The sequence below is a fragment of the Ornithinibacillus contaminans genome, assembly GCF_001038425.2.
Classification (GTDB): domain Bacteria; phylum Bacillota; class Bacilli; order Bacillales; family Amphibacillaceae; genus Ornithinibacillus; species Ornithinibacillus contaminans.
Window position 1 is genome coordinate 1 of record NZ_LDPV02000007.1, and the last position, 57,671, is coordinate 57,671.

Sequence of the window (57,671 nt, forward strand, 5' to 3'; positions counted from 1 at the left end):
AACCATTCGCAATCAATACGAGACAAAAAAGTACGCTGTTTACACCATTTTAGGCTATACCATAGAGGGCAATAAAGACATTCTTGGTCTGTGGTTAAATGAAACAGAAAGCAAGCACAAATGGATGCAAATCTTTGATGAAATGAAAGCAAGAGGAGTCGAAGATATCTTCTTTATTTCCATGGATGGCGTGTCAGGACTGGAGGAAGGAGCTCGCTCCATATTCCCTAATGTCATTGTCCAACGATGCATTGTGCACTTAATTCGTAATGCCATTAAGTACGTTCCAAGTAAGGACTATAAAGCCTTTACTGCCTCGTTGCGAAAGGTTTATGGTGCTCAAAGCCTAACGGCATGTCAAAGTGCGTTTGAATCCTTTAAACAACAATGGTCTGCGTATCCAGGAGCTATCGATGTCTGGGAACGTAACTTTGAGCATGTGGAACAACTATATGACTTCGGCAGCGCAGTTCGTAAAATTATGTACACAACGAATGCAGTCGAAAGTATCCACTCCAGCTTCAGAAAAGTAACGAAAAAAGGAGCATTCCCAAATGAGAACGCTCTGCTTAAAGTTCTATATTTACGTGTGAAAGAGTTGGAAAACAAATGGGAAGGTGGTCATATTCAAAACTGGTCTTTAGCCATGAACCAGTTATTAATGGATGACCGATTAAAGGATAGGGTTCTCAAATATATTTGAGTATATTTTTTAGGACTTACACACTTTATTTGACAAACCCATCATTTCTTAAGAACTGCACGATTAGTAAGTTGAACTGCACATGATTAAGACCATTTCCTTAGCAATTAGGAAATGGTCTTTTTTTCAAAAGATAATGTATAGGCCAAACCCACTTAGTATGCTTCCACCTAAGATTTCACCAAAGGCACCAATCACTCCGTGTACCTTTCTCCCGAGTAGCATTCCTGCCCATGTTAACACCATACTAGCTAATCCAAACAAGAGTAGCGTCAGCGCTGTTCTCACACCAGATAACCCTAAGCTCAAACCAACAGATAGGCTGTCCAAGCTGACACTGAATGCAAATAAGATTAACCCCCAGCCAGTTGTCTGAACCATTTTTCCCTCTTCATTATGAAAAGCAGAAAACAGCATGTGCGCCCCAATTCCGAACAATAATAACCCACCAGCTAATGTTGTCCATTCACCAATTTGCGCCGAGAGCATCCTGCCAATCATCATTCCAATGAAGGGCATGACCATATGAAAAAATCCAATTACTACCCCAATTATCGCTATCCGCTTCAGCCGAATCCTCCGCATCCCAATCCCAAGGCTTACAGAAAAAGCATCCATTCCAATTGCGATCGCCATAGCGAAGGTTGAAATAAATTCACCAATTGCCTGCGACATGAACCACCCTCCTTGGACATGCTTTTAAACTATATGCTCAGGTGTAGGGGTTTATGATTGTTGGTTGGTGGGAGTGGATTGGTTTTTGGCGTGATTCTGGGCTATGGGATTGAGGTGATGTATCTAGTAACACTCCACTACTCAGCAACCCAATACAAAAAGAGGCAACTTCGATTCAAGTCACCTCTCCATATTATTCTTCTATATACTTACTGGCTGCTTTTCGTAGGCGATTCATGATAGCTTGTCCGATTCCGATTTCAGGATAGGTTTCGCATAGGATAATATCAACATCCGCCTTTTTATAGTAACGAAGTCCGTCATAGAGATTAGCTGCTGTATCCTCAAGGGTTTCGCCTAATGAAAACTTATGATCAACAGTTAGCTTTTCTAGCGAATCTCGATTGGCGAGGACAGCAACGCTTTTTCCGTTATCAACTAACTCATCGATTAGAGCTTGAAGCTTCTCATTTCCGCCCGCTACTAACCACATCGGGGCTTCAGGGGCATAGTGTGTATATTTCATGCCAGGGGCTTTTGGTTTTAATGCTGGATCAGCATGTTCAAGTGCTGGGTCTACCGTTACGTTTCCGACGACATCCTCAAGCTCTTCACGGGTAATCCCGCCTGGTCGAAGGATGACTGGGGTGGCTTGTGTACAATCAATTACGGTTGATTCCACACCCACGCCAGTTGCGCCCCCGTCGATAAGCCCGGCAATTTTACCGTGCAGATCCTCCCAAACATGGTCGGCCGTTGTTGGGCTAGGTTTTCCCGATAGGTTCGCGCTTGGTGCGGCGATTGGAATATTACATGCCTTTAGAAGAGCGATCGCAATCGGATGACTCGGAATTCGAACTCCCACAGTCGATTGCCCGGCAGTTACATTCGGTGCACAGCTCCCATTACTCTTTAGTACATATGTAATTGGTCCAGGGGAAAAGGTATCGATTAACTTATCCACATATGCCGGAACATTTTCTACTAGTCGGAGTAGCTGTTCCTTGGTTGCGACATGTGCAATCAGTGGATTATCCTGTGGACGACCTTTTGCTTGGAATATTTTCGAAACAGCCGCCTCATTCGTTGCGTCTGCACCGAGGCCATAAACCGTTTCGGTTGGAAAAGCGATTGTTTCCCCTGCCACTAGCGCATCCGCCGCTTCACGTAACATGGATAAATTGATTGATCCGTTCTCCGTTAGATTCCATCGTTTTGTTTCTATCATTAAAATGTCCCTCTTTTCTTTCCTCATTTTATCCGATAGTAATCTGTTACGCAAAAGATTTCGTTATCTGTTGAAAAGAAAAAAATCTGCAGGATTGCCCACAGATTTTCGTAAGTATTCGTAATTTTACAGATGTTATTCACAGGTTATCCACAACAAATCATGTTATGCACATTTTTCCCACAGGTTGTTCACAATTAATTTCGCTTGCCTGTGGATAAGTCATCAAGAAACATCATATGCCCACCAATTGCCTTCTTTACGTGCAACATTGCGCAGTTCTAGTGCATCTTTTTGACGATGGAATTGTAGCGCATTCAATAAAATATCCACAACTGGTTGATGACTGTGTACATAAATTTTCTTTGCTTCTTTCCCTTTCGCTAGAACGATAATGGTTTCTAGCAATACCGGTAAAATCTGCGCCGATTCTTTTGCAATGTAAAGCTGCTTCAGCCAATATACCCGGCCTTCAACGTTAGATAGTACAAAACAGCCCTTGATTTGCTCGTCAATTTCGACGACATAGCCTTCCTTTAATAGGGAGTCCTTGTCCACCTGATTGGTCGTTCTCAGAAATTCATCGATTTTATTTTCCGATGCTTCGCTTGCAATGGTTAGCTTCATTTTCCCCACCTCTATTCATACTTGATAGAATACTTCTCTAGAATCTCTCTTTTCTATCATTTTATGCACGACTGTGGAAACTATGACAAACCTAACCATTCCAGTAGAAAGAATTTTATCTCGAGTCCATTTCCTTCAGCTTCTGGATCGTCTTCAAAGCCTCCCGAACTTGCTTCAGCGACACTAATTCCGTTTGCAAAATCCAAGAAACAAAGCGGCGGGAAGAGAACACACCACCAATTTGCACCTTCTCCTTCACCAATTGTAATTAAAATTGCTTCATAGTCACCTGCAGGATACAAATAGGACCCATATATTTTTGTTGGGAAACTTACCGAGTCATTATACTCCACGTCAACATCACGATTTTCTCCCGCTTCTTGTAAGGTTTGATGGACGATTTCCTTTATCTCCGGAACTTTACTTTCTAATAGCTTTCTCGCCTCATTAATATCGGTAATTTCAGCGACCCATTCCGTAATGGCAGCATTCACATTATCACGAACAACTCGTTTTATTTCCTGATCGGCCTCATTATCACTATTTGCTAAAATCCGTAAACGAATCGCATCATCTGGAATCACCTCGTAATCATCCATCTGATTCGTCTCCGTTCCCAACCCCTTAATCGGCAAAGAAAGTGCGACCATTACCAAAATAAATAATATAATTCCTAATTTCTTCATCGTATCCTGCCCCCGTTCCTGATTTACTCACAGTATGGACAGGAGGTGATTATTTTAAACTAGTAATCTAGTATTTTTTCTGGTGTTTACCTTTTACAGCCGATCCTTAGTTATCCGCTTCTGGTTTGATAAAAATTTCAATTTCATTTTGATATTGTTGCACTAAATTATCCAGCTCATTATTTACTTTTTCCATATATTCTTCATTATCCCGCTCGTTGTTTGGATCCCCAAATTTTGCTTCAACATAAGCATTTATATATGCACTTATTTCGGCGTTTAATTTGGCATACTCTTTATAATATTCCTCTGGTTCCATCTCTAGTTTTTTGCTTGTGATAGCGCAAATTCCCATGTATTCTTGACCGACTTTGAATCTGTATTTTCAGGTGGAAGTTCCCCCATACCAAAAAGCATTTCCTCGATTTCCTCCGTTACGTCTAGTCCCATTTCCTTTGCTTCTTGGATAATTAACTCTTGCTTCACAATCCCCGCAACCAGCTCCGGTAATTTCTCATCGGATGCTCCATTCATAAACCGAATATCGCCAACAGTAATTTCCTGACCTCTTACTATGGCAGCTATGTCTTCATTATCATATTTATTACAGCCAACGAGAAAAATGAAACAACTACATATCGTAAAGCAACGCATTAACTTCATCGTTTCCCCTCATTTCATTCCCCACTGAATAAAACTTTGTTTCGTACAATTTAACGGAAAGCTACTCGAAAATACAGTGTATGTGAAAAAACACCCCAGTAAATTAGCTTAGGGTGTCACACAATACACTTCTTCAGTTCACTAGTTACGATAGGTTCATCGCAGAAACAATCCGGTCTTTTCCATTAATATCCTTCACAACATTCACCGTGCTACTAGGAAAATTTTCCTTTATTATATTGCTTACTGCCTCCCCTTGTTGGTGGCCAATTTCAAATGCTAGCTGTGCACCAGGATTTATCGTACTGGGCAACTGTCCAATAATTCGCTTATAGGCAGCAAGCCCATCATCCTCTGCAAACAAGGCGAGCGCTGGATCATGATCTATCACTGTATCGGATAGCTCTGTTTTTTCTGCATATGAAATGTACGGTGGATTTGATACCACGATATCCGCTTTCAAATTTGATTCGAGAAATGGCTCCAGAAAATCACCTTGTAAAAACGTCACATCTGCATTGAGATTTTCCGCGTTCTCCTTGGCAGTGGCCAGTGCCTCTGGAGAAATATCAATCGCATATACTGATGCATTTGGAAGTTCTAGTGCTAGTGTAATCGCGATGATTCCACTACCTGTTCCAATATCCACAATGGTAATCGGATTTGCTTTTTCCACATGATTTACCACATGCAAAACAAGTTCCTCTGTTTCCGGTCGGGGTATTAAAACATGTGGATTCACTTGAAATTTTCTTCCATAAAACATTTCGTATCCCATTAGGTGCTGAATTGGCACACCAGTTTCCACATGTTTTTTAATGTCGCTTTGAAAATTTTCCACGATTGTAGCTGGAATTTCATCACGCATTTGCACGTAGAATTGTGTTCGAGATACTCCGAGATGATATTGAAGTAGAAGCTCTGCAACACGTGTTTCGCGATTGTTTTTTTCTAAAAAAAGAGAAGCCCACTGGAGGACTTCATATTGTTTTTGACCCATGTTATTCACCAATTTGCTCTAGTTTTTTCGCTTGTTCTTCCATCACCAAAGCATCAATTACTTCATTTAGCTTACCTTCTAAAATCTGGTCAAGCTTCTGAATGGTTAGTCCGATGCGGTGATCGGTTACACGGTTTTGCGGGAAGTTATACGTACGAATCCGCTCCGAACGGTCACCAGTTCCAACGGCAGATTTACGGGTTTCATCATATTCAGCCTGTGCTTCTTGTTGGAACTTATCGTATACACGCGCACGAAGAATTTTCATCGCTTTTTCTTTATTCTTGATTTGCGACTTTTCATCCTGCATGGATACCACGATTCCTGTCGGCAAGTGAGTTAGACGCACCGCAGACATGGTCGTGTTAACACTTTGTCCACCAGGTCCACTGGAAGCAAATGTATCGGTACGAATATCTTTTTCATGGATTTCCACTTCAACCTCTTCTGCCTCTGGAAGTACGGCAACTGTTGCAGTTGACGTATGAATTCGGCCACCTGATTCTGTTTCTGGTACACGTTGCACACGGTGGGCACCATTTTCATACTTCAGCTTAGAGTAAGCCCCATTTCCTTTTACTAGGAAAATGATTTCTTTATAACCACCCACACCAGTCGTATTTGCCTCCATCACTTCGGTTTTCCAGCCTTGGCTCTCCACATAACGGGAGTACATACGATACAGATCGCCAGCGAATAACGCCGCTTCATCACCACCAGCAGCACCGCGAATCTCAACAAAAACATCCTTATCATCGTTCGGGTCCTTCGGTAAAAGAAGAATTTTCATGCGCTCTTCCAGCTCTTCTTTTGATTCCGATAGCTCGGCAATTTCAGACTTAACCATAGCTTGCATTTCGCCATCCAAGTCATCCTCTAGCATCTCTTTCGCATCTTTTAACTGTTCCGTTACATCTTTATATTCACGGTAAGCCTGCACAACATCCTCAAGCCCAGACTGTTCCTTGGAATACTCACGCAATTTGTTGGTATCACTAATAACTTCCGGATCACTTAATAACTCATTCAATTTATTATAACGATCTTCCAATGTTTGCAAACGATCTATCATCACGGTCACCTCTCTGTCGATTAACATTATAATTATAGTATAGAGAAAGGGTAAGGTCAAAGTTCTTTTGGGTTTATAGGCTGAAGCAAACGGTTTGCGTTCGGGATTTGATGATCGGGTTTCGGGATTTGTTCAGTGGATTTCGGGTAATCTCGTGTAATGTTCGGCAAACATAAAATTTCTTTCGGGATATCGTATGAGGTTCGGGATTCCTAATGAAATGTTCGGGATAAGTTTGGCTAAGTTCGGGATTTCTCGCATAGGTTTCAGGATTTCGCTGCGTTTGGGACAGTTCTAGCTCTATTCTAAAAAGTACTTACGTGAACTAGTGTTACCCACATATTTATATTTTTCTTTTTGCAGTAAGTGTTTAACAACATAGGGTGAATCCACATGTAAAAACGCACGTGCTTCCCGATTAGAAATGATACTGCCAAACAATACTCGATAGTCATGCAACGTTTTCACATGGGCATGGAGTGATTCATGTCCACAATTCGGGCACCACCACCGCTTTCGCTGACGAATCATCGGTAAGTCTGAACAACGCTCGCATATTACTCCCTTAATCAGATCGTCTTTTGTTAACTCGTACTTATCCAATAGATTTATAGACGAAGGCGTGTGAACGGAAACCAAATGCTTGCATAATCGATTAGTATCTCTTTTATTTATGGCGGCTGTCTTTTCAATTTCTCTAATTTGAAAAAATAGGTCATTATTATGGACGACTTCTCCTGGAATGGTATGGTTTGGAGATAATGACTTTATAATTGTACTAGGGGAACTAATTACCACTAAAAATTTAATCGGGATGTTTTGATAGTTGTGTTTTAACAACCACCTTTGCAGTCGAAATCGTTGTAGTTTTACTTGAGGAACAGGATTGGGGAAACCTTCTTCACGGGAATCATCATCGATACGGGTTACTTGTCCATTTTGGCCAAACACAATGGTTCCATACCAATTTTTCACCTCTAAAATAAGGATATAGTAAGTTGTAATGATAAGCGTGTCTAGTTGAAAATAACCATTATCATCTGAGATTCTTACATTATGGAGAATTGAATAGCTCTCATCCAAGAAGGTTAATGGATAATCTATTTCCTTTTCACCCTTTATACCTCTCTTTAGCTTTATCAAATCTGTTTGAATTGCTTCTTTTTTCCTATGATTGGATGGTATTCGGCTATGTAGTGCTTCTAACTGGAGCAGTTCAAGCGATTCACCACGTTCTTTCAAAATCAATATGCATCACTACCTCTCTATTTTTTCTTTCCTTAATTAAATTCAACAAGTACAACTCTTTCTCCTTTTTATTTGGAAAAAAATATCTAGATTGTTTTTGCGTTTGGGATCAGAAGTGTAATGTTCGGGACAAATACGGAGTAGTTCGGGTTTTCTCCTGCCAAGTTCGGGAAATATTGATTAGTGTTCGGGATATTGCTGCTCGTTCGGGATTTCTTGTGCTATGTTCGGGATTTCTTGTGCCATGTTCGGGATAAATTAGAAATCTTCGGCATGAATCAACTCTTGTTCGGCATTCCACCCCGCCTCCCGCATCGCGCACCCCCTCCCGCCCAACAAAAAAAGCACCCCCTAAGGGTGCTTTTCACTCAACATTCATCAACTTGCGCATGGTTGCGTTTGTTGGGCGGTTTGGGACATCGTGATGGTGGCGGCATCTTGGTTCGTATGATTCGGATGCGCCGACTAGGATGATTGGATCATCATATGATGCTGGTTGTCCGTTAATTAGCCGTTGGGTACGGCTTGCGGGAGATCCGCAGATTGGGCAGATCGCATTTAGTTTGGTAACGGATTCGGCTAGGGCCATTAATTCCGGCATTGGGCCAAATGGTTCGCCTCGGAAGTCTAAATCCAGTCCGGCTGCGATGACGCGAATGCCTCTGTCAGCAAGCTGTTCTGCTACATAAACAATATCCTCATCAAAGAATTGTGCCTCATCGATTCCAACAATCTCTACGTTATCCGCGACATTTTCAAGAATAGCCGCAGAGGAATCTACCGGACGAGCAACTACTGCATTGCCATTATGGGAAACGACGGACTCATCGTCATAGCGATTATCAATTGCTGGTTTGAATACTTGGATGGATTGATTTGCATAGGTTGCTCTTCGTACTCTACGAATAAGTTCCTCCGATTTACCTGAGAACATACTGCCACAGATAACTTCTACCCAGCCGCTTTGGTTCATAACATACATGTATCGGGATCTCCCTTCGTTCTTCTATGTTCTACATTAACAAAAAAATGATATAAGTTCAGTAATAAAAAATTGGAAATCACAAGTAAAATTTCGTTTTCACGCCTCAAATTGGCTAGAAAAACAAGTTATACGCTAAATAAAAAACAGGCAAAGTTTTAGACAATTTACCTGTTTCCTATCGGCTTGAGTTACCTCATCCTATTTGTATCAGTTGGCTAATCGATTACATATGCAATCAATGCCGGTTTTATTTCATATTATATTTCTTCTTGAAGCGATCTACACGTCCACCAACAGTGTCAGCTTTTTGCTTACCAGTGTAGAAAGGATGTGATTCAGAGCTGATCTCCACACGAAGTAATGGGTATGTGTTACCATCTTCCCACTCGATTGTTTCGTCAGAACTCTTAGTTGATCCGCTTAAGAATTTGAAGTCAGAGCTTGTATCTAGAAATACAACTTTTCTGTATTCTGGATGAATTCCTTCTTTCATGTCTTTCACTCCTTCTGCCCTGAATCCTTTGGAAACAGAGTTGTTTTAAGAGCCGTATAGGTAAAATACCTTTTCTAAACTCACTAAAAAATTATAACAGTGTGTGCGCTTGTTTGCAAGTTACTTTTTACATTAAATTATTGAAGAAATAGTGATGCCCTATCGTGTTGTGCGTTTACGCTTCATTTCTTCTTCAATTTTTTGAATGAATTCATCATTGGATTCAGACGCTTTTAATTTGCGTAAGAAGCGTTCTAAGAAATCCGGAGAATCCTGCATCGTTTTACGGATTGCCCACATTTTATCTAACTGACTTTTCTCAACGAGTAGCTCTTCTTTACGTGTTCCAGAGCGTAATAAATCAATCGCAGGGAAAATTCTGCGGTTTGCTAGGTTACGGTCTAGATGCAATTCCATATTACCGGTACCTTTGAATTCCTCGTAGATAACGTCATCCATACGAGAGCCTGTATCCACAAGCGCAGTCGCTAAAATCGTGAAGCTTCCGCCTTCTTCGATATTACGCGCAGCACCGAAGAAACGCTTCGGACGGTGGAACGCACCTGGATCAATACCACCAGATAATGTACGTCCACTTGGTGGAATGACTAGGTTGTAGGCACGTGCTAGACGTGTGATACTATCCATTAATACGATAACATCTCGCTTATGCTCTACTAAACGCATCGCTCGTTCTAACACTAATTCCGACACTTTAATATGATTTTCTGGAACCTCATCAAAGGTAGAGCTTACGACATCAACATCTGGATGAACGGAACGCTCGATATCGGTTACTTCCTCTGGACGCTCATCTACTAGTAAAATAATAAGCTTTGCTTCTGGATGATTCTCGGAAATGCTGTTGGCAATTTCCTTCAGTAGCATTGTTTTACCAGCTTTTGGTGGTGCAACAATTAGACCACGCTGCCCAAAACCAACTGGCGCCATTAAATCCATAATTCTGGTGGATAGCTTATTCGATTTTGTTTCAAGCTGCATTAAACGGTCTGGGTATAAGGCTGTTAATGCCGGGAAATGCACTCGATCCTTCGATGAATCTGGATCCTCACCATTGACCGCATCCACATGCAATAATCCATAATAGCGCTCATTTTCTTTTGGAGGTCGTACTTTTCCGGATACTTTATCCCCATTACGCAAATCAAAACGACGAATTTGCGATGCAGAAATATAGATATCCTCCGCACTAGGTGAGTAATTAATTGGACGCAAGAAACCAAACCCTTCTGAAGGGATGATTTCCAAGACGCCATCCATGAATAAGAAGCCGTCTTTTTCTGCCTGCGCTTTTAATATCGCAAAAATTAATTCTTTCTTTGTTAGCTTCGCATAGTAGGATACTTTGTATTCTTTTGCAAGCGCATAGATTTCTTTTAATGTTAATTCCTCTAGTTTGCTTAGTGTTAACTCAGCCATTTTCATCACGCCTATTCCTTAAACATATATTTACTATTTTGATAGATACATTAGTGGCTATGTAAAAATTACTTATATCTAGTTAAACTGCGAGATTGTTATCTCAATTTACTACCTCAACTATTATAATTTTATTTATTTAAAAAATAAAAAAATGCTTTTACATATCGCTCGTATCTAACTGGTTGTTTTGACAAGTTGTAGTTGATAAGGATTTTTCTGTTTAGTTTTGAATGAAATCTTACTTCCTGATGTGAAAAACATTTCGCTTGGAAGGGAAGAATTGTTAGAAGCTAGAATAGAAGTTTTTATGCGTACTCTTTTATTTACGAGTCGTTTGTGCATTTCATAATTGCTATTAACTGTATCGTAACCAAACAACACTTATCTTAAACATTTACAATGTTAACCGTTTTAATAGGATTATTCAATACTTTTTTTTGAAGACATTTTTTAGAATAGAGGAGCTGGATAACATAGCCAGTGTAAAGTATGCTTTATGACTATGTCATCCAACTTTTTTATAAGATTTCTTACTCAGGTTTAATCACTAAATTTGGCTTTTTCTTTAGGCTGTGTTCGCCGTCAATGAAGCGAACTGTTCCACTCTTGGCACGCATAACTACGGTTTGTGTTTTTGCTTTTGAACCTTTGAACTGAACACCTTTTAGTAACTCACCATCTGTTACACCTGTTGCGGCAAAAATGGCATCATCGCCACCGCAGAAATCATCCATATAAAACACTTGATTGATATCCGCGATTCCCATTTTACGGCAGCGTTCGATTTCTTCGTCATTTTGTGGTACTAATTGTCCTTGCATTTCCCCGCCTAGGCATTTCAGTGCGATGGCTGCGATAACACCCTCAGGTGCGCCACCGATTCCCATGAACAAATCAACACCTGTATCATCAAATGCGGTATTGATGGCTGCAGCAACATCCCCGTCCTGAATTAATTTAATGCGGGCACCTGCTGCACGGATCTCGTCCATTACCTCATAGTGGCGAGGGCGATCCATGATGATGACAACTAGGTCTTCGATGTCTTTGTTCTTTGCCTTGGCTACTGCTTTTAAATTATCGATGGTTGGAGCGTTGATATCAATTTTGCCAACTGCTTCAGGTCCAACCGCGATTTTTTTCATATACATATCTGGTGCATGAAGAACTTGGTTATGGTCGCCGATTGCAATAACTGCAAGGGCATTGGCCGTTCCTCGAGCGACAATGTTTGTCCCTTCTAACGGGTCAACGGCAATATCGACTAGTGGGCCTGCACCGGTGCCTAGCTTTTCTCCAATATAAAGCATTGGTGCCTCGTCCATTTCGCCTTCCCCAATTACAACGGTTCCTTGCATTGGAATGGTATCAAATACGTCACGCATGGCAGTGGTTGCAGCATCATCTGCTTCTTCCTTCTTGCCTCTTCCCATCCAGCGGGCTGATGCAAGTGCTGCAGCCTCTGTTACGCGTACGATTTCCATTGTTAAACTTCTTTCCATGTAATCCATCTCCCTTAATGAAATAACCTCATCCCAAAAAGCTTATTTATTAAAAGTAGAACGGACTATCGATGGAATAGAGGAATTTTAAGAATTCTGGAATTGCAGAACCTCTTCCTCTGTCATATCTTCACGCCATACATTTGCCCCAAGGCTATTTAGTTTTTCTGTCATGTTCTCATAGCCTCGGTCAATATGTTCTAATCCCGTGATTTCCGTGATGCCATTGGCCATTAGACCCGCGATGACTAGTGCTGCTCCTGCACGAAGGTCACTCGCCTTAACGCGTGCTCCTTCAAGCTGAACAGGGCCAGTCACAATGACTGATCCACCCTCAACCTTTACGATGGCATTCATTCTCCTTAGCTCATCAATATGCTTCAGACGAGCTGAGTATATCGTATCGGTTACAACACCTGTACTGTATGCTTTCGTCAACAGACTTGTAAAAGGTTGCTGGAGATCGGTTGGAAATCCTGGGTAGACTAACGTTTTAATGTCCACACTTTTTAATGGGTTCTTTGGTGCTGCGATGTATAGTTGATCGTCTGAGTCTTCTACGGTGACACCCATTTCGCGTAGTTTTGCTAACAGGGATTCCAAATGCTGTGGAATCACATTATCAATAATTACTTCTTTACCAGCGGCAGCGGCAGCGATGGCATAGGTACCTGCTTCGATTCGATCTGGTATGATGGTATGTCTACATCCGTGTAGGGAAGGTACTCCCTCAATCCGAATCACATCTGTACCAACACCTTTAATCTTCGCACCCATATTCGTTAGTAAGGTTGCAACATCGATAATTTCCGGCTCTTTCGCTGCATTTTCGATAATGGTTTTTCCTTTTGCTCGAACAGCAGCAAGCATGATATTAATCGTTGCACCGACACTTACTACGTCTAAATAGATGCGTGCACCAGTTAATTCTTCTGCACGAAGATAGATGGCACCCTGTTCATTCGTTACTTCTGCTCCTAATGCTTCAAAGCCTTTAATATGCTGGTCAATCGGACGTGGTCCTAAGAAGCAACCTCCAGGTAATCCGATGACTGCCTTCTTAAATTTACCAAGCATTGCTCCCATAAAATAATAGGATGCACGTAGCTTTTTCACTTTTCCATTCGGTAGTGGCATGGAGATCATGTTTTCCGGATTTATATGTATCGTTTGTCCGTCCCATGACACTTCTCCACCTATTTCTTCTAGTAATTCACTAAGTGTATAGACATCCGAAATTTCTGGCAGTCCTTCTATTGTAACCTCTGAGTCAGCTAAAATGGCAGCTGGCAGGAGTGCTACTGCGCTGTTTTTTGCTCCGCTGATGCGTACTTTTCCATTTAAGACATGACCGCCCTCAACTATCATTTTTTGCATTTCAAAAACCCCGCTTTTGAGGTTGAGACTGGGATAAAATTTTATTAAGCAAAGTAAAATACTAATGATTATTGGTGCATCGTACCCGCTCCGGGAATATACTTCGCTTTCCGCGGGGGGCGGGTGAGCCTCCTCAGAGCCATGCTCTTCCGGGGTCTCACCGCTGCCCTTCCTCCCGCAGGAGTCTTCGTATATCCCTACGCTAAAGAAGCACACTTCATCTTTTCACTTACACTATTTTTTTAGTCCGCGTCTCACACATTTTTAATTATTTTTCCAGCCTATTTATTCCCGTTTTTGTTACTTTAGAAACTGGGCTATTGTCCCGTTTTCTTGGAATGTGTTCTGGTTGTTTATTCTTAGTTTGGTCATTCCGGTTTGATTCATGCTTATTGATTTGCTTTGTTCCAATCGTTAAGGAAACGTTCGATTCCTTGGTCGGTTAATGGGTGTTTTACGATTTGGCTTAGTACATTATATGGTACGGTTGCAATATGAGCGCCATGTAATGCTGCATCGGTTACATGTAATGGATGGCGGATACTTGCTGCAATGATCTCTGATTGAATGTTGTGGCGATCAAAGATTTCGGCGATTGTTGCTACCAACTGCATGCCGTCCTGTCCAATATCATCTAATCGACCTAAAAATGGCGATACATAGGTTGCGCCTGCTCTTGCTGCTAATAATGCTTGGTTCGCATTAAAAATCAGGGTAACATTTGTTGTAATGTTTAAATCGGTTAGGGCTTTTACTGCTTTTAGCCCTTCCAATGTCATCGGAACTTTGACCGTAATGTTTGGTGCGATTGCGGCAAGTTCTTTCCCTTCTTTAATCATGCCTTCCGCATCTAGTGCAATAACCTCAGCACTTACTGATCGGTCGGTAATCTCCGTTGTGATTTCCTTCAGGCGTTCATGAAAGGATACCCCTTCTTTTGCAACAAGACTAGGGTTTGTTGTAACTCCTGCAAGGATTCCTAATTCATTTGCTTTACGGATTTCTTCAATGTTTGCCGTATCAATAAAGAATTTCATCTTTTGTACCTCCCCATATCGTGTTACACGCTTATTTTATAGGAATAGCCCTGTCAGAAAACACTGCTAATACATTATATGTGTAGCGTCGTTCGTCTGAGAGGGCATATTGTGATTGTTTACGACTAGTTTAAAGCACTAGACGCTTTTGCTTCTATATTAAGCTTGATTAGAAGAACCGAATTCGCGCATTTTGCTAATGACAGATTTCTTGATTGCTTCTGTACCAGGTCCAAGATATTTACGTGGATCATATAGATCTGGTTTTTCATTTAACACTTGGCGAATTGCTTTTGTTTGTTCTACTTGGTTTTCTGTGTTTACGTTAATCTTCGCAGTACCTAATGAAATTGCTTGTTGGATATCCTTAGTAGGAATTCCTGTACCACCATGTAATACTAGTGGAACACCAGTAAGGTTTAGAATTTCTTCCATTTCTTTGAAGCCTAAGTTTGGCTCCCCTTGGTATGGTCCGTGTACAGAACCTAATGCAGGTGCTAAGCAGTCAATGCCAGCTTCTTTAACAAGACGCAAGCACTCCTGTGCATCAGCATAGTTGATTCCGCCGATAACACCATCTTCTTCTCCACCTACAGTACCTACTTCAGCTTCAACAGATACACCGTGGATGTGTGCTAATTCTACTACTTTTTTCGTAGTTGCAATATTTTCTTCAATTGGTGAATGTGATGCATCAATCATAACAGATGTAAATCCTGCATGAATGGCTTGTGCACATTTTTCAAAGCTAGAACCGTGGTCTAAATGGATTGCAACTGGCACTGTAGTCCCGTATTCTTCCATTAATGATTTCACCATTGCTACTACTACTTTGAAGCCACCCATATATTTCCCAGCGCCTTCAGATACTCCTAGAATGACTGGAGATTTCTCCTCTTCGGCAGCTTGCAGAATAGCTTGTATGTACTCCAAGTTATTTATATTGAATTGTCCAACTGCATAGCCGTTATCTTTACCTTTATCTAGCATCTCTTTCATGGATACTAATGGCATTTGATATCCTCCTTCGATGATGAAAATAACATCACTTCAATATTGTTCATTTCCTATATAAGAATACCAAAGTCGCTCGGTATGGTGCAAGGTTATTGGATTAAAGTTATAACTCGCGAACTTTTTAAAAAATTTAATCTAATTCGTTCACGTCTGATAGTTATACTATATTCCGTATAACCACGCCATTTGAACAGGATTCAATGCCATTTTCCGGCTAGCTAGTTTACCGATAGAATTTTATTTCAATAAGTTTTTCACTAAGGTGTTTAACTCCAATATGTCAAAAGGCTTGGAAAGAACTTCTTTTACATTTGGTAATACGGATGTCTCTTCTAGTATATTTTCCACCAGTCCACTCATGATGATTGTTGGTATTGGTTGATTTTCTTTGTCTAATTGTTGCACAACCGCAATACCATCAATAATAGGTAATTTGTAATCGATAATTAATAAATCAATTGTATGTGTTGCCAATAAATCTAGTGCTTCTTTACCATTTTGGGCAGTAAGGACTTCGTTATTTCCTGTGCCTAATAAATCCTCTAGTAGCAGGCGGATTCCCACTTCATCATCTACAACTAAAATTTTCTTTTTCATTTTTTGACAACATCCCCCTTTTACCTTACTAATTCGATATAAAGCACAAAATACCCTTCTTTTTAACGAACGTTTTTACTGGTAATTTATTACTAATTTTATTAGTAGGTAAGCTGATTTATATTTCATCCCCATACTTTATACCCGCTTGTCCACTAATTAAAACAATGACTAAGAAAATAGCCGTAAAAAAGAAGAGGCTGGGAGATAAGTTTTATCGGATAGATAAAATCCAAACAATAATCACTTCAGGAATATACTCCGCTGAATTAGTACGTTGTTCGACTTTTATCTATTCGTTTTACTTATGTCCTTGCCTCTTCATGCCATTTGAATTATTTTAAATTACTTTGTTCGACCGCTGCTCCGATGAAGCCTTTAAATAGATTTTGTGGTCTTGTTGGGCGAGAGCGGAATTCTGGATGGAATTGACTCGCCACAAACCAAGGGTGATCACTGATTTCAATTGTTTCGACCAATCGACCATCTGGGCTCGTACCGGAGAACACAAATCCTTTTGCTTCCATTTGCTCACGGTATTCATTATTAAATTCATAACGGTGGCGATGGCGCTCTTCGATAATATCGGCTCCATCATAGGCAGCCTTTGTTTTCGTGCCATCTACTAGTCTACATGGATATAATCCTAGGCGTAAGGTTCCACCAAGATCTTCAACATCCTTTTGCTCTGGTAATAAATCAATGATCGGATGTGTTGTATTTGGATTGATTTCAGCTGAATGTGCATCAGCATAACCTAAAACATTGCGAGCAAATTCAACCGTAGCTAGCTGCATACCTAGGCAAATACCAAGGAACGGGATTTTATTTTCACGGGCAAAGCGAATTGCTTCGATTTTCCCTTCGATTCCACGGTCCCCAAAGCCACCTGGTACTAATACACCATCGACATGGGAAAGTTTTTCGCGAATCGTTTCCTTATCCATCTTCTCTGCGTTAATCCAGTGCACGCAAATATCGGTATCAAATGCGTATCCAGCATGCTTTAATGATTCCACAACAGAAATATAAGCATCCTGTAATTCTACATATTTCCCGACTAATCCAATGTTGATTTTCTTCGATAGATTACCAACACGTTCAACTAGTTCTGTCCACTCCGTCATATCAGCTGGAGCTGTTTCAATACCAAAATGTTCGCACACTAGTTGATCTAAGTTTTGTTCCTGTAGTGCTAATGGAATTTGGTAAAGATTTTCAGAATCACGCATTTCGATAACCGCTTCTTCCCGAATATCACAGAACAAGGCAATCTTATCCTTCATATCCTGGCTGATTTCAAGCTCTGTACGTAAGACAACGGCATCTGGCTGTATCCCTAATGAACGTAATTCTTTCACGCTATGCTGTGTTGGCTTCGTCTTCAGTTCACCAGCTGCTTTAATATACGGTACTAATGTACAATGCACATACATCACATTTTCCTTACCGATGTCACTTTTCACCTGACGAATTGCTTCAAGGAATGGAAGTGATTCAATATCCCCAACGGTTCCACCGATTTCAGTAATGACCACATCGGCTCCTGTTGCTTCACTAGCACGGAAAACCTGATCCTTAATTTCATTGGTAATATGCGGGATAACCTGCACAGTTCCACCTAAGTAGTCCCCACGACGTTCCTTACGAATAACGTTAGAATATACTTTACCAGTAGTAATATTGCTATATTTATTCAAATTAATATCAATAAAACGTTCATAATGTCCTAAATCCAGATCTGTCTCCGCACCATCATCGGTTACAAAAACTTCTCCATGTTGATAAGGGCTCATCGTACCAGGATCCACGTTGATATACGGATCAAATTTTTGAATCGTAACTTTTAGACCACGATTCTTTAGTAGTCTTCCTAATGATGCTGCTGTAATTCCTTTTCCTAATGATGACACAACGCCACCTGTGACAAAAATATACTTAGCCACGGCTATCCCTCTCTTTTTCATAAAATAATTAGTAATGAGTACGAGCACTATTTCCGTTAGTTTGTGCACAAACACTTGTAACGAATCATGGAAACAAAAACTTACAAGTGATTGAATGATGTCCAGCTGTAACTGAATGCTATATAAGCCATGTGTCAGCTCCGTATCCAAGTAATGTGCTATAAAAGCTAGATACCCAATAAAAGCTTGGATAAAACAGAAAAAGCGCCTCCCCATTTAGGGGAAACGCTTTGAAAAATAAATTTTAAAGAGCCCAATATAAATTGTACTCACCTGTCCTATAAAAGTCAAGTGGGCATCAATTACTTCTCGTCTTCAAAGTCGTCGTCTAATTCATCTTCATCTATTTCATTTAAGTTTTCTAATTCATCATCAATATCGTCATCATCGTCTTCTTCATCGATCTCTTCAAAATCGTCATCGTCTTCATCTTCGTCGATGTCATCGAAATCATCTACGATATCATCTTCGTCATCTACTAAATCAAGATCTAAATCATCTTCATCAAGATCCTCATCATCCACGATTTTCTTCTTCGATTTCTTTTTCTTCTTCGGCTCGTTATGGATATCTTCGTCCATTTGCTCAACTGGATACCAACGTTTCATGCCCCACATATTAGCACCTAATGTAATAAATCTTCCATCTAGGTTTAAGTCCGTGTAGAACTGTGCTAGAAACTCATCCTTTTGGTCTTCACTGTAGCCTTTTAATTCGGCAATTTTATCAAAAATATCTTTAAAGTTGATTGCCTTTTTTTCTACCAATAATATTTCTTGTGCCAAATCTAACATTGACATACTTTTTATTTCCTCGCGGCTAAGATTATCCAAGCTCACAATACCGCACTCCCTTTTCATTAGTAATGATGGCATTAAGCCTAACAATAATTAGAATGTCCATCCAAACAAATGGATTTATCTAGATGTTGCGTATACAAGCTATGTATTAATGCGCTTTTACTAGCATAAAGCCTATCATACATTATAAACAAATCATAATGAATTATGCTATCAAAAAACAAGGAGTAAATCAATAGTTAATGTAAGTGAGGCTAGGACATAGACGTTTATGGTTAGATAAGATCTGAACATTTGTGCATGATACCCGCTCCGGGAATATACTTCGCTTTCCGCGGGGGGCTGGAGTCTACGTATATTCCCTACGTTGCGTAAGTGCACTGTTCGTCCTTTTATCTTCTCATTTTAACTATGTCCCTACCGCTATGTTAGTCTTATGTTTGGCTCATGGCTCACAATTGGTTTGCTTTAATAATTGTAGCACTTTGCTGCTTTATGCACAGGCTCCATTTTAGAATGTCTGCTGAATTTTTACTAGGTATCAGCAAATATTCCAACCATCAGCAACTGTCATCCACCACCAACATTACATATTCCTTCGATATTGACCACCTACTTGATAAAGGGCATTGGTAATTTGACCGAGGCTTGCGACTTTAACGGTTTCCATGAGCTCCTCAAAAATGTTGCCTCCAGTTGCTGCTACATGCTGTAGGCGACTAAGCGCCGCTTCCACTTTATCCTTATGTTGGTCTTGAAAATTCTTTAACTGCTGGATTTGATGGTCTTTTTCTTCCTTTGTTGCACGTGCTAACTCCATGGAGTCAATTGCTTCTTCAGATGATGGGTTAGGATTCAAATAGGTGTTGACTCCGATAATTGGCAGCTCCCCGGAATGCTTTTTCCCTTCATAATACAATGATTCCTCTTGAATTTTGCCACGTTGGTATTGACGTTCCATTGCACCTAGCACGCCACCACGGTCATTGATTCGTTCAAACTCCTGCAATACCGCTTCTTCCACAAGGTCGGTTAACTCATCCACGATAAAGGAGCCTTGTAGCGAATTTTCGTTTTTCATTAAGCCGAATTCGCGATTAATAATCATTTGAATGGCCATGGCACGACGAACAGATTCCTCCGTTGGTGTCGTGATCGCCTCATCGTACGCATTCGTGTGTAGCGAGTTCGTATTATCTTGAATGGCCAGTAACGCCTGTAAAGTCGTCCGAATATCATTAAAATCAATTTCTTGAGCATGGAGAGAGCGTCCGGATGTTTGGATATGGTACTTTAGCTTTTGGCTACGTTCGTCCGCACCATATTTGTCCCGCATCGTTATTGCCCAGATGCGTCTTGCCACGCGGCCAATTACTGTATATTCCGGATCTAATCCATTGGAGAAAAAGAACGATAAATTCGGTGCGAATTTATTAATATCCATACCACGGCTCAAATAATACTCCACATAGGTGAAGCCATTCGCTAACGTAAAGGCAAGCTGTGTAATTGGATTTGCTCCCGCTTCGGCAATGTGATAGCCAGAGATCGATACCGAATAATAGTTGCGAACGTGATGATCAATAAAGTATTGCTGGATGTCTCCCATCATACGCAATGCAAATTCGGTGGAAAAAATACAGGTGTTCTGACCTTGATCTTCTTTTAAAATATCTGCTTGAACGGTGCCACGAACGACTGCTACCGTATCTGCTTTTAGCTTCTCGTATTCTTGCGCTGAAGGCTTTCGTCCGTTTTCCTGCTCAAATTTCTCTACTTGCTGATCAATTGCTGTATTGAAAAACATCGCTAAAATAATTGGAGCAGGTCCATTAATCGTCATCGATACCGATGTTTTCGGGTCAGTTAGATCAAAGCCTTTGTAGAGCTTTTTCATATCCTCTAGCGTGCAAATGTTCACGCCGCTCTCCCCAATTTTCCCGTAGATGTCTGGTCGATTGGCTGGATCCTCACCATATAAAGTTACCGAGTCAAATGCCGTTGATAAACGCTTCGCATCATCATCCTTTGAAAGATAGTGGAACCGGCGATTTGTTCGTTCTGGTGTCCCTTCCCCTGCAAATTGACGGGTCGGATCCTCGCCTTTTCGCTTGAACGGAAAAACCCCCGCCGTAAATGGAAAAGCCCCTGGAACATTTTCCTTTAACAACCAAAGCAGCCGCTCTCCCCAGTCCATATAGCGAGGAAATGCTACCTTGGGAATTTTCAGTCCTGATAAGGATTCTGTCGTAATGTCTATCGTTATTTCCTTATCACGAACTTGATAGGTAAAGATATCGCCAGTATAGTTTCCTTTTGTTTTATCCCATGATTCTAATAATGCTTTTGCCCTTGGATGCAGATTTGCTTCATATGTTTTATAGGTTTTTAATAAGGAAGCACGTACCTCTTCCTCACTTAAGGCAATGGCACCATCTAATTGATAGAGCTTTCTTGCTAGCTCACTCTGTTCCTTGGCATGGTGATGATAAGTACGAACGTGACTTGCGATTTCGCGTAGATAATGCCTGCGCTCATTCGTAATAATCAGGTTTTGCTTTTCCGAAATCGTATAGCGATCAAAATCAACTGTTTCATGCCAATCATAAACAGCATTTAGTTTATCAATAAGCGCAGCAAACAAGGCGTTCGTACCAGAATCATTGAATTGACTTGCAATCGTACCAAACACTGGAAATGTGTGATGATTATGATGGAACAGCATATGACTACGTTCATATTGCTTCCGTACTTGATTTAGTGCATCCTCTGACCCCTTTTGTTCAAATTTATTGATCACAATAAAATCGGCGAAGTCAATCATATCAATCTTTTCTAGCTGTGTTGGTGCACCGTACTCGGCTGTCATCACATACATTGATAGATCACAGATATCAGTGATGGCCGCATCACCTTGCCCAATCCCACTAGTTTCAACGATGATAAAATCAACATCTGTCGCCCGCAGAACCGTAATCACGTCCTGGATGGCAGCAGATAGCTCACTTCTTGAATCGCGGGTTGCTAATGAACGCATGTAGACACGATCCGTAAAAATAGCATTCATACGGATTCGATCGCCAAGTAAGGCACCGCCCGTTTTCCGTTTCGTAGGATCAATAGAGATAATTGCGATTTTTTTATCAGGGATGCCGTGAATAAAGCGACGAATTAGTTCATCTGTTAACGAGCTTTTTCCCGCACCACCTGTTCCAGTAATCCCGAGCACTGGGACGTTTTTATTGGTTTGGTTATTGAGTTTTTCTACTAAATCCTGCTTCTCTGTTGGGTTTAATTCCTCGTTTTCAACGTAGGTGATCATTCTCGCAATCGCTTGACGGTCCCCTGTTTGTAGCTTGTTGAGCTGATTATTCACATCTAGCGGCGGCAAGAAGTCACTTTCCGATAGCATGACATTGATCATGCCCTGAAGCCCTAATTCACGTCCATCCTCTGGGGAAAATATTCTCGTAATCCCATATTGATGAAGTTCCTTTATTTCGCGCGGGATGATGACTCCACCGCCCCCACCGAAAACCTTAATATGTTCTGCGCCCAATTCTTTTAACAAATCAATCATGTACTTAAAATATTCCACGTGTCCGCCTTGGTAAGAGGATATCGCAATTCCCTGTACATCCTCTTGAATCGCCGCATGGACAACTTCCTCTACAGAGCGATTGTGCCCAAGGTGAATTACCTCTGCACCACTCGCCTGCAGAATGCGTCGCATAATATTAATCGATGCATCATGGCCGTCAAATAAGCTGGATGCAGTAACAAAACGGACTGGATATTTCGTTTTATATGGTGTTACCTGTACCATTTCGCGTTCCTCCATTCCTATCGTCTAATGAAATTCCCATCGCATTAAACGTAAACCTAAGCTGTATGGCAATATAATCATCGACTGTGAATTCCTTGTGAAGCATCCATCTACGAAAACTCCACATATGCCCTTGGATTAAGATGTTATTAGCTAGTAGGGCAACTTCCTGCTTTGACAATTGATGTGGTAGGCAGGTTGAAATTGCCGTTTCGAGCATTTCCGCCATTTCCTGTTCTTTTTGCAAGACATAGCCACGAGTTTCCTTACGTAATGACTTTACTTCCTGGTAGAGAATCAATATTTCCTCTTGCATATCATCCATTAAATAAAAGAAGGACGTGATTACTGTACGGAGCTTCTCCATCGATGGCTGCTTTAAATTAACAACCGCCTCCAAACGCTTCTTAACCTCTTCATGAATGGAATCACAAACAAGGAATAATACATCTTCCTTCGTCCGAATATATTCATATAGCGTACCAATGCTAAAGCCTGCTTCTTTGGCAATTTCTCTTGTGGTTGTTCGGTGAAAGCCCTTCTCTTTAAAAAGTGCTAAAGCTCCACGAATCATTTGGTCACGCCGTTTCTTAATTAATTCCTCATCTTTTACAGAAGATACAACCTTGTTCGCTTTCATCTGGCTATCTCCCCTCGATTTTCCATTTTTGATACCAGTCATTTGCCAATTTGTACGGATCTACTGTTGCAAGCTCTTGTGGGAAGTCAGGATGCTGGCGAATAAAGGAATGTATTTCCCGCCAAATTTCATCCCGAATTAATTCGAGTATCTCCATCTGATTCTGTTGGCTGAGCCGTTTTTTTCCAGCCTCTGTATGAAAGACAAAGTGGTGATGCTCTGTGATTTTTTCCCAAAGCTCGTGAATGCCACTATTTTCAGTAGATATTGTCTTCACGATAGCAATTTCATGCTGTGCGCGGTTGTTGCTATGCACCAATTCCCGAAGTAATGCTTTTAATTTTCCAACTCCAGGGAGGTCTGCTTTATTAATAACGAATAAATCCGCTATTTCCATAATTCCTGCCTTGAAAATTTGTAAGACGTCGCCACTGTTTGGGGTAAGGACAACCACCGTCGTATCTACTAGTTTCATAATATCGAGCTCTGACTGGCCGACCCCAACGGTTTCTACAAGAATGACATCAAAGCCAAAGGCATCACAAATCCGAATCGCATCCTTTGTCGCTCGGGCGAGACCCCCTAAGCTACCACGTGTTGCCATACTGCGAATATACACCCCGTCGTCGGCAAAATGCTCATTCATCCGAACGCGATCACCGAGCAGTGCCCCGCCACTAAAGGGACTGGTAGGATCCACCGCAATAACTGCCACGGTTTTCCCTTCAGCGCGCAGGTGCGTTATTAGTCGATTCACTAACGAGCTTTTCCCAGCGCCGGGTGATCCTGTAAGTCCAACAACCATCCCATTCTTTTTAATAGAATAGACATCCTGCATAATCGCTAGTTTGTCTGCGTGGTCATTTTCAACAAGCGTAATCGCCTTTGCTAGAGCACGTATATCCCGCTTCGCAATCCGTTCAACTAAGTGATGCATCCTGGACATCCTTTCTATTTCGTCAGCATTCTACCAATGACAAGCCGTTGAATTTCTTGGGTACCTTCATAAATTTGGGTGATTTTCGCATCACGCATATAGCGCTCTACTGGATAATCCTTGGTGTAGCCGTAGCCACCAAACACTTGAACCGCTTCGACCGTTATACGCATCGCAGCATCCCCCGCAAACAGCTTTGACATAGCCGATGCTTTTCCATATGGTAGTCCTTCTGATTCAAGCCATGCAGCTTGATAGGTTAATAGTCGCGCCGCTTCCACCTCTGTTGCCATGTCCGCCAGCTTAAACGATATCCCTTGATTAGTGGCAATGGATTTGCCAAACTGTTCGCGACCTTTTGCATAATTAATGGCTGCATCAAGAGCACCTTGGGCAATACCGACAGCCTGTGCTGCAATACCGTTACGTCCACCGTCAAGCGTTGACATTGCGATTTTAAACCCGTCTCCTTCACCGCCTAATAAATTCTCTTTCGGCACGCGGCAATTTTCAAAAATCAACTCTGTTGTTGGAGATGAACGGATTCCAAGCTTTTTCTCCTTTTTTCCGAATGAAAATCCTTCTGTTCCTTTTTCCACGATAAAAGCACTAATCCCTTTGTGACGGGCATCCTGGTCGGTTTTGGCAAACACGACATAAATGTCCGCAACACCACCATTGGTAATCCACACTTTGTTTCCGTTTAACACATAATGATCGCCATCGGCTTTAGCTGTAGTACGCATGGACGCAACATCACTACCTGCGCCAGGCTCCGATAATGCATAAGCACCTAACGCTTCCCCTGTTGCCAAACGGTATAAGAAATTCTTTTTCTGTTCTTCATTGCCATACTTAAAAATCGGCCAGCTCGCTAATGAAAGGTGAGCGGATAGTGTTACCCCTGTTGAAGCACAGACACGTGATAATTCCTCCACCGCAATCACATAGCTCACATAATCCGCACCAATCCCACCATATTCCTCTGGCCATGGAATTCCCGTTAAGCCAAGTGCAGCCATTTTGTCAAAAATCGCTCGATCAAAGTGTTCTTCTTCATCTCGTTCAGCTGCTGTTGGTTCTACTTCCTTCCTAGCAAAATCCTGTACCATTTTACGTAGCATTTCTTGTTCTTCGGTTAATTGAAAATTCATCCTTACTGCCCCCTAGTCCTTTAGTAGATTGTTAGCGATAACGATATGTTGAATTTCATTTGTACCCTCATAAATTTGCGTTATTTTAGCATCTCGGAATAGTCGCTCCACCGGGTAATCCTCGGTATAGCCGTATCCGCCAAAAATTTGTACCGCCTCTATCGCAGCTTTCATCGCCACATTTGCGGCATACATTTTTGCCATCGAGGCTTCCTTAACACAAGGCTTGCCCTGTTCAATCAACGATGCAGCCTGGTAGACTAATAGTTTTGCTGCCTCGACCTCTGTAGCCATATCGGCCAATTTAAAGGATATTCCTTGATTTGTGGAAATAGGCTTGCCAAATTGATGTCGCTCACTTGCATAGCCTGTTGCATGTTCAAGAGCTGCTTCAGCTATTCCCAACGCTTGTGCCGCAATCCCAACTCTCCCCTTGTTCAGATTGGCCATCGCAATTTGGAACCCATCGCCTTCCTTACCGAGTAATTGATCCTGATGCACGACGCAATTTTCAAAGGTAATCTGGACCGTACTAGAGGCGTGTAATCCCATTTTGTTTTCCTCTTTTCCAATCACAAGTCCTTCTGTTCCTTTTTCCACGATGAATGCACTAATGCCATCTTGTCCCTGTGCTGTTCTTGCAAAAGTAATATACACATCGGCAAATCCGCCATTAGTTATGAACACTTTAGAGCCATTTAACACATAATAATCCCCATCGCGCTTGGCGGTTGTTCGCAGGTTTTTCGCATCTGATCCTGCTTCTGGTTCTGTTAAGGCAAACGCTCCAAGATACGCTCCAGTTGCAAGCTTCGTCACGTATTTTTCCTTTTGTGCTTCTGTACCAAAATAAAGTATCGGATTCGTGGCAACAGAAGTATGGACCGATAAAATCACACCAACAGTCGCACTCACTTTTGCCAATTCATGAATCGCTATAATATAGGAAATGTAATCCATTCCTGCTCCTTTATATGCTTCCGGGATAGGAATCCCCATTAAACCCAGTGCTCCCATTTTCTGAATCAGTTCGAGCGGAAATCGTTCTTCCTTCTCCATTTGATCAATTGCTGGAAGCACTTCTCTCTGCGCAAAATCCCGAACTAGTTTACGCATTATTTGCTGTTCTTCCGTAAATTGAAAATGCACATTGCTCCCCCTTTCGTTGCTGTAGTTTTAACTTATTGCAAATCTAGTTGAAGCTGTCTGTTAATTTCTGGATGAATGATAATGTGTCGGTAAGATCGTAGGTGATTGTGTTGTGATGATGTTGTAGTGGTATGTTCTTCTTTGTTTCTACGTGTTTCTTATGGCGTGCTGACAATTTCTAGTCGTACTGATAAAAACCTCTGCCTGATTTCTTTCCAAGCCAGCCAGCTTTTACATATTTTCGGAGCAGTGGACAAGGACGGTATTTACTGTCCCCAAATCCTTCGTGTAAGACTTCCATAATGTATAAGCATGTATCCAACCCGATAAAATCCGCGAGTTGCAGCGGTCCCATTGGATGATTCATTCCAAGCTTCATGACCGTATCAATATCTTCTGGTGATGCAACCCCCTCATACAGGGTAAAAATTGCTTCATTAATCATTGGCATTAAGATGCGATTCGAAACAAATCCAGGAAAATCCGCCACCTCGACTGGTGTTTTTTGTAACTGATGGGTCATTTCCCTAATCGCTTGATAAGTCTCTTCACTTGTTTGTAGCCCGCGAATTATCTCCACAAGCTTCATCACTGGCACTGGATTCATAAAGTGCATCCCTATCACTTGGGAAGGTCTATTGGTAGCGCTTGCAATTTCAGTAATAGGAAGTGACGAGGTGTTGGACGCTAGGATAGTATGTTCAGGCGTGATTTCATCGAGTTGCTGAAATACTTTCGCTTTAACAGCCATATTTTCTACTACCGCTTCAATCACTAAATCACACTTGCTCGCATCATTGATGCTAACCGCTGGTTTTAGTCGATTACGCGTTTCCTTCATCTCTGTTTCTGTCATTCTTTCCTTCTCTACTGAACGGGCCAATAGTCTTTCAATTGATGTTATCCCTTTATTTAATGCCGCTTCATTCATATCATGTAAAAAAGTTTGAAATCCGGACTGTGCACAAACTTGAGCAATACCAGCCCCCATTTGGCCAGCGCCGATTACCATTACATTATTAATAGTCATTACTTGCACCTCCTGAGAATCCTTATTGGTATAAGTAGATTGATAGATTGGTTGCTGATTTGCGGGTCTGTGCTGGGTGGATAAGATCAGCCGTAATTTGAGATTATCAGCAGAAATTGGGGGGATATCAGCAGTATTCCAGGAATATCAGCAGCTTTTCAGGATTATCAGCATCTATCCCGAAACATCAGCAGCCTTTCCCAATTATCAGCATCTATCCCGAAACATCAGCAACCTTCCCCAATTATCAGCAGTTATCTCAAATCATCAGCAACCTATCACCCGTATTTCAGCACAGCTCTTTATTCTCCTGGTACTTCAATTAAAATTGCGTCTCCTTGACCGCCGCCACTACATATTGCCGCGATTCCTAATCCACCGCCGCGGCGTTTTAGCTCATGAATTAAGGTTAAGATAATGCGGGATCCACTTGCTCCGATTGGGTGTCCAAGTGCTACCGCCCCTCCATTAACATTCACTTTTTCAGCAACTAGTTCAGCAATGACACTGCTTGCTAGTGATACAGCAGAAAATGCTTCATTGATTTCATAAAGTGCTATGTCGTCTTTGGTATAGCCTGTTTTTTCGAGTAATGCATTAATAACAATACCCGGTGTTTTCGGAAAATCTTTTGCCTCTACTGCTACTTCTGCATGGCCAATGATTGTTGCCAGTGGCTCTTTTCCTAGACTTGCAGCTTTTTCGTCAGACATCACAACAAATGCACACGCCCCGTCGTTAACGCCAGGCGCATTACCAGCTGTAATGGTACCGTTTGGATCAAATGCTGGACGCAATTTCGCGAGTGCTTCGATGCTTGTATCCTTACGTGGTGCTTCGTCTGTATCGACTATGACTGGCTCTCCCTTGCGTTGTGGGATTTCCACAGCAACGATTTCATCTGCAAATTTCCCATCTTCAATTGCTTTTACCGCAAGCTTATGGCTACGATATGCCCACTCATCTTGTGCCTCACGAGTTAGAGCAAATTCGTCTGCAGTAGAGTTTCCGTAGTTACCCATGTGAACGCCGGTAAAGGAACAGGTTAAACCGTCATGAACCATCATATCCACTACCCTTTTATCGCCCATTCGGTTCCCCCAACGGGCATCTGGTAAAATGTATGGGGCATTACTCATGCTCTCCATTCCACCCGCAACAACAATATCCTCTTCCCCAAGGCGAATGAGCATATCGGCTAACGTTACACTTCTCAGTCCAGAAGCACATACTTTATTAATTGTTTCGGTTTTCACTTCCCACGGGAGCCCGGCATGTCGGGCTGCTTGCCGTGATGGTAGCTGTCCTTGCCCACCTTGTAATACATTTCCCATAATTACTTCACCGACAGCTGAACCGTCTATTCCAGCACGATTCAATGCTTCAGCAATTGCTTTTCCTCCTAATTGTGAGGCTGTTAATGGCTTTAATGCTCCCCCAAATTTCCCAAAAGGGGTTCTTGCTCCAGCGACGATGACAGATTTTTTCATGTCGTCAATCCTCCTCTTATTGTTATTATTTATCGTATTCATGTACTCGATTGAACGCTCGCTCAGTGTGTACGGTGAAAGAAAGAGGGGGATTTCACGCCCCTCATCTCTTGTTAGGCTGTTTTAACTTCCGCTTCTTCTAAAACAGATAATGCCAGTATTTCAGCTACATCCATTGTACTAATGTCCTCTTCCACTTCTTTTGCCTTTGTTCCATCACTTAACATAGTTAGGCAATATGGGCAGGCACTCGAAATTACGGAAGGTGCGACTGCGAGCGCTTGTTCAGTACGTGCAATATTGATGCGATTTCCAGTTGTTTCTTCTGTCCACATCAGACCACCACCAGCACCACAGCACATTGCATTTTCACGACTACGATCCATCTCAACCAGTTCTAAACCTGGAATTGCTTTTAAAATTTCACGCGGTGGATCATAGACACCATTATATCTACCTAAATAACAGGAATCATGGAATGTTAATCGCTGATTGATTGCTTTGGTCGGCTTTAGTTTACCTTCCATTACTAAATCATAAAGCAATTGCGTGTGGTGATAAACCTCTGCTTCAAATCCAAAATCAGGATATTCATTTTTAAAAATATTATAGGCGTGTGGATCAATCGTTACGATTTTCTTCACATCGTTCTTTTCGAACTCTTTAATGTTTTTCTCAGCGATTTCTTGGAATAAAAATTCATTTCCAATTCGTCTTGCCGTATCGCCTGAGTTTGCTTCCTTATTTCCCAGGATTGCAAAGCTAATGCCTGCTTGATTCATTAATTTCGCAAACGCAATAGCAATCTTTTGGCTGCGACTATCAAATGAACCCATCGAGCTCACCCAGAATAAGTATTCAAAGTCTTTGTCTTCTTTTTTCAATTCTTTTATTGTTGGGATATAGGCTGTCTCATCCACTTCACGCCATTTAATGCGATCTTTTTTCGATAGTCCCCAAGGGTTTCCTTGACGTTCGATATTCATGACGGCACGTTGGACATCAGAATCCATTTTCCCCTCTGTCATGACAAGGTAACGTCGTAAATCAATGATTTTATCCACATGCTCATTCATAACTGGGCATGCTTCTTCACAGTTACGGCATGTTGTACAAGCATTAATCTCTTCCTCTGTAATGACATCCCCTATCAGACTAACCGTCTCGAAAGTTGCAGCAGCTTCATCCCGAGAGGCACGTGCTAATTGGTTTCCTTGTGTACCAGCAAAAGCATAGGATGGAACCCATGGTGATTTGCCCGTTACAGCAGCACCTTTTTCGGTTAAATGGTCACGAATTTTGACCATTAAGTCCATTGGGGAAAGCATCTTCCCTGTTGTGGACGCCGGACATACATCCGTACATCGCCCACATTCAACACATGCATAAAAATCAATCATTTGGACTTGTTCAAAGTCTTCTACTTTTCCAACCCCGAAGGAAACTTCTTCTTCGCTCTCTTCATCAATCTCAAAGTCTAGCTTCTTCAATTTGCCAGGAACACGCTTGCTGAAAAATACATTTATTGGTGCTGCAATCAGATGCGCGTGTTTGGATTGTGGTACATAAACCAAGAAGGTCAACAGTGTTAAATTGTGTATCCACCAGGCAATAAAGAAGATAATCATGGCTGCAGTTGGCGGTAGAAAACCAAACACCCCTGCAATAGCACTTGCTATCGGTTCTGTCCATGTTCCTGGCTCATCATGCCAAATCAATGCCATTCCGTTTCCAAGTAACACCGATAACATTAATGTTCCAATAAATAGTAACACTAACCCCGCCTTAAAACCACGCTTAAGTCGCACTAATTTTTCAATATAGCGACGATAGAATGCCCAAACAACAGCAACTAAAATCATTAATGTCACGATTTCTTGCAAGAACGTGAAACCCGGGTATAAAAATCCAAACGGCAAATGATTTCCAGGAGAGATTCCTTTGATAATAAAATCAATTGCACCGAATTGGACGAGAATAAACCCATAAAACATCATGACATGGATTGCACCAGATTTCTTATCCTTTAACAGCTTGGATTGGCCAAAGACAATTTTAATAATCCGATTGATGCGTTCCTTTATGTCCCCATCAAATTCCGATTTTTTTCCGAGCCTAATGTAGGCAACTCTTGTGGCTATTACTCTAGCAAACAAGTAAAACGCATAAAGTGTAATTCCAATAAATAACAGGGTATTTACTAGCATTGCTATATTTTCCATCGGTAGATCCTCCTGTCTGGTTAACCTGCCCTTATGACTTATGTGTATGGTTATGTCTTCGTAAAAATATCCTTCACTTTAAAATGATAACGATTCCATTTTTCTGAATAATATAAACTAAATTTCTTCTTCTACTATAAAATATGAATGACCATTCAGTCAACCTGTTTTTTATGGATATGATCTAAGATGTAATACGATACCAAGTCTATTGAACAAAAAAGAAGCCAAGACAATAGTATCCGAGTAAGATAAAATCGGACGTTGATTCACCTATACCGCTCTCGGAATAAACTTCGCGGATCGGCTGCATTGTTCGATGCTTATCTTCTCTTTTTACTTTTTGTCCTGGCTTCGTTCGTTACATATTACATTTTTTCTGGTGCGGATACGCCCATTAATTTCAATCCATTTGCTAATGTAATTCGAACAGCTTTCATTAAAGCAATTCTTGCATTTGTTAGTTCTAGATTATCGGTATCCAGTACTTTTTCAGCATTGTAGAAGCTGTGTAGTAAGGATGCTAATTCAAACACATATTGGGTGATGCGATGTGGTGCATGCTTGTCAGCTGCATCTGCAATCACCTGTGGGAATTCTCCCATTTTCTTCAGTAAATCCAGCTCTTTATCAGCGGATAATAAGGATGAATCAAACGTTTGTTTAATATCAATTCCCTTGCTTTCCGCTTGTTTTAACATTGTACAAATACGTGCATGTGCATATTGTACATAAAACACTGGGTTGTCATTTGATTGAGAACGTGCCAATTCTACATCAAAGTCAAGCTGTGAGTCATTGGAACGGGCAACAAAGAAGTAACGAACGGCATCGATACCGACTTCATCCATCAGCTCTCTTAGGGAGACAGCATTACCGGTACGCTTACTCATCCGCAGCTTCTCGCCCTCTTCAAATAGGTTCACCATTTGAATGATTTTCACATCTAATTTATCGGCATCATAGCCTAGTGCTTGGATAGCAGCCTTCATTCTCGGAATATAGCCATGATGGTCCGCTCCCCATACGTTAATCAATTTATCATATCCACGGTTAAGCTTATTTTGATGATACGCAATATCTGGTGTTAAATACGTAAAAGCACCGTCATTCTTAACTAGCACACGGTCTTTATCATCACCGAAGTCAGTGGAACGGAACCATGTTGCTCCGTCCTTTTCGTAAATATAGTCGCCAGCTTTTAGCTTATTTAATACGTCTTTGATTTCATCCTTCTGATAAAGACTGCGTTCGGAAAACCAGCTATCAAAATGGACACCAAAATCATTTAAGTCCTTCTTGATTTTCCCAAGGGTAAATTCAAGACCATATTCTTTGAAAAATGCTAAGCGTTCCTCTTCTGAAGCTTTTGCCCATTTGTCGCCATGTTCAGCGGCTAATTCCTTCCCGATGCCGACGATGTCTTGGCCGTGATAGCCATCTTCTGGCATGGCTACATCTTGACCTAATGCTTGCAAATAGCGTGCATTAACCGAAAGTGCTAAATTATCAATTTGGTTCCCGGCGTCATTAATGTAATATTCCCTATCTACCGCGTAACCTGCCGCTTCAAGAACATTACATAAGACATCTCCAAATGCTGCACCACGTGCATGACCAAGGTGTAAACTTCCAGTTGGATTAACCGATACAAACTCGACTTGGATCTTCTTCCCTTTTCCAGCGTCTGTTTTCCCGTAGTCCGTATTTGCGTCTAAAATAGTTGGAATTAAATCTGTAAGGAAATCATTTTTCATGAAAAAGTTAATAAATCCAGGTCCAGCTATTTCTACTTTTTCAATCGAAGCTTTTGTTTGATCAAGATTTGCGACGATAGCCTCGGCAATTTGTCTAGGTGCCTTTTTCGCAACTCGTGCTAATTGCATGGCGATGTTCGTCGCAAAGTCTCCATGGGTTTTATCCTTTGGTTTTTCTAAAATGATGTCTGGAATTTCTGTTTCCGTTGCGAGCCCTGCTTGTAAGACGGCTGCGTTAATTTCTACTTTTAATGTGGTTTCTGTTTGTGCCAAGACGTTCATGATTCGTCCTCCTTATTATAGGTGAGCGTTAGTTCGTGATTACGTTCATCCTGTCCGTTCAGTTTTACGGTGTATATTATATGTAGCCGTCCTTCTGTTCCATCTTCTAATGACTGGTAGCGAATTGCTTTCGTATAAGTCTCCATATGAAGATGACCATGGGGGTGGGTGTAAACATTTTCTGTTCGCTGGTTCGCCCGAAAATGTTGTGTCATCGATATGAGACCAGATCGTTTAATGGATACTTTATCCGGTTGTATGGTAATAAAGTTCTTGATAATGCCTGCATCCTCATGCTTTTCTTCAAAGGATAGCACATCGATTGCATTCTTTTGATAATAATGTCCGAGCTGCCTAGTTGTACTTTTCTCTTGCTGCCCGTTATCTTGAATGACAGTCTGTAATTCAATCCTCACCTGCTGTTCCATTCCATCGCCTGCCTAATACTTCATATTTTACTATTATAGCGACAAGTGAAGCCGTATTTCAATAGATATATTTTCAAATTCGATGCCACTTTTCTGTATGGTACTTCGATAATAGTCAAAAGATAGAAGTTTATATCTCCGATTCTTGTCCCATAATGGTACTATCTGACAAAATACGACAGAAGTAAATGGGGCTCAAATGACATGAATAAACCGTTCCTAATGAAAAAACTAAAACGAATTTCCCTTAAAATGTTAATTGGATTTTCCTTGTTTGCTGTATCCTGCCTACTCCTTGTCTACCTTCTTGCCTTTGTACTCGGCCCACCTAACCTTTTACACGAACAAAATACTATTTACTATAGTGCAGACAATCAAGTGATTGGGGAAGAACACGGGAACGAAAGCAGGCACTGGATAGACTTACAGGATATGTCCCCAGCGGTTATCGACGCTACATTGCTAACCGAGGATCAACATTTTTACGACCATCATGGGTTTGATATTAAACGAATCTTCGGCGCTATTTTAAAGGATATTAAAACCCTGTCCTTAAAAGAAGGCGCAAGCACATTAACCCAGCAATATGCCCGTAATTTATACCTTTCCTCTGAAAAAACATGGACAAGGAAACTAAAGGAAGCATTTTATACGATTCGGTTAGAGATGTTTTATTCAAAGTCGGAAATTCTAGAGGGTTACTTAAATTCCGTATATTATGGCCATGGTGCCTACGGGATTGAGGCGGCGAGCAATCACTTTTTTAATAAATCTGCTAGTGAACTAACCTTAGCAGAAGCCGCGATGCTTGCAGGTGTTCCTAAAGGACCAACCTATTACTCACCATTCAATGACTTAGAACGAGCGACAAATCGCCAGCAACAAATTTTAACGATAATGCATAAGAAGGAAGCTATATCTGATGAAGAATACAACCAGGCGAGTAGCGAAGAGCTTGCTTATGCCAAAGCAGAGGAACGAAAACCACTTCAAATCGGACCTTATTTTCAAGATACCGTTCTTTCTGAAGCTGCAAACCGGCTAGACCTTGATTCAGAATCTATACGTTCGGGCGGCTATCAAATTTATACGACGCTTGATATCTCCATGCAGGAGCAGCTAGAAAAAAGTGTTTCCAAAACCGTAGAGCCTACGAGCGAAATGGAGGTTGGCGCTGTCGTAGTTGATCCACATGATGGGTCGATTCGCGCATTACTTGGTGGTCGTGATTACCAGAAAAGTCCGTTCAATCGCGCCATCCAAGCAAAACGAATGCCAGGATCATCGTTCAAGCCATTTTTATATTATGCTGCTTTGGAGGGTGGCTACACGGCTACAACCAAATTAATGAGCAAACCAACAAGTTTTGAAATTGAAGCCGGCAATGTATATCAGCCTAGTAATTTTAACGGATACTATGCCAACGAACCCATTACGCTAGCCCAAGCAATTGCACTGTCTGATAATATTTACGCTGTCAAAACGAACATGTATCTCGGTACCGAAACATTGGTTGAAACAGCAAAACAATTCGGAATCACGAGTAAGCTGCCAGCTGTCCCTTCCCTTGCCCTAGGTACTGCGACGGTAACGGTTGAAGAAATGACAACAGCTTACGGCATGCTGGCAAATGGTGGCCACCAAATTAATGGACATACGATCAAAAAGATTGTCGATCGTGAAGGACGTACGGTTTATGAAAGAGATGATGCTGCGAATAAATTAACATTAGATCCACAAAAAGCGTTTATTTTAACACAGCTAATGACAGGGATGTTCGACGAATCGTTAAACGGCTATATGTCTGTGACAGGTAGTAGTATTGCCGATAAGCTCACCCGAACTTATGCTGGAAAAACCGGTTCCACTGACTCGGATAGTTGGATGATCGGCTATAGCCCATCCCTAGTAACCGGGGTATGGACCGGATTTGATGATAATCGCACCTTCTCAGCAGCAAAAGAGCGTTCCTATTCCAAAGAAATTTGGGCTGATTTCATGGAGCAAGCCCATCAGGATCACCCTGCTGAACATTTCAAAACCCCATCAGGTCTCGTCGCCATTCCAATTGATCCAACAACCGGTGCACGCGCAACACCACAGTGCCCGACAAGCACCGTTATGTTTTTCGAAAAAGGAACCGAGCCCAAGTACCATTGCTCTGAGCACTATTTCGGTAATGACAAGGATGAAGCTGGTGATGGTGATGATAAAGATAAGAATGAAGGATTGTTCGAGCGGTGGTTCCGCGTGTTTTTTGATTGAGGGGTGATGGCTGGGGGATGTTTTTGAATTCGGGCGATGTTTCTGGCTTTCGGGCGATATTCCGGGACTTCGAGCGATGTTTCTGGCTTTCGGGCGACATTCCGGGACTTCGGGCGATACTTCAGGATTTCGAGCGATATTCTGGCCGTTCAGGCGATACTTCAGGATTTCGAGCGATATTCTGGCCGTTCGGGCGATACTTCAGGATTTCGAGCGATATTCTGGCCGTTCGGGCGATACTTCAGGATTTCGAGCGATATTCTGGCCATTCGGGCGATACTTCAGGATTTCGAGCGATATTCTGGCCATTCGGGCGATACTTCCCGTTTTCAAGCGATGTTCGCTGCTGATGCGATCCCAAAAAAAGAACCAATTTAAAAAAATGCCATTCAGCGCAACCCCAAACGGTTGCTACAAAAGAAGCCGACGTACTGCAAGTGTCCAGCTTGCGGTCGTCGGCTTCTTTTTTGTCCTAGTAATACATGAGTTAGCCCATGTACTAAATAGTTTACAAATTTATGAACTAAAGTACAACATTTTCTCGAAAGTTTCATGATTCGGTCACAAAATGTTCACTTTTTAAAATTGTATCGTGTAAATTTCTATTATGGGTCAACTTGTAGGACAGGTGCAGTTCTATGACCCAGGCATCAATCGAACCCTTACCCTAATGCAACCTTCAACTCATCGCTTGAGTTATTCCACATGTCAGGGTTGAATTCTTTTAAATAATCACCTAACAGCTTTTTGGAGTGGTCATCCATATGGTCGACGATGATGTGACCTTTCAATGATTTCTCCATGTGTTTGACATGCTCGGCCATTGATTTATATGCTAGCTTGATGGATCGATCAACTAGGATTTCACACCCTGCTACACCGGCATAGTATGGACCATTTTCATTTCGTTCCACATTTACCCAGACTATCCAGTATAGTTTGCCGTTTGGCACTAATGATTTGTCTGGTTGGAATTTCACACGGCGTTCCACATCACTTCTTGCATGCATGGCACCCATATCCACATACGCTTTATTTTCAGATGGATCCACGATTACTGATGACATATTTTCAAGACTTATTGCTCCAACACCATAGCCGCCATGGCCATCATTGGAATCGTCTTTTATAATGGTAAATGCATTTTTCTTCTTATCTGAAGATTGTTCTCCACTCATGAGCCAGCCTCCTTTTTTAACTATCTTGTTTCTCATTTTAGCATAGCCCTTGAACCGATTCACGTATCGGAACTACTGGCAAAAACTAGCTTAATTTATGACACTCAGTTCTTCAATTAGCTTCCATGCCTCAGCCATTTCTTCGTCGCTATATTTTTGTTTTGGCTTAACGGTATGAACTTTTCTTTCCACTTCCTGCTTCGGTAAATCCTTGAAATAAAGAATGGTCGATACTAGTTCTAAGAATCGAGCGCTTTTTCCTTGCAGTTGCTTGATGCTTTCTGAGCAGTTCGGTATGTCTAGCGGAAATTGCTTTAGAAATTCTTGCCCATCAGTAGTTAAGGAATAATGATACCTGTAATAATTGCTTTTATCCTCTTTTTCTTCCTGAATGAACCCGAGATTACACAATTCTTCTATGCGTAAGGACAGTTCTTCTGAGTATGGTCCGTAAAAATGGAACTGGAATTTCTGCTCAAACGGAATTCCGAATGACTGTAAAATATAGATCATTTTTTGTAGTTTTTTTCGTCCGGTCACCTGTTTTGCTTCAGAAAAAAACTGCAATAATTTCGCATGATTATCGAGCATCACGACATCTCCTTGCTGTATAAAATATCGGTAATTTCTTGTACGATGGCTTTATCTTTAATGGCCAATAGTAGGTCTTTCGGGAAATATAATTTATGATCCGTTCGTTTTTTTCCAGAGATTGCTTCTACTATATCGGAATGTCTGGATAATTCTTTAAGTGTTTCATTTTGCAATAACAAGTGAATTGGTAATCGCTCTTCTTCCTCGCCTGGACGGTAAAAGTCATATGGTAAATCGGATGACGAGTCCACGACCAGATAGTAATCTGGGTCAATTCCAGCATCTTTAAATAGCTGATAGAGCTTCATCCAATCGTTCATTTGCTTGTTCGGATTGAATTCAACGTATTTGAACAAGCGACGGTTCATGAAACGTTCACACAGGTCGCGTAAAATTTCATCGTCTTCCTCCTGCCATAGCTGGAAATAGTAATGAACAATGGATTCATCCAGCTTCAAGTATTCCGCTAACGACACATTCCCAGAAAAGAACGATAGGAAATGTAATGGCTGTAGTTTAAAGGCATAATCCGATTCATACAGATATTTTGCTCGGTGAAGTATTTTCGTTAAGATTACTTCGGCACTTCTTGTTACCGGATGAAAATAGACTTGCCAGTACATTTGATAGCGGCTCATGATGTAATCCTCTACGGCATGCATACCAGATGATTTAATCACTACTTGATCCTCAATTGGGCGCATTACTCGTAGTATACGTTCCATATCAAAGTGACCATAGCTAACACCAGTAAAATATGCATCACGCTGCAAGTAATCCATACGATCCGCATCGATTTGACTAGATATGAGACTGACTACCAATTTATCGGAATACGTCTTGGCAATTACATCAGCAACATCCTGCGCAAAGCCTGGTTGTACACGTTCTAAAATTTTATTCACATATGTATCTCCCAAAATAATCTGTTGGGTAAAATGCTCATGGTCTAGTTTAAATACTTTCTCAAACGAATGGGAAAATGGACCATGGCCTAAGTCATGCAACAGTGCTGCACAAAGACACAGGAGGCGGTAATCATTATTCCAATGTGCTCTGTCTTGAAAATTATAGATTATACGACGGACGATCTCATACACACCTAAGGAATGATTAAACCGACTATGCTCTGCACCATGGAAGGTAATATTTGTCGTTCCTAGCTGCTTAATTCTACGGAGACGTTGAAATTCAGGAGTTGCGATCAAATCCCAAATGACACGGTCACGTACATGGACATACCGATGGACGGGGTCCTTAAATACCTTTTCCTCATGGAGCTGTTCATCTTTATATGACACTATCTTTCAACTCGTTTCTCTACGGCGATTTTGTTATTATTATATAATAGATACACAGGCGAAAAAAGTAATATTTCGGAAGTTTATGAAGGAGATTAGCATGAAGACCTGGAAAGAAACCATACACCATACGACATTTCGATACATCGACCATACAGAGAAAAACATTTTTCACCATGTAGCAAATACAGCACTCACCTCGTTTGCCATTGACGATGCACTTACAACCTCGGTTAGCAATAACGAGTCTCCGCCTACCATTCGATTATGGGTTCATCCCAAGACGATTGTGCTCGGGATACCAGATGCTAGGCTACCCTACTTAGGAGAAGGAGTTACGCTATTAGCTGAGCATGGGTATCAGGCTGTGGTTCGCAATTCTGGTGGCTTAGCGGTTGCATTAGATGAGGGTGTCCTCAATCTATCACTTGTCCTTCCTGGGGTGAAGCATTTATCGATTCATGAATGCTATGAGGCGATGGTTAGCTTTGTTCAATATATGTTACGGGATATAACACAGGAGATTAAGGCATATGAAATCGTTGAATCCTATTGTCCTGGCGATTATGACCTTAGTATTAACGGGAAAAAATTTGCCGGTATCTCGCAACGACGTGTTCGAGATGGTGCCGCGATTCAAATTTATCTGGATGTGGAAGGAAATAGTGCACAACGAGCATCACTTATCCGTCAGTTTTATGAGCTAAGCCTAAAAGGTGAAGCAACAAAATTTTCATACCCGAGCGTGAATCCCGAAGTAATGGGTTCCTTGTCAGATCTTACCGGTGTGCACCTGACAGTTACTGACATGAAGGCTCGTACCCTAAAAGCAATGCAGGAATTAGGAGATGTTGTCGAGGTTGATTTCACTGCCGCCGAATTGACTGAGTTTGAAAGTCGGTATGAGCAGATGGTAAAACGAAATGAAAAAATAGCACTGCTACTGAAGTAATAAAAAAGCTAATAACGGGGGCGAATTCCACGTTATTAGCTTTTTCCTATTATTATTGTACTGCTTGTGCAGCTGTGATTAATGCTAAGTTGTAAACATCCTCTGCGCTACAACCGCGAGATAGATCGTTAACTGGCATGTTCAAGCCTTGTAGGATTGGTCCAACCGCTTCAAAGCCACCTAGACGCTGGGCAATTTTATAGCCAATATTCCCTGCTTCTAGACTAGGGAAAACAAAGACATTCGCATCCCCTTGGATTACTGCACCAGGAGCTTTTTTAGCTGCTACACTTGGTACAATTGCAGCATCAAATTGGAATTCTCCATCAATAACTAGTGATGCATCTTTTTCTTTGGCAATGGCTAGTGCCTCCACAACTTTTTCCGTTTCCTCGGATTTCGCTGAACCTTTAGTAGAAAAGCTTAGCATGGCAACTCGCGGATCTACTCCAAATAGTTTTGCTGTAGCCGCTGACTCTACTGCGATTTCCGCTAAGTCATTGCTATCAGGTGCAATATTGATGGCGCAATCGGCAAATACGTATTTTTCATTGTCGCGAACCATGATAAATACGCCAGAAGTTTTCTTCACGCCTTCTTTTGTTTTAATGATTTGCAATGCCGGACGTACGGTGTCAGCAGTTGAATGTGCTGCCCCACTTACAAGACCGTCTGCTTCATTCATGTAAACAAGCATCGTACCGAAGTAGTTTTCATCTAGTAGAATTTTGCGTGCCGCTTCTTCTGTTGCTTTCCCTTTACGGCGTTCCACAAATTTCTGTACCATCTCATCAAATTTTTCATAGTTTTGTGGATCAAGTACGGAAATCGAGCTGATATCAACCTTCAGTTCATCCGCCTTTTTCTGAACAGCTTCCTTATTACCGACTAAAATCGGCTTCAAAACGCCTTCACTACTTAGGCGACTTGCTGCTGTTAAAACACGCTCATCTAAGCCTTCCGGGAATACGATAGCTGCATTCTTACCGTTAACCTGAGCTTTTACCTCATCAAATAAATTACTCATCGCTATACCTCCATTTGTTGTATGTACTTAATATGTATCAACCGTCCAAAAAGTTGCACATAATATGATGTAATAAACCACTTCTCATGATAGTACATTTGCGAATGAAATTAAAGGAATGTCCCTTTTCGCGGTAAAAAACGGCTTCTAAAAGTGACAATCTTGTTAACTCCCACCAAAACCCTACTATAGCAAGGTTTGTTAGCTTTGAAATAGAAGCCATCTTTCATGATTATCGCATTCACTTGTGATATAGTTAACATATAACTAATAACTCGTAAGGAGAGATATATAATGGTAGAAGCAGTCGAAACAATGGATGGTTGGTACAGCTTACATGACTTTCGTTCAATAGATTGGACCTTCTGGAAAACCGCAACACCAGAGGATCAAAAGGAAGCCATCGCAAGCTTTGAGGCATTAATTGCAAAATGGGAAGCAGTTGAAGAAGAAAAGAATGGCTCCCATGCGATGTATAAGATTGTTGGTCAAAAGGCAGATTTAATGTTCATGTTCCTACGCCCAACGATGGAAGAATTGAACGAACTAGAAACAGAATTAAACAAATCTAAATTTGCAGAGTTCCTTACTCCGGCTCATTCGTATGTTTCTGTTGTCGAGCTTTCTAAATACCGCCCAGCTAAAGACGGTATTGATCCGGAAACATTACCAGAAACACAAGCACGGCTAAAACCGATTCTTCCAAAATGGGAGCATGCTTGCTTCTATCCAATGGATCGTCGTCGTACTAGTGAGGAAAACTGGTATACATTAGAAAAAGATGTACGCGGAAAATTATTGTACGAGCACAGCAAAACTGGCCGTAAGTACGCTGGAAAAGTAAAACAGATTATCACTGGCTCTATCGGACTTGATGATTGGGAATGGGGCGTAACGCTATTCGCACACGATCCACTTCAATTCAAGAAAATCGTATACGAAATGCGTTTTGATGAAGTAAGCTCACGCTACGGAGAATTTGGTGAATTCTTTGTCGGCAACCTCTTGAAAAGAGAAGAAATCACGACATTTTTAGGTGCATAAATTTAATTAGTAAAGACTTTCTGTTTCGGCAGAGAGTCTTTTTTTGATGGGATTTGGCTGGGATGGGGGGTTGCCGAAGTTTAGGTGTGGTATCCCGATGTTGGCGTGTGGTGTCCCGATGTTGGCGTGTGCTGTCCCGATGTTGGCGTGTGGTGTCCCGATGATGTTCTGTGTGCTGTCCCGATGTTGGCGTGTGGTATCCCGATGTTGGTGCGTGGTATCCCGATGTTTGCCCGTAGTATCCCGAACTGGATCCACTATCCCGAAAGGTTTGGAGCTTATCCCGGAGTATGTGCGAGTTTTCCCGAAGTTAACACGATTAATCCCGATGTTTACCCGTACGGTCCCGAACCACGGTCGGATGCGGTATTGTGAATCTAGCCCAATTCTTAGCAATTTTTCCTAATTAATTTTCTCTAGTCATATCACTTTCCGCCCATACATACATATAATCATAGTAGACCTTGGATAGAAATGGGTGTACGATGGCCGTTTAGGTTACGATGGTTATCCACAGTGTCAAAGTTATAATTTCCTAATCAACCATTAACGGGGACCAATTTCACCCTGCGAAGGCCGTATTTCTAGTTCTTAATCAGCAGGAAATTGCCCAGCCCAGTGGTATAACCAATGAAATAGCGGATGATTTACGGCAATTGCTATTATTCGCCTACTGCCACTGATTGTCCAACGGTATTATAGAATAATATTTCAATAGGAGGTTTTATTGCATGACTGACAACCAAGGAAATTCACAGCTAGGTGTAAATTTCGGACAACAGCCGTATTATTACTTTCCACAAACATCTCCTGCATTCTACCCAGCTTTAAGTTATCGCCAATTCCCAGCCCCTCAGCAACAGCTTACAACCCAGCAACAATCGGATGTTCCAGGTATGTTACCAACGGAGCAATCATATGTTGAAAACATTTTACGTTTAAATCGTGGAAAAGCAGCAACCGTCTATATGACATTCGAAAACAATTCGGAGTGGAATGCTAAAGTGTTCCGAGGCATTATCGAGGCGGCAGGTCGAGATCATCTAATACTTAGCGATCCGCAAACCGGAAGACGTTACTTATTATTAATGGTTTATCTCGATTATGTAACGTTTGACGAAGAGTTAAATTATGAGTATCCATATGGAAATACTGCTGCTCAACAACTGGCTACTTATTCCCCAAGATAATTATGCAGGCAGGACCCTTTTCTATCGGTAATTAAAAAGGATGGCACGATGAATCCGTACCATCCTTTTCTTACATATTTTACGTGTGAGGCGATTAGAATGCGACATCCATATAACAAATTTATTCGTGGAGAGTTAGTTGCAATTGTACTGGCTATTCTCTTTGGATTGATCGCCCTTATCCAAGGTGTTTTTTTGTTAATCGTAATTTGTCTGTTTTTAGTTGCGGCAAGCCTAATTTTTGACGGCCTCATCGCTATTAATATGCGAAACCAAGCACATGGTATCAAACAAATTATGCGATCTGTCTTAATCTTGATGCTTGCATTGTTTCTACTTATTTTATTATAGATACTTTACAACAGCATAGCCGAGCAGAATCCAGCCAATCAAAAATGCGACGCCACCAATCGGTGTAATCATAGCGAACGTCTTAATGCCCGAGGTAGAATAAATATACAAACTACCTGAAAATAGAATAATCCCAGCGAAAAACAACCAGCCGGCCCATGATAGGCTAGCAACTTGAGTTTTGACCATGATTAGACCGGTAGCCAATAATCCCACAGTATGGAACATTTGATAGGTAACTGCTTTTTCCCATGTAGCTAAGGCTTTCTCCGTAAGCTTCCCTTCCAAACCATGGGCACCGAATGCCCCAAATGCAACCGCTAAAAAGCCGTTTATAGCTCCTAATAGTAAAAAAATCTTCATCTCTATTCACTCTCTTTCCCATCAAAAATCAAAGATTGAATTCCCATTGCCATCTTCGTCGTCTAGCTCTATTGATTTTTTAAATGATTGAGCTTGTTCAGCCGATGGTGACTCTACCTCACCTAGCATCGCCTTTCGCTCCACAGCACTGAGTTCCCCTTTTTCAAGAACTGGTTCTGCATGATCCTCCATTAAAAATAAATCACATAACAACCGGATATTTTCAATATGCTTTAGCATAACAGCTTGCTTGTCTTGGTTTCGTTGTGCTTGTTGTAATTCATTGGTCATTTTTTGCAATATCGTATCATTGGCAACGGCCATACAGACACTCCTCTTATTAGAAAATCGTTCCATTCTATCATACCGAAAAGTCATTCTAACGGAAAGTGAAACACTAGGATTACATACAAAAAGCCTTGATCGCTTCAAGACTTTTCCTTAGCATATATTCAATTAACGATAATAATTTCAATTTACACGGAAAATGTTAGGAATTATGCACTTTGCTGATTCTGTTCCTCCTGATAGCGATTGAAAAGCCAGTGCAAAAATTTGAGTTCTTCGGTGGTCAGGTTACGTTCTAGCTTCCATTCAATTTCCTTAAAAAATTCGAGGCTTCTACTGGATTGCAAACAGTTTTTCATACGTTATTACTCCCCTCTGCCTATACTTCTGCCCTTAGTGTACTATTATTAGAATATATAAACAATACAGTTTTCAATAAATAGTTCTATGTATCTAAACCTTAATCGCAAACCAATAATATATGCCTATAAATATGGTTGAAATAAATCAAATCCCGCCAAACGTTCCACTCTTAACTACCCAAAATTATATTCAGTTAAACTCCTAATTAGTAGAATGTGATAATTTCGATAAACAAGATACGAAATTTGCGTCACTTACTAGCATAGTTAAGTACTTTCAGTCATAAACTAAGCAAAGAAAATCAGGTAACTACTAACCTCACAAACTTAATAAATATACATTTTGACAAATATATATGCGAGTCGTATACTATTAAAGTTGGTTTATTTTATACGTAAAAACACATTCTAACTAGTAATTATAGCTAAAGGCGGTTTTATCATGCGAGGCAACTATAGACTTGGGGATCATTTGAAATTTATAATTCCATCCCTTATTGGTATTTTTCTATTTATTATTCCAGTACGGACTGAAGATGGATTTACAATTCCGATTGCCATTTTGGCTAATTGGGTGCAGGATTTACTCCGTAATCAGTTATCATTCATTATGATGATAATCATTATTTTAACTGCACTTCTTACCCTACTGGCAAAAATGCTTGGGGAAGACAGCATGGCCAAGACACCATTTTTCCATAAGCTTCTTTATGTAAATTGGTTTTGGACACTTACAAGGGTTGTAGCTGCAATCTTTGCAATTATGGTTTATTACAAGATTGGTCCTGAGGCAATTCATGGTGAAGTTACCGGCCAATTATTGTTAGATAGCCTACTTCACGTATTGTTTGCGGTATTTCTATTTGCTGGTATTTTCCTACCATTATTAATGAATTTTGGGTTGATGGAATTGTTTGGAATGTTAACGACCAAATTGATGCGACCATTATTCAATTTACCTGGAAGATCATCAATTGATGCATTGGCGTCTTGGATTGGTGATGGAACAATTGGCGTTTTACTAACGAGCAAGCAATATGAGGATGGGTTTTACACGAAGCGTGAGGCAGCCATTATCGGAACGACATTCTCGGTTGTCTCGATAACATTTACATTAATAGTAATCGAAGAAGTTGGCCTTGGTCATATGTTTGTTCCATTCTATTTGACGGTATTAGCAGCAGGGTTAGTGGCGGCTTTGATAATGCCAAGGATTCCACCACTATCCAGAAAACCAGATACGTATGTGAATGAACAAGCTTCAGGGATTGAGGAAACCATCCCCGAGGGACATAATTCATTTTCATTCGGCTATGAAAAAGCGATCGATCGTGCTAAAAAGGAAGCAAGCTTCTACCAGTTTATTAAAGAAGGAAGCCAGAATGTTTTAGATATGTGGATGGGGGTTGCCCCTGTTGTAATGGCATTTGGTTTAGTGGCTTTGATGATTGCGGAATATACACCGTTATTCCAATGGCTCGGAACACCATTTATTCCAATCTTAGAGCTGATGCAAGTACCATTTGCTCATGAGGCATCAGAGACGATTTTAATTGGGTTTGCTGACATGTTCCTGCCATCAGTTATTGGAGCGTCTATTGAATCGGAGATGACCCGCTTTATTATCGCTGCCTTATCTGTTACACAATTAATTTACATGTCCGAAGTAGGCGGATTACTATTAGGATCCAAAGTCCCAGTATCCTTCAAAGACCTAATCCTAATCTTCCTATTAAGAACGATCATTACCCTACCAATTATCGTATTGGTAGCACATATTTTATTTTAAGGTGCCTGTCACCACCCGAATTTTGTCGAATTACAGAAGGGAGCATCTCGTTTTTTGCGGGATGTTCTTTTCTTTTTGAGATAAAAACAACCCCAAACCAGCAAATGGTTTGGGGTTGTTTTTATCTATATAACTAGAAAAAGGGGGGCTATTATATATACGAAAGTTATCACAAAAATGTTTCACTTAATGTGAAGGTTTTACCGTTTTCCGAAGATATGTTGCTTTTCCCTCTATCAGCGGCTGGCTAATCGTCAGTACTGGTTTACTAGATAAGAACCATACAATGAGTAGTGTGATTCCAACTAGCCCAACAACATGGAAAATACTATTGACGTGCAATACCTCGAATGCACGGAACGCTTGGATGATAAAGCCGTGCAGCAGATAGACATAAAGTGTTCTCTCCCCCAGTTTAGTAAACTGATAGCGCTTATGTGGAATCCAAGCGAACACACTCGCAGCCATTAATGTGGACGTTACATAAACAAGTAATCTTGCAATTCCACCATACTCTTGCATGCCAAGATCATAGTAGGATTTTGAGGCTAGCAGCCAACCTGTATTTATTTCAGGTGCCACATAGATTGCCAGCGCTAGAACTGCCATCACTAGCACCGAAGCTAGCCGGAAAAATTTATGTCTCAATACGAGTAAATGCTCTTCCTTCAACCAATACCCCAACAAGAAAAATGGGAAGAATACAAATGTCCTTGATAAGCTGAAATAATGACCAACACTTGCCAAATAGCCAACAACAATTCCTAGTGAGATCGCTAACGCAAAGCTAATATATGCTGGTAGTTGTTTAAACCAATATAATAAAATATGCCAACTAAACAAACTAATTAAAAACCAAAGTGACCAATGCGGATAAAAGATATCCGTTAACCAATTCGATTTTCCTATCATTAAAAAGTAGAACGAATAGATAAATTGGAATATCAAATATGGTACTAATAATTTCTTCGCTAATTTTAAAATATATCCTTTACTTCCGAAGCCTTTGGCAAAAAATCCAGCCAAGAAAATGAATGCCGGCATATGAAACGTATATATCCACGTATATAGCGTGTGCATGGCAACTGATCCATCAATAAAAGGCTGAATTACATGACCAAAAACTACTAAACATATTAGTAGTAACTTCGCATTATCAAAAAAGGCATTACGCTCCAAGATGCTCATTCCTTTACTGTGTTTTGAAGAGTATTCTTACTATCCTTCTACCCGCTGGACAATATAAATACGCATCGTTCCACACGATTTATTGGGGCTGTAAACAACATGTAAATGGAATGAAAGATTGATATTGGAATGTAATGTTTGTACTTTTGGGTGCTAGCTGCTGATAATCCTGAATTCCTGCTGATATTTCCATATAGCTGCTGATACTCTTATAATTCCTGCTGATACCCGACCAGTTCCAAGCAGCCAAACAACTTACCCCCATCAAAAAAACCCTCAAAACACGAGGGTTCCTCCCAAAAATTATAGCGCTTTTTTCTTCGCCGTTGTTGTTTTGCGTTTTTTTGGTTGCTTTGGCTTTGGTTTGTCCTTTTTGGCTCGATCGAGTGAGGCTTGTAGTGCTTCCATTAAATCAGTGACATTGTCTGGTTTTGGTTTGTCTGTTGCTGTTGTTGTCTGATCTTGATTCTTCTTCTCTTCAATTAGTTCTAATAATGCGGTACGGTATTCATCCTTGTATTTCTCTGGATCGAATTCGGTAGTTAGCTGGTCAATTAGCATTTTTGCCGTATCGATTTCCTTTTTAGCCGTTTCTACATTTTCTGGTACATTCGGGACTTCCTTCACATCCCGCACTTCATCTGGGTAATGAATCGTCTCCACGACAAGTGTATTTTTATAAATACGAATAACCGCCAGCTGCTCCTTAGAGCGGATCATCATTTTAGCGACGCCGATTTTCCCTGTTTCTTCTAAGGCAGCACGTAGTAATCCATATGCGTTGCTGCCCCCTTCGTTAGGCGATAAGTAATAGCTTTTTTCAAAATAGATTGGGTCGATGTCCTCTAATTTCACAAAATCCATTATTTCAACGGCTTTATCTTCTTGTTCCTTCTTTAATTCGGCAAGATCTTCTTCATCCAAAATCACAAATTTATTTTTAGCATACTCATAGGCTTTCACGATATCATCGTTGCCTACTTCCTTCTCACAGACAGGGCACACCTTTTCATACTTAATTGGTGATTTACATTCTTTATGAAGCTGTCTGAGCGAGACATCCTTATTCTCCGTTGCCGCATGCATTTTCACTGGGATATTCACAAGCCCGAAGCTAATCGTACCCTTCCACATCGTATGCATCGCTAAACCTCCCTTTTGCCCATAGTTTGTCGTAAATCAACCATTTTAATCCGCTGTCCTGTTTAAATTATGGAATTTATCGCACCTTATTAAACGAAGGGAGCATACGAAATGGACGTGATGAAACCAATTGCAAGTAAAGAAATTCCTGCTGGTAACGACTGGCTATATGAAGTGAAATATGATGGATTTCGTTGTGTGCTTCAGTGGAAAAAAGCGGGCGACATCAAATTAATTAGCAAAAACAAACAAGATTTAACGAATCAGTTTCCTGAAATCGTGTCATTCTGCATGGCTCTTGAAAGCAGCATCGCTCCACAGCTCCCGTTAAAGCTGGACGGAGAATTAGTAGTGTTAAACAATGCCTATCAGGCTAATTTTTCATGGATACAAAAGCGGGGACGGTTGAAAAATAGCGAATCCATTCAGAAAGCAGCAGCAAAACGCCCTGCTACTTTCCTTGCTTTCGATATAGTACAACAGGCTGGGATGGATCTGTCGAAAAAGCCATTGGAAATGCGAAAAAAGGCGCTTGCATCACTTTTCCAGCATGCCAATATTCAACAAGATGTTTGGCAAACACTCGGATTTGTTAGAGCTTTTAATAATCCAGATGACTTATGGAACGTAATCGTTAACCATAAAGGCGAAGGACTCATTGCTAAGCGCAAAAAGAGCACTTACGGGAAAGGAAAAAGTCATCAAGACTGGTATAAAATTAAAAACTGGCGGACCATCTATGGATTTTTATCAGCTTTTGATAGTAAAAATGATTATTTCACCGTTCAAGTTTATGATGGGGATGAACGATTCGTTGTTGGAAAATGCAAGCATGGACTGGATAAAGAAGACTTTCAAACACTGAAAAAGCTATTTGTGTCCAATGGTGAGAAACATGGGGTAAATTATGTACTCCCTCCAGCTATATGTGCTGCTATCCACACATTGGATATGTACAAAAACGAATTACGGGAGCCAGAATTCCACAGCCTAACACCAGACATTAAGCCGGATGAATGCACCATTGATCGCCTTCAATTAGAGTTAGCGATGCTTCCAGAAAACATTGATTTCGCTAATACTGAAAAACTCTACTGGCCAGATGCCAATTTAACTAAAGGGAATTTATTAGCCTATATCCGAGAAATTTCACCATATATGCTGCCGTTTTTAAAGGATCGTGCCTTAACCATTATCCGCTGTCCAGACGGTGTACGTGCAGAGTCTTTTTTTCAAAAGCACCTTCCCTCTTATGCGCCAGAATTTATCACAGGCATTGGTGATGGTGAAGAAAGATTGATTGTTTGTGACTCCTTAGCGGCATTAATGTGGTTTGCCAATCACGGCGCTCTCGAGTATCATGTTCCTTTTCAAAACGTAACAAGCACTTTCCCAAAGGAAATTGTATTTGATTTAGACCCACCTAGTCGAGAGCAATTTGCGTGGGCAATTCAAGCTAGTTTATTAATAAAGCAGCTGTTAGATGATCTCGAGTTGATCTCCTTCGTTAAGACTTCCGGCAACAAGGGACTACAGGTTCACATTCCAATCCCAGAGGGTAGTTTGAGTTATGATGATACAGCTATTTTCACACAAGCAATTGCTTGGACGATCGAAAACCAACATCCCGAGCTATTTACCACGGAACGCATGAAGAATAAGCGGAACGGACGATTGTATATAGATTATGTTCAACACGGGAAAGACAAAACCTTAATTGCCCCTTATTCCACTCGGAAAACTAATGAAGGTACAGTTGCAACACCGCTTTTTTGGGAAGAGGTAACAGAAGATTTGCGTCCAGAAATGTTTACCATCGAGAATGTTGTAAGCCGTGTGCAGGATTTGGGTTGTCCATTTCGAACGTATGTTGAAGTTGGGGAAAAACAAAAACTGGATAGAATAAGGAATTTAATACATTGAAAAGTAAAAAGCCGCCCCCGATAAGGAGCGGCATACTTAGTTAAACAGCTTTTGACTCTTCAATAGCCGTTTTATCTTGAAATACTTCATTTTTGAAATTGCCTAAAATACGAGAAGTTAATGTACCAGCAACCATTGAACCATTAACATTCAATGCAGTACGACCCATGTCGATGAACGCTTCAATGGAGATTAATAATCCGGCTAAACCTACTGGTAATCCCATCGAAGAAAGAACGATTAGTGCCGCAAATGTTGCACCACCACCAACACCAGCAATACCAAAGGAACTAATTCCAATGATGATAACTAATTGAATTAAGAATCCTGGTGTAAATGGATCGATTCCTACAGTTGGTGCGATCATCACAGCTAACATTGCAGGGTAAATACCGGCACAACCATTTTGCCCCATTGTCGCACCAAATGATGCTGACATATTGGCAACCCCTTCCTCAACGCCAAGTGAATTCTTTTGCGCCGATACGTTTAACGGAATCGTACCCGCACTTGAGCGTGAAGTGAACGCGAAGCTCAATACTGGTAATACTTTTCGTACAAAGTTGAATGGGTTTAGCCCAAACACACCGACTAATACTAAATGAATGATAAACATAACCGCTAATGCAACATATGAAGCTAATACAAATTTACCTAATTCTAAAATTCCGGCAAAGTCTGTTGTTGCTACCGTGTTTGCCATTAATGCTAAAATACCATACGGTGTTAGGCGTAGCACTAATGTTACAATACGCATTACCACACCATATAAAGCATTAATGATTTTCGTAAACATTTCTGCTTGCTCAGGGTTTTTTCGACGTAAACCAAGTACGGCAATCCCTACAAATAGTGAGAAAATCACGACTGCGATAACAGATGTTGAACGTTGCCCAGTCATATCTAAAAAGATATTAGAAGGGATAAAGTTAAGAATGCGTTGTGGTGTTGAAACCCCGTCAACCTCTGCTGAAAAGCGCTCTTCTAGTGAAGCTGCTCGTGCTTCCTCCGCTTCCCCTACTGAAATTTGATCGGCATTTAAATCAAATAACGCCGCAGATCCAACTCCAACTAGTGCAGCAATCATCGCTGTACCGACTAAAATCCCTACGATCCAGCCAGCCATTTTACCAAGCTGTGCTGTTTTTTCCAGATTCGTAATCGATTGGATAATCGATACCATAACAAGTGGAATAACAATCATCATCAAGAAGTTAACATAACCTCTACCAACAATGCTATACCAGTCTGTTGTTAGACGAAGTGTTTCCGAATCACTTCCGTACACCCATTGTAAAATGGCTCCAAGCACAATACCTAACCCAAGACCGGCAAATACGCGCTTTGTAAACGAAACATGTTTACGTTGCATGAAAATTAATAACGCAATAATAGCTACCATGACTACAATATTTACAACTAATAGCCAATCCATTTGAATTCCCCCTATGTGTGTTTTCTCTTAGAATGCAGCATAGTACCACAATCTATGATTTTTGCCTGGTATATCGTATTTATAAGTACTATATGCACGCAATTCCTTATCGCTCTTTAAATTATATAAATCCGATAAAAATACTATGACTTTAATAAGATATACTACCATTAATTTTGTGTCAAGCAATCAACTTACCTAATTAACACGTAAAAAAAGCTTGGAATAGTACCGCCCCTAAAAGTTAGCGTAGTAAATCTAACTTTTGGGGGTAAGTACCAATCCAAGCTTTTATAATTGTATGCCTGATTGCATCTTATAGTTCCTTAAAACCATCCCGCTAGCTTTGTTCATTCCAAACTTCTCATAATACGGAATTAAGTCATCATCACAGCACAGATCAACCATATAAATATCCTTAAGTTCATCTAGCATTTGTTGGACTAATTCTTTTCCAATACCCTTGTTTTTATAGTCGGGTAATACCTCTACCAACGGAATGTAAGCAGATAAAACACCATCACTGATTGCCGTAATAAATCCAACCACACGACTCTCAGCCTCATCGATTGCTAGTACCACCTTACTACTGTTTTGTAACAACTTGAGATGTGTAGCTGGTTCTGGTGGATTTGGCCAATCAACAAAAAAGCCTTGTAGCATGTCTTTGGAAATACCATCAAGTGATTTCTTGTATAGCATAATCATCAACTCCTATAGCTTTTTCGTGTAAGTTGACGGAACGATTAATCATATAACAACATGAGGATAGCCTCCATACCACTAGATAATCGTCGCTTCTAACTCCAACGCAACATTTCCCTGAATTGCTCTTGAAATCATACAACTCTTTTCAGCCTTTTCTACTAGCTTTCGTAGCATCTGATATTCTTCCTCACCAGCAGTTGCTTTTAGTGCCACTGTTGGCCGGTGTATGATTTTTTTATAAGTAAATACTCCATTGGTAACATCCACAATTCCCTCAGACTCCAACGACATTTCTTTCAGTGGAAGCTTTGCCCGCTCAATCATCGCTGCAAGTGTGATGATGTAGCAGGTTGCCGCCGCACCGAGTAGCATCTCATCTGGGTTAGTCCCGATGCCCGGGCCGTCCATCTCTGGCGGAATCGATATTTTTGTTTTTAAATTTCCAGCTTCAATATAGCCTTCACTATTTCGGCCACCTGGCCAATCTGCTTTTAAATGAAAATGATGTTCTGCCATTTCCAATCACCTCACCCTTATTCTAGCTTATCCACTAGTTAAATGAAAAAGGTATGCATTACTTCCCCTAGCACAACCCCAAGTACAACAATGAGCCATGCTGGCGTCTTCCAGAAGTACATTAGCGCAAATAAAATCGCTGCTAAGGCAAAACTCGCTGCATTCGTAATCGAACTTGTAAATACTGGGTCATAAAACGCAGCTAATAATATTCCGACGACACTCGCATTTACACCGATCAGAATCCCTTGAAAGCTTTTACGATTTCTAAGTTCACTTAAAAACGGCAAGGCACCGATAACAAGTAAAAATGATGGCAGGAACATGGCGATTGTCGCGATTATTCCACCTATTACACCACTGATCATCGTTCCTAAATAACTAGCAAACGTAAATAATGGACCTGGAACGGCTTGAGCAAGACCATAACCTGCTAGAAATTCACTGCTATTGACGAGCCCATTTGGTACCACTTCCTGTTCTAGCAGTGGTAAAACAACATGCCCACCACCAAAGACGATCGAACCTACTCGGAAAAATGTATCGAAAATTGATAGATATGGATTATCGAGGAGCTTCGCCAAAATAGGAAGTACAACTAACAGGAACACTAACAAGGATAGTGCTAGGACACCTTGTTTTTTCGAAATGGATACGGAAAAGGCGCTCACATTTGATTCAGCATTCTTTGTAAACAACCAGTATCCGATAATGGCAGCCCCCGCAATAACAGCGATTTGAACGAGTGCTGAAGGGAATAATACCATAATCAACATAGCTATCATCGCGATAGCAATTCGCGGTTTATCTGGCGCTAAATTTTTACCCATCCCGAGGACAGCATGTAGCACTACAGCTACAGCTACTATTTTTAAACTTGTAATCCAATTTGCATCAGCGAACGAAAAGCTCTGAAAAGCCATTGCAAATAATATTAATACGATTACAGATGGAATCGTAAATCCAATCCAAGACAATACCCCACCTAAGAAGCCGCCACGCATCATTCCAATCGCAATACCAACCTGACTACTCGCAGGACCCGGTAAAAACTGACAGAGCGCAATAATATCGGCATATGTCTTGTCATCCATCCATTTCCGCTTATCAATATATTCATTTTTAAAATAGCCTAGATGTGCCACTGGACCACCGAATGACGTCACTCCTAGCTTCAAGGATGCTCCAAGTATTTCCCAAAAAGTATGTTTCTTCATCAGAACCTCCAAACAATTTGTTTGTTCTACTGTACCAAAAATCTACAATAAAAACAGTACATCTTACACAAAATTTACAACATGAATCTTTTTTTCTTGGAAAACGTATTACTAGTAGCGACCTTTAAGGAGACTAAAGCCATGGAGACAAAACTTAACCAATTGAATCACATTTATCAGGAGCTAAAAGAAAGTTTGAAATGGAAGGTTTCTGATAAACGAATTCTAATGACGATTGCTTCCATCTATGTCATCAATCATAAAGAATTTAGGGTGGATAGATTCCGAGCAATTGCTGAGAAAATAAAAGATCATGCAAGCGTGTTTTCTTCCTTGCGTTCACAATCTCGGTTCACTACTGCTGCCATGCTAGATGTGAATTTCGAGCAGCCTGAGAATAAAATCCAAGATCTATTTAACTTGTATGACTTATATCGTGCAGAAAAATTCGCCAGTGGAACATACACGTATATTGCCGCTTCCATTTTATTAACCAGGGCACAAGCTAACCCAGAAAAAACTATTCAGCGTGCAAAGGAACTATATAACGGCATGAAGAAGGAGCATGTCTTTTTAACTTCGAGTGATGATTACCCACTTGCGACCTTACTTGCCCTTGAGGAAGCGTCGAATGTCATCGAAAGAATGGAAGAATTTTACGTAGCCTTAAATAACGAGGGTTTATCTAAGGGAAATCACCTACAATTCCTAAGCCATATTCTTACGCTTGGTTCAGCTGCCGATGCATCCACACTAATCAACCGGACTACTGCTGTTGCGGACTCCCTGAAACTAGCTGGGATCAAATCGAAAACGATTTATTATCCGATTTTTGGCATGCTTGCTCTACTTCCACACGAAAAATTCGCGGCAGAACAGATTGTATCGATCTACGAATCCCTCAATCAAGAAAAAGAATTCAAATGGCAGAAGGATATGAATTTCATGCTAGCAGCTAGCTTTTTCGTCCATGATGAACTGGAGCATGATGGTTTAGCGGAGACCAGTCTAACCACAATCCTCGAAGCAATTTTACAGGCACAACAAGCTGTCATGATTGCAACTATCACTGCCGCAACAGCCGCTTCTAGTAGTAGCAACGGCTCATAAATAAGTAGAATATAGAAAAAGAGAACCACACGAAATCGAGCCTTCCCCCGATTTCGTGCGGTTCATTCATTGTAGAATGTATTCTATTTAAACTTATGCTTCAATAATCTCGTTCATCACGTTATTCATATACCCTTTTAATGCATCTAGAACTTGTTCACTATCCGCTAAGCTTGTTCCACAGGTTCCGAAATAACACTTAATCTTCGGTTCGGTTCCAGATGGGCGTAAACAAACCCAATTGTTATGTTCTAAAATAAATTTCAGAACGTTTTCTTCTGGTAATTCGATTGTTTCGACCGTATTCGTTGCCGCAATAACACGCTTACTAATCGAATAATCCTCTATCATGTCTACCTTATACCCCGCAATTTCTGCAAAAGGCTTTTGGCGAATGGTATCCATAATTTGCGCAATCTTCTCTGAGCCTTCCTTACCTTTTAAGGTAAGTGATGACATGCCTTCACGATAGAAACCATGCTTCTCATATAAATCATGTAGCGCATCAAGCAAGGTCTTGCCTTGTTTCTTCCAGTAATACGCCATTTCACTAGCCATTACTGCCGCTTGAACAGCATCCTTATCTCGAGCGAAGCTACTGATTAAATAGCCATAGCTTTCCTCGTAACCAAACATAAATGCTTCACCAGTATAATCGAATTGGTGAATCTTCTCACCGATATATTTGAATCCAGTTAACGTATTAATTGTTTTCACACCATAGGAGGTCGCAATTGCTTGACCAAGTTCAGACGTTACAATTGTTTTTAATACACGTGCATTGGTTAATAGTACTGAATTCGTGTGGGATAAAATATAATCAATTAAAAGTGCTCCTAGTTGATTTCCGGTTAGTACCATGTAATCGCCTGCTTGATTTTTCACCGCAACTCCTAAGCGGTCGGCATCTGGGTCTGTACCCAATAAGATGTCCGCATCCACTTCCTTACCGAGCGCAATCGCCTTTGTGAAGGCTTGATGTTCTTCAGGATTTGGTGATGCAACGGTAGAGAATTCAGGATCTGGGACTGCTTGTTCTTTTACGACATGGACATGGTCAAAGTTAAGTTGCTTCAATCCATTGGTAACTAAATGATAGGCTGTCCCGTGTAACGGCGTAAAGACAATGTTGAGATCCTTTTTCGCTTTGGATTCCACCTCATCTAATTTCGTAATCAGGCTAAGCTTTTCAAGGTAAGCATTATCGACTTCATCACCGACCCAGATTAGTAAATCTTTTTCCTCTAATTCTGCTTGCTCTACCACCGGGATGTCCAATTCATTTTCGATCAGTTGAATCGCTTCAATGATTTTATTTGCTTCATCTGGCACCATTTGGCCGCCATCTTCATTGTAAACTTTGAAGCCATTGTATTCTGGCGGGTTATGACTTGCTGTAATCATGACCCCTGCAGCCGTTCCTAAAAAGCGTACCGCAAATGATAGTAATGGTGTCGGGCGTAACGTATCAAAGACATACGTTCTAATACCAAACGCACCAAGTGTTTTCGCTGTTTCAATAGCAAATTCACGTGACATATATCTTGAATCGTAGGCCACAACGACACCACGATCTTTTACATTGACACTATTAGCTAATAAATAGGTAGCTAGTCCATTTACTGCTTTTCTTACCGTATAAATATTCATGCGATTCGTACCAGCACCTAAAATGCCACGCATTCCACCAGT

The 57,671-nt window shown here is 41.0% G+C and carries 52 protein-coding genes (1 of these 52 running past the window's edge); 9 read left to right on the forward strand and 43 right to left on the reverse strand.

Annotated elements, in window-relative coordinates; translation table 11 throughout:
• On the forward strand, window positions 1-703 hold a 703-nt coding region (locus JF53_RS00440; protein WP_157052436.1), incomplete at its 5' end, for an IS256 family transposase.
• A 126-nt stretch (window positions 704-829) separates the two neighbouring features.
• Here JF53_RS00440 and JF53_RS00445 read toward each other — a convergent pair.
• The 29 genes from JF53_RS00445 to JF53_RS00585 all read right to left on the reverse strand — a co-directional run bounded on the left by JF53_RS00445 (window position 830) and on the right by JF53_RS00585 (window position 34,035).
• Entirely contained in the window at window positions 830-1,378 is a 549-nt protein-coding gene (locus tag JF53_RS00445) for a manganese efflux pump MntP (RefSeq protein WP_047980888.1), read from the reverse strand.
• 193 nt (window positions 1,379-1,571) lie between these two features.
• The gene (locus JF53_RS00450) at window positions 1,572-2,606 is read right to left on the reverse strand and encodes an L-threonylcarbamoyladenylate synthase (protein WP_047980889.1); all 1,035 of its coding nucleotides are present in this window, start codon (window positions 2,604-2,606) and stop codon (window positions 1,572-1,574) included.
• Window positions 2,607-2,831: 225 nt separating this feature from the next.
• The gene (locus JF53_RS00455; protein WP_047980890.1) at window positions 2,832-3,233 is read right to left on the reverse strand and encodes a GNAT family N-acetyltransferase; all 402 of its coding nucleotides are present in this window, start codon (window positions 3,231-3,233) and stop codon (window positions 2,832-2,834) included.
• Between the two features lie 80 nt (window positions 3,234-3,313).
• On the reverse strand, window positions 3,314-3,919 hold the full coding sequence (gene spoIIR, locus JF53_RS00460; RefSeq protein ID WP_047980891.1) for a stage II sporulation protein R: 606 nt from the start codon (window positions 3,917-3,919) through the stop codon (window positions 3,314-3,316).
• Window positions 3,920-4,025: 106 nt separating this feature from the next.
• Window positions 4,026-4,238, reverse strand: a complete 213-nt coding sequence (locus tag JF53_RS00465; protein ID WP_047980892.1) for a hypothetical protein — start codon at window positions 4,236-4,238, stop codon at window positions 4,026-4,028.
• 2 nt (window positions 4,239-4,240) lie between these two features.
• Window positions 4,241-4,582 carry a SurA N-terminal domain-containing protein gene (locus JF53_RS00470; protein WP_047980893.1) on the reverse strand — a complete coding sequence of 114 codons (342 nt, stop codon included), beginning with the start codon at window positions 4,580-4,582 and terminating at the stop codon, window positions 4,241-4,243.
• Between the two features lie 145 nt (window positions 4,583-4,727).
• Entirely contained in the window at window positions 4,728-5,582 is an 855-nt protein-coding gene (gene prmC, locus JF53_RS00475; RefSeq protein ID WP_047980894.1) for a peptide chain release factor N(5)-glutamine methyltransferase, read from the reverse strand.
• A 1-nt stretch (window position 5,583) separates the two neighbouring features.
• Window positions 5,584-6,654: a peptide chain release factor 1 gene (gene prfA, locus JF53_RS00480; RefSeq protein WP_047980895.1), complete on the reverse strand. Its 1,071-nt coding sequence runs from the start codon at window positions 6,652-6,654 to the stop codon at window positions 5,584-5,586.
• Window positions 6,655-6,954: 300 nt separating this feature from the next.
• On the reverse strand, window positions 6,955-7,902 hold the full coding sequence (locus JF53_RS00485) for a nuclease-related domain-containing protein (protein ID WP_047980896.1): 948 nt from the start codon (window positions 7,900-7,902) through the stop codon (window positions 6,955-6,957).
• Window positions 7,903-8,266: 364 nt separating this feature from the next.
• Window positions 8,267-8,884, reverse strand: a complete 618-nt coding sequence (locus JF53_RS00490; protein ID WP_047980897.1) for a thymidine kinase — start codon at window positions 8,882-8,884, stop codon at window positions 8,267-8,269.
• A gap of 250 nt (window positions 8,885-9,134) precedes the next feature.
• Entirely contained in the window at window positions 9,135-9,380 is a 246-nt protein-coding gene (locus JF53_RS00495; protein WP_010099468.1) for a type B 50S ribosomal protein L31, read from the reverse strand.
• A 159-nt stretch (window positions 9,381-9,539) separates the two neighbouring features.
• Window positions 9,540-10,820 carry a transcription termination factor Rho gene (rho, locus tag JF53_RS00500; protein ID WP_047980941.1) on the reverse strand — a complete coding sequence of 427 codons (1,281 nt, stop codon included), beginning with the start codon at window positions 10,818-10,820 and terminating at the stop codon, window positions 9,540-9,542.
• Window positions 10,821-11,353: 533 nt separating this feature from the next.
• On the reverse strand, window positions 11,354-12,325 hold the full coding sequence (glpX, locus tag JF53_RS00505) for a class II fructose-bisphosphatase (protein ID WP_047980898.1): 972 nt from the start codon (window positions 12,323-12,325) through the stop codon (window positions 11,354-11,356).
• 87 nt (window positions 12,326-12,412) lie between these two features.
• Window positions 12,413-13,702 (reverse strand): UDP-N-acetylglucosamine 1-carboxyvinyltransferase, encoded by a 1,290-nt coding sequence (locus JF53_RS00510; RefSeq protein WP_047980899.1) that lies wholly within the window; start codon window positions 13,700-13,702, stop codon window positions 12,413-12,415.
• A 389-nt stretch (window positions 13,703-14,091) separates the two neighbouring features.
• A complete protein-coding gene (fsa, locus tag JF53_RS00515; RefSeq protein WP_047980900.1) occupies window positions 14,092-14,739 on the reverse strand; it encodes a fructose-6-phosphate aldolase in 648 nt (215 codons plus the stop codon).
• 159 nt (window positions 14,740-14,898) lie between these two features.
• Window positions 14,899-15,753, reverse strand: coding sequence for a class II fructose-1,6-bisphosphate aldolase (fba, locus tag JF53_RS00520; RefSeq protein WP_047980901.1), 855 nt, complete (start codon window positions 15,751-15,753; stop codon window positions 14,899-14,901).
• Window positions 15,754-15,993: 240 nt separating this feature from the next.
• Window positions 15,994-16,353: a response regulator gene (locus JF53_RS00525; RefSeq protein ID WP_047980902.1), complete on the reverse strand. Its 360-nt coding sequence runs from the start codon at window positions 16,351-16,353 to the stop codon at window positions 15,994-15,996.
• Window positions 16,354-16,688: 335 nt separating this feature from the next.
• Window positions 16,689-18,299, reverse strand: a complete 1,611-nt coding sequence (locus JF53_RS00530; protein ID WP_047980903.1) for a CTP synthase — start codon at window positions 18,297-18,299, stop codon at window positions 16,689-16,691.
• A gap of 323 nt (window positions 18,300-18,622) precedes the next feature.
• Complete coding sequence (gene rpoE, locus JF53_RS00535; RefSeq protein WP_047980904.1) at window positions 18,623-19,159, reverse strand: DNA-directed RNA polymerase subunit delta; 537 nt, start codon at window positions 19,157-19,159, stop codon at window positions 18,623-18,625.
• Between the two features lie 547 nt (window positions 19,160-19,706).
• Complete coding sequence (gene icmF / locus JF53_RS00540; RefSeq protein WP_047980905.1) at window positions 19,707-22,946, reverse strand: fused isobutyryl-CoA mutase/GTPase IcmF; 3,240 nt, start codon at window positions 22,944-22,946, stop codon at window positions 19,707-19,709.
• Window positions 22,924-23,586, reverse strand: coding sequence for a TetR/AcrR family transcriptional regulator (locus JF53_RS00545; protein ID WP_047980906.1), 663 nt, complete (start codon window positions 23,584-23,586; stop codon window positions 22,924-22,926). Before JF53_RS00545 ends, icmF begins: the two co-directional genes overlap by 23 nt.
• Window positions 23,587-23,590: 4 nt before the next feature.
• Complete coding sequence (meaB, locus tag JF53_RS00550; protein WP_047980907.1) at window positions 23,591-24,523, reverse strand: methylmalonyl Co-A mutase-associated GTPase MeaB; 933 nt, start codon at window positions 24,521-24,523, stop codon at window positions 23,591-23,593.
• A 14-nt stretch (window positions 24,524-24,537) separates the two neighbouring features.
• Window positions 24,538-25,677, reverse strand: coding sequence for an acyl-CoA dehydrogenase (locus JF53_RS00555; protein WP_047980908.1), 1,140 nt, complete (start codon window positions 25,675-25,677; stop codon window positions 24,538-24,540).
• Window positions 25,678-25,689: 12 nt separating this feature from the next.
• Complete coding sequence (locus tag JF53_RS00560; protein ID WP_047980909.1) at window positions 25,690-26,826, reverse strand: acyl-CoA dehydrogenase; 1,137 nt, start codon at window positions 26,824-26,826, stop codon at window positions 25,690-25,692.
• Window positions 26,827-27,004: 178 nt separating this feature from the next.
• Window positions 27,005-27,856: a 3-hydroxybutyryl-CoA dehydrogenase gene (locus tag JF53_RS00565; protein WP_047980910.1), complete on the reverse strand. Its 852-nt coding sequence runs from the start codon at window positions 27,854-27,856 to the stop codon at window positions 27,005-27,007.
• Between the two features lie 302 nt (window positions 27,857-28,158).
• Window positions 28,159-29,346, reverse strand: coding sequence for an acetyl-CoA C-acetyltransferase (locus tag JF53_RS00570; protein WP_047980911.1), 1,188 nt, complete (start codon window positions 29,344-29,346; stop codon window positions 28,159-28,161).
• Between the two features lie 113 nt (window positions 29,347-29,459).
• Window positions 29,460-31,568 carry a (Fe-S)-binding protein gene (locus tag JF53_RS00575; protein ID WP_047980912.1) on the reverse strand — a complete coding sequence of 703 codons (2,109 nt, stop codon included), beginning with the start codon at window positions 31,566-31,568 and terminating at the stop codon, window positions 29,460-29,462.
• Between the two features lie 368 nt (window positions 31,569-31,936).
• Entirely contained in the window at window positions 31,937-33,607 is a 1,671-nt protein-coding gene (gene argS / locus JF53_RS00580; protein WP_047980913.1) for an arginine--tRNA ligase, read from the reverse strand.
• On the reverse strand, window positions 33,604-34,035 hold the full coding sequence (locus tag JF53_RS00585; RefSeq protein WP_047980914.1) for a DUF1934 domain-containing protein: 432 nt from the start codon (window positions 34,033-34,035) through the stop codon (window positions 33,604-33,606). The genes argS and JF53_RS00585 overlap by 4 nt, the downstream gene beginning before the upstream one ends.
• A 204-nt stretch (window positions 34,036-34,239) precedes the next feature.
• On the opposite strand from JF53_RS00585, the gene JF53_RS00590 reads away from it, so the two are divergent.
• Entirely contained in the window at window positions 34,240-36,300 is a 2,061-nt protein-coding gene (locus JF53_RS00590) for a transglycosylase domain-containing protein (protein WP_047980915.1), read from the forward strand.
• Between the two features lie 662 nt (window positions 36,301-36,962).
• Here the strand turns inward: JF53_RS00590 and JF53_RS00600 are convergent.
• From JF53_RS00600 to JF53_RS00610, 3 genes are all read right to left on the reverse strand, one after another.
• Window positions 36,963-37,478 carry a YwhD family protein gene (locus JF53_RS00600; RefSeq protein WP_047980917.1) on the reverse strand — a complete coding sequence of 172 codons (516 nt, stop codon included), beginning with the start codon at window positions 37,476-37,478 and terminating at the stop codon, window positions 36,963-36,965.
• 90 nt (window positions 37,479-37,568) lie between these two features.
• Window positions 37,569-38,069, reverse strand: coding sequence for a YwgA family protein (locus JF53_RS00605; RefSeq protein ID WP_047980918.1), 501 nt, complete (start codon window positions 38,067-38,069; stop codon window positions 37,569-37,571).
• Window positions 38,069-39,373 carry an HD domain-containing protein gene (locus tag JF53_RS00610; protein WP_047980919.1) on the reverse strand — a complete coding sequence of 435 codons (1,305 nt, stop codon included), beginning with the start codon at window positions 39,371-39,373 and terminating at the stop codon, window positions 38,069-38,071. The genes JF53_RS00605 and JF53_RS00610 overlap by 1 nt, the downstream gene beginning before the upstream one ends.
• A 100-nt stretch (window positions 39,374-39,473) precedes the next feature.
• Between JF53_RS00610 and JF53_RS00615 the strand changes: the two genes are divergently transcribed.
• Window positions 39,474-40,325: a lipoate--protein ligase family protein gene (locus tag JF53_RS00615; protein WP_047980920.1), complete on the forward strand. Its 852-nt coding sequence runs from the start codon at window positions 39,474-39,476 to the stop codon at window positions 40,323-40,325.
• A gap of 52 nt (window positions 40,326-40,377) precedes the next feature.
• On the opposite strand, the gene pta is transcribed toward JF53_RS00615, so the two are convergent.
• Window positions 40,378-41,352: a phosphate acetyltransferase gene (gene pta, locus JF53_RS00620; RefSeq protein ID WP_047980921.1), complete on the reverse strand. Its 975-nt coding sequence runs from the start codon at window positions 41,350-41,352 to the stop codon at window positions 40,378-40,380.
• Window positions 41,353-41,646: 294 nt separating this feature from the next.
• Here pta and hemQ point away from each other — a divergent pair, with 294 nt between their 5' ends.
• From hemQ to JF53_RS00640, 3 genes are all read left to right on the forward strand, one after another.
• Window positions 41,647-42,396 carry a hydrogen peroxide-dependent heme synthase gene (hemQ, locus tag JF53_RS00625; protein WP_047980922.1) on the forward strand — a complete coding sequence of 250 codons (750 nt, stop codon included), beginning with the start codon at window positions 41,647-41,649 and terminating at the stop codon, window positions 42,394-42,396.
• A 731-nt stretch (window positions 42,397-43,127) separates the two neighbouring features.
• The gene (gene gerQ / locus JF53_RS00635; protein WP_047980924.1) at window positions 43,128-43,586 is read left to right on the forward strand and encodes a spore coat protein GerQ; all 459 of its coding nucleotides are present in this window, start codon (window positions 43,128-43,130) and stop codon (window positions 43,584-43,586) included.
• Between the two features lie 48 nt (window positions 43,587-43,634).
• Window positions 43,635-43,937 carry a hypothetical protein gene (locus JF53_RS00640; RefSeq protein WP_236686889.1) on the forward strand — a complete coding sequence of 101 codons (303 nt, stop codon included), beginning with the start codon at window positions 43,635-43,637 and terminating at the stop codon, window positions 43,935-43,937.
• On the opposite strand, the gene JF53_RS00645 is transcribed toward JF53_RS00640, so the two are convergent.
• The 3 genes from JF53_RS00645 to JF53_RS17390 all read right to left on the reverse strand — a co-directional run bounded on the left by JF53_RS00645 (window position 43,932) and on the right by JF53_RS17390 (window position 44,947).
• A complete protein-coding gene (locus tag JF53_RS00645) occupies window positions 43,932-44,300 on the reverse strand; it encodes a DUF423 domain-containing protein (protein WP_047980925.1) in 369 nt (122 codons plus the stop codon). The genes JF53_RS00640 and JF53_RS00645 overlap by 6 nt on opposite strands.
• A 21-nt stretch (window positions 44,301-44,321) precedes the next feature.
• Window positions 44,322-44,624: a YwdI family protein gene (locus JF53_RS00650; RefSeq protein ID WP_047980926.1), complete on the reverse strand. Its 303-nt coding sequence runs from the start codon at window positions 44,622-44,624 to the stop codon at window positions 44,322-44,324.
• A 173-nt stretch (window positions 44,625-44,797) separates the two neighbouring features.
• Complete coding sequence (locus tag JF53_RS17390; RefSeq protein WP_157052437.1) at window positions 44,798-44,947, reverse strand: hypothetical protein; 150 nt, start codon at window positions 44,945-44,947, stop codon at window positions 44,798-44,800.
• Between the two features lie 445 nt (window positions 44,948-45,392).
• Here JF53_RS17390 and JF53_RS00655 point away from each other — a divergent pair, with 445 nt between their 5' ends.
• Entirely contained in the window at window positions 45,393-46,739 is a 1,347-nt protein-coding gene (locus JF53_RS00655; protein WP_047980927.1) for a YjiH family protein, read from the forward strand.
• Between the two features lie 186 nt (window positions 46,740-46,925).
• On the opposite strand, the gene JF53_RS00660 is transcribed toward JF53_RS00655, so the two are convergent.
• On the reverse strand, window positions 46,926-47,918 hold the full coding sequence (locus JF53_RS00660; protein WP_047980928.1) for an acyltransferase family protein: 993 nt from the start codon (window positions 47,916-47,918) through the stop codon (window positions 46,926-46,928).
• Between the two features lie 312 nt (window positions 47,919-48,230).
• Window positions 48,231-49,070 (reverse strand): non-homologous end joining protein Ku, encoded by an 840-nt coding sequence (gene ku, locus JF53_RS00665; protein WP_047980929.1) that lies wholly within the window; start codon window positions 49,068-49,070, stop codon window positions 48,231-48,233.
• Between the two features lie 111 nt (window positions 49,071-49,181).
• On the opposite strand from ku, the gene JF53_RS00670 reads away from it, so the two are divergent.
• Window positions 49,182-50,993 (forward strand): DNA ligase D, encoded by a 1,812-nt coding sequence (locus JF53_RS00670; protein ID WP_047980930.1) that lies wholly within the window; start codon window positions 49,182-49,184, stop codon window positions 50,991-50,993.
• 40 nt (window positions 50,994-51,033) lie between these two features.
• Here the strand turns inward: JF53_RS00670 and JF53_RS00675 are convergent, their stop codons facing one another.
• The 4 genes from JF53_RS00675 to chrA form a co-directional block, all read right to left on the reverse strand.
• Window positions 51,034-52,428, reverse strand: a complete 1,395-nt coding sequence (locus tag JF53_RS00675; protein WP_047980931.1) for an L-cystine transporter — start codon at window positions 52,426-52,428, stop codon at window positions 51,034-51,036.
• A 291-nt stretch (window positions 52,429-52,719) separates the two neighbouring features.
• Window positions 52,720-53,130: a GNAT family N-acetyltransferase gene (locus tag JF53_RS00680; RefSeq protein WP_047980932.1), complete on the reverse strand. Its 411-nt coding sequence runs from the start codon at window positions 53,128-53,130 to the stop codon at window positions 52,720-52,722.
• Window positions 53,131-53,211: 81 nt separating this feature from the next.
• Window positions 53,212-53,652, reverse strand: coding sequence for an OsmC family protein (locus tag JF53_RS00685; protein WP_047980933.1), 441 nt, complete (start codon window positions 53,650-53,652; stop codon window positions 53,212-53,214).
• 38 nt (window positions 53,653-53,690) lie between these two features.
• Window positions 53,691-54,869 carry a chromate efflux transporter gene (gene chrA / locus JF53_RS00690; protein WP_047980934.1) on the reverse strand — a complete coding sequence of 393 codons (1,179 nt, stop codon included), beginning with the start codon at window positions 54,867-54,869 and terminating at the stop codon, window positions 53,691-53,693.
• 141 nt (window positions 54,870-55,010) lie between these two features.
• Here chrA and JF53_RS00695 point away from each other — a divergent pair, with 141 nt between their 5' ends.
• Window positions 55,011-55,979, forward strand: a complete 969-nt coding sequence (locus JF53_RS00695; RefSeq protein WP_047980935.1) for a DUF4003 family protein — start codon at window positions 55,011-55,013, stop codon at window positions 55,977-55,979.
• Between the two features lie 93 nt (window positions 55,980-56,072).
• Here JF53_RS00695 and JF53_RS00700 read toward each other — a convergent pair whose 3' ends face one another.
• On the reverse strand, window positions 56,073-57,671 hold the 3' portion of the coding sequence (locus JF53_RS00700) for a phospho-sugar mutase (protein WP_047980936.1). 138 nt of this gene lie beyond the right edge of the window; the window shows 1,599 of its 1,737 coding nt (coding positions 139-1,737); the start codon falls outside the window, past its right edge; it ends in the stop codon at window positions 56,073-56,075.

Excerpts from the sequence above, each read along its gene's own strand:
- JF53_RS00565 (WP_047980910.1), bottom strand. The coding sequence starts at position 27,856 with ATGACTATTAATAATGTAATGGTAATCGGCGCTGGCCAAATGGGGGCT.
- JF53_RS00525 (WP_047980902.1), bottom strand. The coding sequence starts at position 16,353 with ATGAAAAAGAAAATTTTAGTTGTAGATGATGAAGTGGGAATCCGCCTG.
- JF53_RS00465 (WP_047980892.1), bottom strand. The coding sequence starts at position 4,238 with ATGGAACCAGAGGAATATTATAAAGAGTATGCCAAATTAAACGCCGAA.
- JF53_RS00495 (WP_010099468.1), bottom strand. The coding sequence starts at position 9,380 with ATGAAAGAAGGAATTCATCCAGAATACAGAAAAGTTGTATTTCTAGAT.
- JF53_RS00670 (WP_047980930.1), top strand. The coding sequence starts at position 49,182 with ATGGACGTGATGAAACCAATTGCAAGTAAAGAAATTCCTGCTGGTAAC.
- ku (WP_047980929.1), bottom strand. The coding sequence starts at position 49,070 with ATGCATACGATGTGGAAGGGTACGATTAGCTTCGGGCTTGTGAATATC.
- JF53_RS00600 (WP_047980917.1), bottom strand. The coding sequence starts at position 37,478 with ATGAGTGGAGAACAATCTTCAGATAAGAAGAAAAATGCATTTACCATT.
- JF53_RS00645 (WP_047980925.1), bottom strand. The coding sequence starts at position 44,300 with ATGAAGATTTTTTTACTATTAGGAGCTATAAACGGCTTTTTAGCGGTT.
- JF53_RS00680 (WP_047980932.1), bottom strand. The coding sequence starts at position 53,130 with ATGCTATACAAGAAATCACTTGATGGTATTTCCAAAGACATGCTACAA.
- JF53_RS17390 (WP_157052437.1), bottom strand. The coding sequence starts at position 44,947 with ATGAAAAACTGTTTGCAATCCAGTAGAAGCCTCGAATTTTTTAAGGAA.
- argS (WP_047980913.1), bottom strand. The coding sequence starts at position 33,607 with ATGAACGTCTTGGCACAAACAGAAACCACATTAAAAGTAGAAATTAAC.
- JF53_RS00640 (WP_236686889.1), top strand. The coding sequence starts at position 43,635 with ATGAATCCGTACCATCCTTTTCTTACATATTTTACGTGTGAGGCGATT.
- chrA (WP_047980934.1), bottom strand. The coding sequence starts at position 54,869 with ATGAAGAAACATACTTTTTGGGAAATACTTGGAGCATCCTTGAAGCTA.
- rho (WP_047980941.1), bottom strand. The coding sequence starts at position 10,820 with ATGGCTGAGTTAACACTAAGCAAACTAGAGGAATTAACATTAAAAGAA.
- JF53_RS00490 (WP_047980897.1), bottom strand. The coding sequence starts at position 8,884 with ATGTATGTTATGAACCAAAGCGGCTGGGTAGAAGTTATCTGTGGCAGT.
- JF53_RS00470 (WP_047980893.1), bottom strand. The coding sequence starts at position 4,582 with ATGAAGTTAATGCGTTGCTTTACGATATGTAGTTGTTTCATTTTTCTC.
- glpX (WP_047980898.1), bottom strand. The coding sequence starts at position 12,325 with ATGGAAAGAAGTTTAACAATGGAAATCGTACGCGTAACAGAGGCTGCA.
- JF53_RS00675 (WP_047980931.1), bottom strand. The coding sequence starts at position 52,428 with ATGGATTGGCTATTAGTTGTAAATATTGTAGTCATGGTAGCTATTATT.
- JF53_RS00545 (WP_047980906.1), bottom strand. The coding sequence starts at position 23,586 with ATGAAAGCGAACAAGGTTGTATCTTCTGTAAAAGATGAGGAATTAATT.
- pta (WP_047980921.1), bottom strand. The coding sequence starts at position 41,352 with ATGAGTAATTTATTTGATGAGGTAAAAGCTCAGGTTAACGGTAAGAAT.
- meaB (WP_047980907.1), bottom strand. The coding sequence starts at position 24,523 with ATGCATCACTTAGTTGAACGGATTGCGAAGCGGGATATACGTGCTCTA.
- JF53_RS00605 (WP_047980918.1), bottom strand. The coding sequence starts at position 38,069 with ATGCTCGATAATCATGCGAAATTATTGCAGTTTTTTTCTGAAGCAAAA.
- JF53_RS00455 (WP_047980890.1), bottom strand. The coding sequence starts at position 3,233 with ATGAAGCTAACCATTGCAAGCGAAGCATCGGAAAATAAAATCGATGAA.
- JF53_RS00555 (WP_047980908.1), bottom strand. The coding sequence starts at position 25,677 with ATGAATTTTCAATTAACCGAAGAACAAGAAATGCTACGTAAAATGGTA.
- JF53_RS00685 (WP_047980933.1), bottom strand. The coding sequence starts at position 53,652 with ATGGCAGAACATCATTTTCATTTAAAAGCAGATTGGCCAGGTGGCCGA.
- fsa (WP_047980900.1), bottom strand. The coding sequence starts at position 14,739 with ATGAAATTCTTTATTGATACGGCAAACATTGAAGAAATCCGTAAAGCA.
- spoIIR (WP_047980891.1), bottom strand. The coding sequence starts at position 3,919 with ATGAAGAAATTAGGAATTATATTATTTATTTTGGTAATGGTCGCACTT.
- prmC (WP_047980894.1), bottom strand. The coding sequence starts at position 5,582 with ATGGGTCAAAAACAATATGAAGTCCTCCAGTGGGCTTCTCTTTTTTTA.
- JF53_RS00510 (WP_047980899.1), bottom strand. The coding sequence starts at position 13,702 with ATGCAAAAAATGATAGTTGAGGGCGGTCATGTCTTAAATGGAAAAGTA.
- JF53_RS00585 (WP_047980914.1), bottom strand. The coding sequence starts at position 34,035 with ATGGAACAGCAGGTGAGGATTGAATTACAGACTGTCATTCAAGATAAC.
- JF53_RS00655 (WP_047980927.1), top strand. The coding sequence starts at position 45,393 with ATGCGAGGCAACTATAGACTTGGGGATCATTTGAAATTTATAATTCCA.
- prfA (WP_047980895.1), bottom strand. The coding sequence starts at position 6,654 with ATGATAGATCGTTTGCAAACATTGGAAGATCGTTATAATAAATTGAAT.
- icmF (WP_047980905.1), bottom strand. The coding sequence starts at position 22,946 with ATGGTACAGGTAACACCATATAAAACGAAATATCCAGTCCGTTTTGTT.
- gerQ (WP_047980924.1), top strand. The coding sequence starts at position 43,128 with ATGACTGACAACCAAGGAAATTCACAGCTAGGTGTAAATTTCGGACAA.
- JF53_RS00695 (WP_047980935.1), top strand. The coding sequence starts at position 55,011 with ATGGAGACAAAACTTAACCAATTGAATCACATTTATCAGGAGCTAAAA.
- JF53_RS00650 (WP_047980926.1), bottom strand. The coding sequence starts at position 44,624 with ATGGCCGTTGCCAATGATACGATATTGCAAAAAATGACCAATGAATTA.
- hemQ (WP_047980922.1), top strand. The coding sequence starts at position 41,647 with ATGGTAGAAGCAGTCGAAACAATGGATGGTTGGTACAGCTTACATGAC.
- JF53_RS00575 (WP_047980912.1), bottom strand. The coding sequence starts at position 31,568 with ATGGAAAATATAGCAATGCTAGTAAATACCCTGTTATTTATTGGAATT.
- JF53_RS00615 (WP_047980920.1), top strand. The coding sequence starts at position 39,474 with ATGAAGACCTGGAAAGAAACCATACACCATACGACATTTCGATACATC.
- fba (WP_047980901.1), bottom strand. The coding sequence starts at position 15,753 with ATGCCATTAGTATCCATGAAAGAGATGCTAGATAAAGGTAAAGATAAC.
- JF53_RS00450 (WP_047980889.1), bottom strand. The coding sequence starts at position 2,606 with ATGATAGAAACAAAACGATGGAATCTAACGGAGAACGGATCAATCAAT.
- JF53_RS00445 (WP_047980888.1), bottom strand. The coding sequence starts at position 1,378 with ATGTCGCAGGCAATTGGTGAATTTATTTCAACCTTCGCTATGGCGATC.
- JF53_RS00570 (WP_047980911.1), bottom strand. The coding sequence starts at position 29,346 with ATGAAAAAATCTGTCATCGTCGCTGGAGCAAGAACCCCTTTTGGGAAA.
- JF53_RS00590 (WP_047980915.1), top strand. The coding sequence starts at position 34,240 with ATGAATAAACCGTTCCTAATGAAAAAACTAAAACGAATTTCCCTTAAA.